General features: G+C 67.3%; 56 protein-coding genes and 1 tRNA gene (1 of these 57 cut by a window edge). 24 read left to right on the top strand and 33 right to left on the bottom strand.

Translation table 11 applies throughout. The features are described 5' to 3' along the window. Positions 1–133 precede the first annotated feature (133 nt). The 4 genes from KOF26_RS02495 to KOF26_RS02510 all read left to right on the top strand — a co-directional run bounded on the left by KOF26_RS02495 (position 134) and on the right by KOF26_RS02510 (position 4399). On the top strand, positions 134–1318 hold the full coding sequence (locus KOF26_RS02495) for a type III PLP-dependent enzyme (RefSeq protein WP_216319382.1): 1185 nt from the start codon (positions 134–136) through the stop codon (positions 1316–1318). A 96-nt stretch (positions 1319–1414) separates the two neighbouring features. Next, positions 1415–2467, top strand: a complete 1053-nt coding sequence (locus tag KOF26_RS02500; RefSeq protein WP_216319385.1) for a 1,9-bis(guanidino)-5-aza-nonane synthase — start codon at positions 1415–1417, stop codon at positions 2465–2467. Between the two features lie 125 nt (positions 2468–2592). Further along, positions 2593–3378: a TraB/GumN family protein gene (locus KOF26_RS02505; RefSeq protein WP_363181639.1), complete on the top strand. Its 786-nt coding sequence runs from the start codon at positions 2593–2595 to the stop codon at positions 3376–3378. 52 nt (positions 3379–3430) lie between these two features. Next, complete coding sequence (locus KOF26_RS02510; protein ID WP_216319391.1) at positions 3431–4399, top strand: class I SAM-dependent methyltransferase; 969 nt, start codon at positions 3431–3433, stop codon at positions 4397–4399. Between the two features lie 4 nt (positions 4400–4403). On the opposite strand, the gene KOF26_RS02515 is transcribed toward KOF26_RS02510, so the two are convergent. Together KOF26_RS02515 and ychF are read right to left on the bottom strand one after the other, a co-directional pair. After that, positions 4404–4847 carry a MaoC family dehydratase gene (locus KOF26_RS02515; protein ID WP_216319394.1) on the bottom strand — a complete coding sequence of 148 codons (444 nt, stop codon included), beginning with the start codon at positions 4845–4847 and terminating at the stop codon, positions 4404–4406. Beyond that, positions 4847–5947: a redox-regulated ATPase YchF gene (gene ychF, locus KOF26_RS02520; RefSeq protein ID WP_216319397.1), complete on the bottom strand. Its 1101-nt coding sequence runs from the start codon at positions 5945–5947 to the stop codon at positions 4847–4849. Before ychF ends, KOF26_RS02515 begins: the two co-directional genes overlap by 1 nt. Before the next feature lie 132 nt (positions 5948–6079). On the opposite strand from ychF, the gene KOF26_RS02525 reads away from it, so the two are divergent. Both KOF26_RS02525 and KOF26_RS02530 read left to right on the top strand, forming a co-directional pair. Then, complete coding sequence (locus KOF26_RS02525; RefSeq protein WP_216319401.1) at positions 6080–6385, top strand: hypothetical protein; 306 nt, start codon at positions 6080–6082, stop codon at positions 6383–6385. 144 nt (positions 6386–6529) lie between these two features. Beyond that, positions 6530–7282, top strand: coding sequence for a hypothetical protein (locus KOF26_RS02530; RefSeq protein WP_216319404.1), 753 nt, complete (start codon positions 6530–6532; stop codon positions 7280–7282). A gap of 26 nt (positions 7283–7308) precedes the next feature. On the opposite strand, the gene pth is transcribed toward KOF26_RS02530, so the two are convergent. The 5 genes from pth to petA form a co-directional block, all read right to left on the bottom strand. Further along, entirely contained in the window at positions 7309–7878 is a 570-nt protein-coding gene (pth, locus tag KOF26_RS02535) for an aminoacyl-tRNA hydrolase (RefSeq protein WP_216319407.1), read from the bottom strand. 84 nt (positions 7879–7962) lie between these two features. Further along, positions 7963–8577: a 50S ribosomal protein L25/general stress protein Ctc gene (locus tag KOF26_RS02540; protein ID WP_216319409.1), complete on the bottom strand. Its 615-nt coding sequence runs from the start codon at positions 8575–8577 to the stop codon at positions 7963–7965. Positions 8578–8744: 167 nt separating this feature from the next. Continuing rightward, a complete protein-coding gene (locus KOF26_RS02545; RefSeq protein ID WP_216319412.1) occupies positions 8745–9584 on the bottom strand; it encodes a cytochrome c1 in 840 nt (279 codons plus the stop codon). A gap of 23 nt (positions 9585–9607) precedes the next feature. Further along, positions 9608–10894 carry a cytochrome b gene (locus KOF26_RS02550; RefSeq protein ID WP_216319415.1) on the bottom strand — a complete coding sequence of 429 codons (1287 nt, stop codon included), beginning with the start codon at positions 10892–10894 and terminating at the stop codon, positions 9608–9610. Positions 10895–10905: 11 nt separating this feature from the next. Next, positions 10906–11478 (bottom strand): ubiquinol-cytochrome c reductase iron-sulfur subunit, encoded by a 573-nt coding sequence (gene petA / locus KOF26_RS02555; protein ID WP_216319418.1) that lies wholly within the window; start codon positions 11476–11478, stop codon positions 10906–10908. Positions 11479–11708: 230 nt separating this feature from the next. On the opposite strand from petA, the gene KOF26_RS02560 reads away from it, so the two are divergent. Both KOF26_RS02560 and hemF read left to right on the top strand, forming a co-directional pair. Further along, on the top strand, positions 11709–12158 hold the full coding sequence (locus tag KOF26_RS02560; RefSeq protein WP_216319434.1) for a tRNA (cytidine(34)-2'-O)-methyltransferase: 450 nt from the start codon (positions 11709–11711) through the stop codon (positions 12156–12158). Further along, entirely contained in the window at positions 12155–13003 is an 849-nt protein-coding gene (gene hemF, locus KOF26_RS02565) for an oxygen-dependent coproporphyrinogen oxidase (RefSeq protein WP_216319437.1), read from the top strand. The genes KOF26_RS02560 and hemF overlap by 4 nt, the downstream gene beginning before the upstream one ends. Positions 13004–13006: 3 nt before the next feature. On the opposite strand, the gene KOF26_RS02570 is transcribed toward hemF, so the two are convergent. Further along, a complete protein-coding gene (locus tag KOF26_RS02570; RefSeq protein ID WP_216319440.1) occupies positions 13007–13783 on the bottom strand; it encodes a hypothetical protein in 777 nt (258 codons plus the stop codon). 98 nt (positions 13784–13881) lie between these two features. On the opposite strand from KOF26_RS02570, the gene lipB reads away from it, so the two are divergent. The 3 genes from lipB (at position 13882) to KOF26_RS02585 (ending at position 15894) form a co-directional block, all read left to right on the top strand. Next, the gene (lipB, locus tag KOF26_RS02575; protein ID WP_216319443.1) at positions 13882–14538 is read left to right on the top strand and encodes a lipoyl(octanoyl) transferase LipB; all 657 of its coding nucleotides are present in this window, start codon (positions 13882–13884) and stop codon (positions 14536–14538) included. A gap of 89 nt (positions 14539–14627) precedes the next feature. Continuing rightward, entirely contained in the window at positions 14628–14888 is a 261-nt protein-coding gene (locus KOF26_RS02580; RefSeq protein ID WP_216319446.1) for a hypothetical protein, read from the top strand. Between the two features lie 235 nt (positions 14889–15123). Beyond that, positions 15124–15894 (top strand): hypothetical protein, encoded by a 771-nt coding sequence (locus KOF26_RS02585; RefSeq protein ID WP_216319448.1) that lies wholly within the window; start codon positions 15124–15126, stop codon positions 15892–15894. A 17-nt stretch (positions 15895–15911) separates the two neighbouring features. On the opposite strand, the gene queE is transcribed toward KOF26_RS02585, so the two are convergent. The 4 genes from queE to hslO form a co-directional block, all read right to left on the bottom strand. Then, positions 15912–16559, bottom strand: coding sequence for a 7-carboxy-7-deazaguanine synthase (gene queE, locus KOF26_RS02590; RefSeq protein WP_216319451.1), 648 nt, complete (start codon positions 16557–16559; stop codon positions 15912–15914). Beyond that, positions 16559–17263 (bottom strand): 7-cyano-7-deazaguanine synthase QueC, encoded by a 705-nt coding sequence (gene queC, locus KOF26_RS02595; RefSeq protein WP_216319455.1) that lies wholly within the window; start codon positions 17261–17263, stop codon positions 16559–16561. Before queC ends, queE begins: the two co-directional genes overlap by 1 nt. 158 nt (positions 17264–17421) lie before the next feature. Then, positions 17422–17904, bottom strand: coding sequence for a hypothetical protein (locus KOF26_RS02600; protein ID WP_216319458.1), 483 nt, complete (start codon positions 17902–17904; stop codon positions 17422–17424). A 182-nt stretch (positions 17905–18086) separates the two neighbouring features. Further along, the gene (hslO, locus tag KOF26_RS02605; RefSeq protein ID WP_253200965.1) at positions 18087–19010 is read right to left on the bottom strand and encodes an Hsp33 family molecular chaperone HslO; all 924 of its coding nucleotides are present in this window, start codon (positions 19008–19010) and stop codon (positions 18087–18089) included. 132 nt (positions 19011–19142) lie between these two features. Between hslO and KOF26_RS02610 the strand changes: the two genes are divergently transcribed. Continuing rightward, positions 19143–20282, top strand: coding sequence for a BaiN/RdsA family NAD(P)/FAD-dependent oxidoreductase (locus tag KOF26_RS02610; RefSeq protein WP_435876832.1), 1140 nt, complete (start codon positions 19143–19145; stop codon positions 20280–20282). Between the two features lie 6 nt (positions 20283–20288). Here KOF26_RS02610 and KOF26_RS02615 read toward each other — a convergent pair whose 3' ends face one another. The 4 genes from KOF26_RS02615 to KOF26_RS02630 form a co-directional block, all read right to left on the bottom strand. Further along, positions 20289–21809 (bottom strand): glycosyltransferase family 39 protein, encoded by a 1521-nt coding sequence (locus tag KOF26_RS02615; protein WP_216319466.1) that lies wholly within the window; start codon positions 21807–21809, stop codon positions 20289–20291. Between the two features lie 89 nt (positions 21810–21898). Beyond that, positions 21899–23785, bottom strand: a complete 1887-nt coding sequence (locus tag KOF26_RS02620) for a CocE/NonD family hydrolase (RefSeq protein WP_216319468.1) — start codon at positions 23783–23785, stop codon at positions 21899–21901. Positions 23786–23910: 125 nt separating this feature from the next. Then, a complete protein-coding gene (locus KOF26_RS02625; protein ID WP_216319471.1) occupies positions 23911–24612 on the bottom strand; it encodes an NAD-dependent deacylase in 702 nt (233 codons plus the stop codon). Positions 24613–24665: 53 nt separating this feature from the next. Then, a complete protein-coding gene (locus KOF26_RS02630; protein WP_216319475.1) occupies positions 24666–25709 on the bottom strand; it encodes an aldo/keto reductase in 1044 nt (347 codons plus the stop codon). Between the two features lie 134 nt (positions 25710–25843). On the opposite strand from KOF26_RS02630, the gene dapB reads away from it, so the two are divergent. From dapB to KOF26_RS02650, 4 genes are all read left to right on the top strand, one after another. Continuing rightward, positions 25844–26599 (top strand): 4-hydroxy-tetrahydrodipicolinate reductase, encoded by a 756-nt coding sequence (gene dapB / locus KOF26_RS02635; protein ID WP_216319478.1) that lies wholly within the window; start codon positions 25844–25846, stop codon positions 26597–26599. Continuing rightward, on the top strand, positions 26596–27270 hold the full coding sequence (nth, locus tag KOF26_RS02640; protein WP_216319481.1) for an endonuclease III: 675 nt from the start codon (positions 26596–26598) through the stop codon (positions 27268–27270). The genes dapB and nth overlap by 4 nt, the downstream gene beginning before the upstream one ends. A gap of 53 nt (positions 27271–27323) precedes the next feature. Continuing rightward, positions 27324–27400, top strand: a tRNA-Arg gene (locus tag KOF26_RS02645). 404 nt (positions 27401–27804) lie between these two features. Next, positions 27805–29121: a chloride channel protein gene (locus KOF26_RS02650; RefSeq protein ID WP_216319484.1), complete on the top strand. Its 1317-nt coding sequence runs from the start codon at positions 27805–27807 to the stop codon at positions 29119–29121. A gap of 151 nt (positions 29122–29272) precedes the next feature. Here the strand turns inward: KOF26_RS02650 and KOF26_RS02655 are convergent, their stop codons facing one another. The 3 genes from KOF26_RS02655 to KOF26_RS02665 all read right to left on the bottom strand — a co-directional run bounded on the left by KOF26_RS02655 (position 29273) and on the right by KOF26_RS02665 (position 32030). Next, positions 29273–29920, bottom strand: coding sequence for a DUF2490 domain-containing protein (locus KOF26_RS02655; RefSeq protein WP_216319486.1), 648 nt, complete (start codon positions 29918–29920; stop codon positions 29273–29275). Positions 29921–30096: 176 nt separating this feature from the next. Beyond that, entirely contained in the window at positions 30097–30978 is an 882-nt protein-coding gene (locus tag KOF26_RS02660) for a YihY/virulence factor BrkB family protein (protein WP_253200966.1), read from the bottom strand. A 473-nt stretch (positions 30979–31451) separates the two neighbouring features. Further along, complete coding sequence (locus KOF26_RS02665; protein WP_216319498.1) at positions 31452–32030, bottom strand: FxDxF family PEP-CTERM protein; 579 nt, start codon at positions 32028–32030, stop codon at positions 31452–31454. Between the two features lie 360 nt (positions 32031–32390). On the opposite strand from KOF26_RS02665, the gene xth reads away from it, so the two are divergent. Beyond that, complete coding sequence (gene xth / locus KOF26_RS02670; RefSeq protein ID WP_216319502.1) at positions 32391–33221, top strand: exodeoxyribonuclease III; 831 nt, start codon at positions 32391–32393, stop codon at positions 33219–33221. Here the strand turns inward: xth and KOF26_RS02675 are convergent. From KOF26_RS02675 to katG, 4 genes are all read right to left on the bottom strand, one after another. Beyond that, positions 33184–33540, bottom strand: a complete 357-nt coding sequence (locus KOF26_RS02675; protein WP_216319506.1) for a hypothetical protein — start codon at positions 33538–33540, stop codon at positions 33184–33186. The two genes, xth and KOF26_RS02675, sit on opposite strands and share 38 nt — an antisense overlap. Before the next feature lie 47 nt (positions 33541–33587). Beyond that, entirely contained in the window at positions 33588–34631 is a 1044-nt protein-coding gene (locus KOF26_RS02680) for a rod shape-determining protein (protein WP_216319510.1), read from the bottom strand. A gap of 220 nt (positions 34632–34851) precedes the next feature. Then, entirely contained in the window at positions 34852–35139 is a 288-nt protein-coding gene (locus KOF26_RS02685) for a hypothetical protein (protein WP_216319513.1), read from the bottom strand. A gap of 60 nt (positions 35140–35199) precedes the next feature. Continuing rightward, complete coding sequence (katG, locus tag KOF26_RS02690) at positions 35200–37440, bottom strand: catalase/peroxidase HPI (RefSeq protein ID WP_216319516.1); 2241 nt, start codon at positions 37438–37440, stop codon at positions 35200–35202. Positions 37441–37589: 149 nt separating this feature from the next. On the opposite strand from katG, the gene KOF26_RS02695 reads away from it, so the two are divergent. Next, entirely contained in the window at positions 37590–38015 is a 426-nt protein-coding gene (locus KOF26_RS02695; protein ID WP_216319518.1) for a VOC family protein, read from the top strand. Between the two features lie 121 nt (positions 38016–38136). On the opposite strand, the gene KOF26_RS02700 is transcribed toward KOF26_RS02695, so the two are convergent. After that, complete coding sequence (locus KOF26_RS02700; RefSeq protein WP_216319521.1) at positions 38137–39756, bottom strand: FAD-dependent oxidoreductase; 1620 nt, start codon at positions 39754–39756, stop codon at positions 38137–38139. A gap of 163 nt (positions 39757–39919) precedes the next feature. Here KOF26_RS02700 and KOF26_RS02705 point away from each other — a divergent pair, with 163 nt between their 5' ends. Further along, the gene (locus KOF26_RS02705; RefSeq protein ID WP_216319969.1) at positions 39920–40735 is read left to right on the top strand and encodes an exonuclease domain-containing protein; all 816 of its coding nucleotides are present in this window, start codon (positions 39920–39922) and stop codon (positions 40733–40735) included. 75 nt (positions 40736–40810) lie between these two features. Beyond that, the gene (locus KOF26_RS02710; RefSeq protein WP_216319524.1) at positions 40811–42853 is read left to right on the top strand and encodes a TonB-dependent receptor; all 2043 of its coding nucleotides are present in this window, start codon (positions 40811–40813) and stop codon (positions 42851–42853) included. On the opposite strand, the gene KOF26_RS02715 is transcribed toward KOF26_RS02710, so the two are convergent. Beyond that, on the bottom strand, positions 42850–44622 hold the full coding sequence (locus tag KOF26_RS02715; protein WP_216319527.1) for an SLC13 family permease: 1773 nt from the start codon (positions 44620–44622) through the stop codon (positions 42850–42852). The genes KOF26_RS02710 and KOF26_RS02715 overlap by 4 nt on opposite strands. A 62-nt stretch (positions 44623–44684) precedes the next feature. On the opposite strand from KOF26_RS02715, the gene KOF26_RS02720 reads away from it, so the two are divergent. Continuing rightward, positions 44685–45125, top strand: a complete 441-nt coding sequence (locus tag KOF26_RS02720; RefSeq protein WP_216319530.1) for a YidH family protein — start codon at positions 44685–44687, stop codon at positions 45123–45125. Between the two features lie 18 nt (positions 45126–45143). Here KOF26_RS02720 and KOF26_RS02725 read toward each other — a convergent pair whose 3' ends face one another. From KOF26_RS02725 to msrB, 5 genes are read right to left on the bottom strand one after another with little or no spacing between them, the layout of a single operon-like run. Next, positions 45144–46247, bottom strand: a complete 1104-nt coding sequence (locus tag KOF26_RS02725) for an NADH:flavin oxidoreductase/NADH oxidase (RefSeq protein ID WP_216319533.1) — start codon at positions 46245–46247, stop codon at positions 45144–45146. A 16-nt stretch (positions 46248–46263) separates the two neighbouring features. Further along, positions 46264–46560, bottom strand: a complete 297-nt coding sequence (locus tag KOF26_RS02730; protein ID WP_216319537.1) for a putative quinol monooxygenase — start codon at positions 46558–46560, stop codon at positions 46264–46266. Continuing rightward, a complete protein-coding gene (locus KOF26_RS02735) occupies positions 46557–47042 on the bottom strand; it encodes a YaiI/YqxD family protein (RefSeq protein ID WP_216319540.1) in 486 nt (161 codons plus the stop codon). The genes KOF26_RS02730 and KOF26_RS02735 overlap by 4 nt, the downstream gene beginning before the upstream one ends. Beyond that, positions 47039–47542 carry a peptide-methionine (S)-S-oxide reductase MsrA gene (gene msrA / locus KOF26_RS02740; protein ID WP_216319543.1) on the bottom strand — a complete coding sequence of 168 codons (504 nt, stop codon included), beginning with the start codon at positions 47540–47542 and terminating at the stop codon, positions 47039–47041. Before msrA ends, KOF26_RS02735 begins: the two co-directional genes overlap by 4 nt. Further along, complete coding sequence (msrB, locus tag KOF26_RS02745) at positions 47539–47988, bottom strand: peptide-methionine (R)-S-oxide reductase MsrB (protein ID WP_216319545.1); 450 nt, start codon at positions 47986–47988, stop codon at positions 47539–47541. The genes msrA and msrB overlap by 4 nt, the downstream gene beginning before the upstream one ends. A gap of 138 nt (positions 47989–48126) precedes the next feature. Here msrB and KOF26_RS02750 point away from each other — a divergent pair, with 138 nt between their 5' ends. After that, on the top strand, positions 48127–48336 hold the full coding sequence (locus KOF26_RS02750) for a hypothetical protein (RefSeq protein ID WP_216319548.1): 210 nt from the start codon (positions 48127–48129) through the stop codon (positions 48334–48336). A 189-nt stretch (positions 48337–48525) separates the two neighbouring features. Further along, positions 48526–50553 (top strand): alpha/beta hydrolase family protein, encoded by a 2028-nt coding sequence (locus tag KOF26_RS02755; protein ID WP_253200967.1) that lies wholly within the window; start codon positions 48526–48528, stop codon positions 50551–50553. Positions 50554–50620: 67 nt separating this feature from the next. Here KOF26_RS02755 and KOF26_RS02760 read toward each other — a convergent pair whose 3' ends face one another. The 3 genes from KOF26_RS02760 to KOF26_RS02770 all read right to left on the bottom strand — a co-directional run bounded on the left by KOF26_RS02760 (position 50621) and on the right by KOF26_RS02770 (position 54753). Continuing rightward, the gene (locus KOF26_RS02760; protein ID WP_216319551.1) at positions 50621–52027 is read right to left on the bottom strand and encodes a M20/M25/M40 family metallo-hydrolase; all 1407 of its coding nucleotides are present in this window, start codon (positions 52025–52027) and stop codon (positions 50621–50623) included. A gap of 129 nt (positions 52028–52156) precedes the next feature. After that, the gene (locus KOF26_RS02765; protein WP_216319554.1) at positions 52157–53482 is read right to left on the bottom strand and encodes a HupE/UreJ family protein; all 1326 of its coding nucleotides are present in this window, start codon (positions 53480–53482) and stop codon (positions 52157–52159) included. A 29-nt stretch (positions 53483–53511) separates the two neighbouring features. Continuing rightward, positions 53512–54753, bottom strand: coding sequence for an NHL repeat-containing protein (locus KOF26_RS02770; protein ID WP_216319556.1), 1242 nt, complete (start codon positions 54751–54753; stop codon positions 53512–53514). A gap of 171 nt (positions 54754–54924) precedes the next feature. Here KOF26_RS02770 and KOF26_RS02775 point away from each other — a divergent pair, with 171 nt between their 5' ends. Beyond that, positions 54925–55214, top strand: the beginning of a protein-coding gene (locus KOF26_RS02775; protein WP_216319558.1) for an O-linked N-acetylglucosamine transferase, SPINDLY family protein. 2044 nt of this gene lie beyond the right edge of the window; only the first 290 of its 2334 coding nucleotides appear in the window; the start codon lies at positions 54925–54927; its stop codon lies off the right edge, out of view.

Below are 55214 nucleotides of genomic sequence, written 5' to 3' on the forward strand. Positions count from 1 at the left end.
CGCACAAAAAAATGCCACAACGAATCTCTTTACAGCGGGGGTTCGCATTTCTATATCGCGCCCTCCGCTGCCCCATGGGACTTCCAACCGCAAGGCAGCTTTTGATGAAACTGTTCGTTGGAGGTCCCTTGAGTTGCACAAGCATCATAGCGCGCTGGGGCTAGCTGCCGCCCTCCGACCGGATGCTCCGGTCACGCTTGTTCGCCCGCATGCCGCCGAGCGTGCCGCCCGCTTCTTCACGCAGAAGTTTCCGGGCCGCGTGCTCTATGCGGTGAAGGCCAACCCCTCGCCTGACCTGCTCCGCGTCCTGTGGGACGGCGGCGTGACGCATTATGACGTCGCCTCGATCGTCGAGGTGCGCCTGGTGCGTGCCACGCTGCCGGAAGCGACGCTGTGCTTCATGCATCCGGTCAAGTCCGAGGAGGCGATCGCCGAGGCCTATATGGTCCACGGCGTGCGTACCTTCAGCCTCGACACGCGGGAGGAGCTGGACAAGATCGTTCGCGCCACCGAGGGCGCCGAGGATCTGACCTTGTGCGTGCGGCTGCGCGTCTCGTCCGATCATTCGAAGCTGAGCCTCGCCGCCAAATTCGGCGCGGACCCGCGCGAGGCGGCTCCGCTGCTCGTCGCGGCGCGGCAGGTGGCCGATGCGCTCGGCATCTGCTTCCATGTCGGCAGCCAGGCGATGAGCCCGCAGGCCTATTCCAACGCGATGGAGCGGGTGCGCACGGCGATCGTCGAGGCGGGCGTGACGGTGGACGTGGTGGATGTCGGCGGGGGCTTCCCGTCGACCTATCCGGGCATGGAGCCGCCGCCGCTGGAGGCCTATTTCCGCACCATCCACGAGGCGTTCGAGAGCCTGCCGGTCAGCTATTCGGCCGAACTGTGGTGCGAGCCGGGCCGTGCGCTGAGCGCGGAATATGCCAGCCTGCTGGTGCGCGTCGAGCGCCGCCGGGGCGATGAGCTGTACATCAATGACGGCGCCTATGGCGCGCTGTTCGATGCGGCGCATATCGGCTGGCGCTTCCCGGTGTCGCTGGTGCGTGAAGGTGGTTCGGAGGCGAAGCCGATCGACTTCTCCTTCTACGGCCCGACCTGCGACGACATGGACCATATGGCGGGGCCCTTCCCGCTGCCGGCCGATATCGCCGCTGGCGACTATATCGAGATCGGCATGCTCGGTGCCTATGGCTGCGCGATGCGGACGAAGTTCAACGGCTTCGGCTCGGAAGAGACGGTCGAGATGAACGACGAGCCGATGGCCTCGCTCTATGCGCCGATGCCGGCCAAGGTTCCGGCGCGCGTCGTCAAACTGTAAAGACTATCGAAGAATCGAGGGGTCGCCGTCCGGCATCGCCCGGATGGCGGCCCGCTTTGTTTCATGCACTCGCGACCGGACACAGGAGGCCGCCCGATGACCGATACCCCCATCAACGACACCCGCAAGGCGGAGCTGCTCTCGACTGTCGTCGAGCATGTCGACATCACGAGCTTCGACGCGCGCCCGATCGTCGATGCGATGCGCAAGATGAGCTTCACCAGCCGCGACGTCGGCCGCGCCACTGAAATCTACAACATGATGCTCGCCGACAAGGATTGCTCGGTGGTGCTGGTGATCGCCGGCTCGACGTCGGCCGGCGGCTGCATGGACCTCTATGCGGAGCTGGTGCGCAACAACATGGTCGACGCCATCGTCGCCACCGGCGCCTCGATCGTCGACATGGATTTCTTCGAAGGGCTTGGCCACAAGCATTTCCAGGCCAAGGAAATTCCCGACGACGACACGCTGCGCTCGCTCTACATCGACCGCATCTACGACACCTATATCGACGAGGTGGCGCTGCAGAATGTCGATCACACGGTGTTCGAGATCGCCGAGAGCCTGCCGCCCAGGGCCTATAGCTCGCGCGCGTTCATCCGCGAGATGGGCAAGTACCTCGTCGCCAACGGAAAGAAGGAGAACAGCCTCGTCAAGCTCGCCTATGAGCATGACGTGCCGATCTTCTGCCCGGCCTTCACGGACAGCTCGGCCGGCTTCGGCCTGGTCAAGCATCAGGTGGATTCGATGAAGGCGGGCAAGCCCTACCTCACCATCGACTCCATCGCCGACTTCCGCGAGCTGACCGACATCAAGATCAAGGCGGGCACCACCGGCCTGCTGATGATCGGCGGCGGCGTGCCGAAGAACTTCGTGCAGGACACCGTCGTCTGCGCCGAGATCCTCGGCCATGACGATGTCGAGGTGCATAAGTATGCCGTGCAGATCACCGTCGCCGACGTCCGCGACGGCGCGTGTTCCTCCTCCACCCTCCAGGAGGCGGCGAGCTGGGGCAAGGTGTCAACGGCGATGGAGCAGATGGTCTATGCCGAGGCGACCTCGGTGATGCCGCTGCTGGCCTCCGACGCCTATCATCGCGGCCACTGGCGCAACCGCGAGAAGCGCGCCTTCGCGAAGATGTTCGACTGAGCATGATGACCCGGAAAGCCCTTTCCCCTCTCCTTCGACGGGGGAGAGGGCTTTTCGCGGTTCTCGCTGCGCTCGCGCTTAGCGGCCCATCCCCGCCCCCCGCCGCCAGGCCGGCGCTGTGGCGCGTGGCAGACGCAGACACCACCATCTACCTGTTCGGCACCTTCCACGCGCTCCCGCCCGGCTACGCCTGGGAGGACGCGACGCTGAAACAGGCCTTCACCCGGGCCGACCGTCTGATCATCGAGACGATCGTCGGCGACCCGCAGGCGATGGGGGCGCTGCTCTTCCGCCTCGGAACCCCGGCCACGCCGCTGCCGCCACTGCTCGATCGCGTGCCGGCGGGCAAACGCGCCGAGTTCGCCGAGATCGTCAAGCGCTCGGGCCTGCCGGTGGCAATGCTGGACAGGCTGGAGACCTGGGCGGCGGCGTTCCTGCTCGTCCAGCCGATGATGGCCGATCTTGGCATCACCGGCAGCGAGGGCGTCGAGGAGAAGCTCAAGGCCGCGTTCGAGGCCAACAGCCGCCCGATCGGCGAACTGGAGACGGTCGAGGAGCAGCTCGGCTACATTGACGGGCTGGCCGAGGCCGACCAGCGCGCCTTCCTCGAAAGCTTCATCGAGCAGGCTTCCGACATGCGCGCCGAGTTCGCCGCGATGCTCGCCGCCTGGGCCCGCGGCGACGAGCGCGCCATCGCCGACACGTTCGACAAGGAGCTGAAGGAATCGCCCGGTCTGCATCAGGCGCTGCTGGTACGGCGCAACGCCCATTGGGCCAATGAGATCAAGGCGCGACTGGACGACACCCCCGGCACGATCCTCGTCGCGGTCGGTGCCGGCCACCTCGCCGGCCCGGATTCGGTGCAGGAGATGCTGGAACAGCGCGGGCTGGTTGTAACGCGCGTGCAATGATGCTCTTGTCGCCGTCGCGACATTTGGCCGGGCCAAGGGGAATCCCACCCGCATGGCCGCACCCACGAAGAAGCTGTCCCTGCCGACGCGCATCCTGATCGCGGCGCTGGACAGGATGATGCCGCTGATCCGGCATCGCATCCAGCGTGACAATCAGTGCGACAATGCGCAATTTCCCTACTGGCTGCAAACCACCTACGCCATCTCGCCCGATGTGCTGCGGCTCGACCCGGATACGCCGTTCATGACCAGCTCGGCGGCGATGGCGCGCGATTTCTACCACCCGGAATTCCGCCGGCTCTGCGACCTGATCGGCTCTGACGTGCATCTCCACCGCAAGCTGTGGGAATTCGTGTTCATCATCCATCATGCGCTGCAAAGCAGCGTGGTGCGGCCCGGCGCGCGCGGGCTGGCGTTCGGCGTCGGGCGCGAAAGCCTGCCGGCCTTGTCCGCGGAAATGAACATGCGGATCACCGCCACGGACGCGCCGCATACGCTGGAGGCGGCCGCCGCCTGGAGCCTTGGCGAGCAGCATTCCGCCGGTCTGGACGCGCTGCCCTGCGGCCGGCTGGACCGCGCCACCTTAGCGGAGCGCCTGGAATGGCGGCCATGCGACATGAACGCCATAGCCCCCGATCTGCGCGGCTATGATCTCTGCTGGTCGTCCTGCGCGCTCGAGCATCTCGGCAGCATCGCGCTCGGGCTGGAGTTCATCGTCAACAGCGTGGAATGCCTGGCGCCCGGCGGCGTCGCCATCCACACCACGGAACTAAACCTCTCGTCCAACCGCGAAACGGTGGAGTCCGGCGAGACGGTGTTGTTCCGCCGCCGCGATCTGGAGGCGGTGTCGGAGCGGCTGCGGGCGGCAGGGCACAGCGTCATGCCCTTCCGGGTGGAGCCGGACAGTTTCGTGATGGACAGTTTCGTCGATACCCCGCCCTATCCGCGGCCGCATTTGCGCGTGGCGCTGCTCGGCCATGTCTCGACCTCGGCCGGGCTCGTCATCCGCAAGGCCGGATAGGCGATCAGCCGTCGCGTCGGCGCAGCAGGGCGATGGGGATGAACGTCATCACCAGTTCGTCATGCTGGTTGAACATGCTCAGCCGATAGCGGACCACCCCCATCGGCCTGGAGCGCGACGGGCGCAGCTCCAGTATCTCCGTCTCGCAGCGGAGCACGTCGCCGGGGTGGACCGGCTTCAGCCAGCGCAGTTCGTCGACGCCTGCCGCGCCGAGGCTGCCGGCCATGTCCCCGCCCATCGCCTCGACGATCATCGCCATCGCCATCGAACAGCTATGCCAGCCGCTCGCCGCCAGCCGGCCGAAATGGGTGGCGGCGGCGCCCTCGTCGCTGGTGTGGAAGGGCTGGGGATCATATTTCGCGGCGAAGGCCAGCACCTCCTCGCGCGTCACCTCATAGCGGCCGAACGCCGCCTTCTGCCCGACCGAGAGATCGTCGAACCAGGGCATCAGACGTTGAAGCGGAACAGCAGCACGTCGCCATCATGGACGACATAGTCCTTGCCTTCCGACCGCAGCTTGCCGGCCTCACGCGCGCCGGCCTCGCCATTGTTCGCGATATAGTCGGCATAGGCGATGGTCTCGGCGCGGATGAAGCCGCGCTCGAAATCAGAATGGATGGCGCCGGCCGCCTGCGGGGCCCTGGAGCCCTGCGGGATCGTCCAGGCACGGGCCTCCTTGGGGCCGACCGTGAAGAAGGTGATAAGGTCGAGCAGGCGGTAACCGGCGCGGATGACACGGGCGAGGCCGGTCTCGGCAAGGCCGAGGTCGGACAGGAACTCGGCGCGGTCCTCGGGGCTCAGCGTGACGATCTCCGCCTCGATCGCCGCGGAGACGACCACCGCCTGCGCGCCCTCGGCGGCGGCCTTCTCGAACACGCGGGCGGAGTGGGCGTTGCCATTGGCGGCGGCGCCCTCGTCGACGTTACAGACATAGAGCACCGGCTTGGCCGTCAGCAGCTGCGCCTGGGCGAAGATCCGCGCCTCGTCGTCATCGCCCGGCACGGCGAGGCGGGCGGGCTTGCCATCCCGCAGCAGGTCGAGCGCGCGGCCGAGCACGGCGGCCGCCGCCCTGGCTTCCTTGTCGCCCTGTTGCGCCTTCTTGGCGAAGGCGGGCACCCGCCGCTCGAGCGAATCGAGATCGGAGAGCATCAGCTCCGTCTCCACCGTCTCGGCATCCGCGATCGGATCGACGCGGCCCTCGACATGGGTGACGTCGCCTTCCTCGAAGCAGCGCAGCACATGGACGATGGCGTCCACCTCGCGGATATTGGCGAGAAACTGGTTGCCCAGCCCCTCTCCCTTGCTGGCGCCACGCACCAGGCCGGCGATGTCGACGAAGCCGAGCTGCGTCTCGATGATCTTGGCCGAGCCGGCGATGGCGGCGAGCTTGTCCAGCCGCTCGTCAGGCACCGCCACCTGCCCGACATTGGGCTCGATCGTGCAGAACGGGTAATTGGCGGCCTGCGCCGCCGCGGTTTCGGTCAGCGCGTTGAAAAGGGTCGATTTGCCGACGTTCGGCAGGCCGACAATGCCACAGCGGAAGCCCATAGGTGTTCGCGATCCATTTCGGGAGAAGTCTTGGCCCCGGCGGATAAACGCTTAGGCGCGACAGCACCAGCCATCGTGGAACCTAGCGTGCCGCCAGATCATTCTCCGGGCGTATCATGATGGAGATGGATCATGGCTGACGACGTCAACAAGGTGCTCGACGAGGACGCCGAGGACGAGTTCGCGATCGCCGAATCGCTGGCGGTGCCCGGCAGCGGCAGCACGCAGGGCTCGGCCAACGCAATCCCGGACCGGGATGGCACATTGCTTCCCGCCGACGAGTTGGAGGAAGAGGCGGTGCGCCTGCGTCGCCGCGCCATCGGCAATGCCATCGACGACAATGCCGCATCCCATATGGGCGGCATGGGCGCGCAGGGCGGCCAGGCCGATTTCGGATCCGCCGGCAACCTCGCCGACTACGACACCTCCAAGATCTGAGCCGCGGTGCGGGCGGAGCGGCACGAGCCCTCCGCCCGCCGGGCTTACTTGTTCGGCGCAGGAACTGACGCGCTTGTCGCCTTCCCCGTGCGCCTGATCGCCTCCCCCCGCTAGACCGCTCGCAGGTTTCGAGGGTGGGGAAACATGGCGACACTCGCAGCGGCGCAGGCCAGGGGCCGCGCCTTCGAACACATATTCTTCAGCGGCGCCGCAGTGGCGATGATCATGCTCATCGTCGCGGGCTTCCTGCCGAGCTATTATCTGCGCGGCGTGATGCCGGCGGCGGTGCCGATGCTGCCGATGACGCCGCTCGTCCACCTGCACGGGCTGGTGTTCAGCCTGTGGCTGCTCCTTTACCTCGCGCAGACCCTGCTCGCCGGCAGTGGCCGCATCGACCTGCACCGCCGGCTGGGCCTCGCCGGACTGCCGCTGGTGGTGGCGATGGCGGCGATCGCGCTTACCACCGCCGTCAACGGCGTCGGTCGCCACTCGGCACCGCCGGGCATCCCGCCGCTGAACTGGCTGGTGGTGCCGCTGTTCGACGTACCGGTGTTCGCCGGGCTGATCGGCGCCGCGCTGTGGCAGCGCCGCCGGCCGATCGCCCACAAAAGGCTGATGTACGCCGCGATGACCGGCATGCTCGGGCCGGGCCTTGGCCGCCTGCCGGCCCAGTTCGGCATCGAGGCCGGCCCGGCCTTCTTCTTCGGTTTGCCCGACCTGTTCATGGTCGCCCTCATGCTGTGGGATCGTAAATCGAGCGGGCGCATCCAGCCCGTGACCCTTTGGGCGACCGGCCTGATCGTCGCCTCCCAGCTGATCCGCATGATGCTGATCGGGAGCGCCGAATGGTATTATTTTGCCGGTGCCGTGTTCCGCCTCGCCGGCTGGGCGATCTAGCCGCCCCTTCGGGGAGCCGAGTATGATCAGTCGGCGAGCCTCAGCGCGACCTCGTTCATGAAGCGCGCGTCGTCGCCGGCCGCGAGCAGCGGCGCCTCGGCGGCGATCGCGCCCAGCATGTCGGCAAGCGGATCCATCTCGGCCTTGGCGTAGTTGCCGAGGACGTGGCCGGTGACGCGGTCCTTGTGGCCCGGATGGCCGATGCCGATGCGCACCCGGCGAAACTCCGGCCCGAAATGGCGATCGGTGTCGCGCAGGCCGTTATGGCCGGCGGTGCCGCCGCCGGTCTTCACCTTGACGCGGAACGGGGCGAGGTCGAGCTCGTCGTGGAACAGCGTCAGCGCCGCGGCGTCGAGCTTGTAGAAACGTGCCGCCTCCGCGATCGACCGGCCGCTTTCGTTCATGAACGTCGCTGGCTTGAGCAGCAGCACGCGGGCATTGCCGATCCGCCCCAGCGCCGACCAGCCCTGGAACTGCTTGCGCCACGGATCGAAGCCATGGACCTCGGCAATGGCGTCCACCGCCATGAACCCGACATTGTGGCGATTGAGCGCATATTGCGCGCCCGGATTGCCGAGGCCGACCCAGAGCTGCATCCGCTTCACTTCCTCCAGACATGGAAAGGGCCGGCGCCGGTGAACCGGGCCGGCCCTGTCCCTATGCCCTGACGGGCGGAGGGATTACTCCCCCTCGACCTCGGTCTGCGCCTCGCCCTCGGAGGACTTGAGCGCCGACGGGGCGACGATCGTCGCGATGGTGAAATCGCGGTCGTCGATCGCCGGGGTGGCGCCGCGGGGCAGCGTCACGGCGGAGATGTGCACCGATTCGCCGACCTCGAGACCGGTCAGCTTCACGATGATCTCATCGGGAATCTCGGCCGCATCGACGATCAGCTCGATCTCGTGCTTGACGATGTTGAGCACGCCGCCGCGCTTGATGCCGGGCGAGCCTTCTTCATCATCGAAGCGCACCGGCACGTTGACGTGCACCTTGGTGTGCTCGCCGATGCGCAGGAAATCGGCGTGCAGCGGCCGGTCGGTGACCGGGTGGAACTGCACGTCCTTCGGCAGGGTGCGGATCTGCTGGCCGTCCAGCTCGATCATCACCACGGAATTCATGAAGTGGCCGGTGCCGAGCTGGCGCGCGAGGAGCCTTTCCTCGACATGGATGCCCTGCGGCTCCTGGCCGGCGCCGTAGATCACGGCGGGGATGCGACCTTCACGGCGCAGATGACGGGAGGCTCCCTTGCCAGCCCGATCGCGCGCTTCGGCCGACAGCGTGAGCTGATCGCTCATATCGTGTCTCCAAATGTTGCGTTTGCATTCACGCCCGAGCCTCCAGGGATGACCCCGGACGTGAAGGGCGGGCCTCTAGCGGAGATGGCCGCAAAGGGCAAAGGAAAAGGGCGCGGCACCCGTTGGCGCCACGCCCTTTCCTGTGTGCGAGCCCGGAGGCCGGGCGATCAATGCTTCTTGTCGGCCCAGATGTTCCGGTAGGCCAGATAGGCCAGGATGGTGGTGACGAGCAGGAAGAGCACCACCGCGATACCGGCGCGATGACGATTCTCCAGCTTCGGCTCGGCCGTCCAGGTAAGGAAGGCCGCGACGTCCTGCGCCATCTGGTCGCGGGTGGCGTTGGTGCCGTCCGCATAGGTGACCTGCCCGTCGGCCGCGAGCGGCGGCGGCATCGCGATGTTGAGGTTCGCGAAATACGGGTTGTAGTGCAGGCTCGGCGGCGTCTTGGCGTCGGGGAACTTCTTGAGAAGCTCCGCCGGCTGGTCCTGATAGCCGATCAGCAGCGAGTGGACATAGGCGGCATGGCCCTCACGCGACTTGGTGATCAGCGAGAGATCCGGCGGCAGCGCATTGTTGTTGGCGGCACGCGCCGCAGTCTCGTTCGCATAGGGCGACGGGAACTTGTCCGACGCCAGATTCTTGCGGGTGGCGGGCTCGCCGGTGTCGGGGTTGATCGACGGCTGCTCGGTCGCCCACTGGTTGGCGATCGCCTTCACCTCGGCCTTGGTAAAGCCGATCTGCTCCAGATCGTGGAAAGCGACGAGGCTCAGCGAGTGACAGGCCGAGCAGACTTCCTTGTAGACCTGGAAGCCGCGCTGCAGCTGCTGGCGATCGAAACGGCCGAAGGGGCCGTCCGACGCCAGGTGCAGTTCCATCGGCTCGCGATGGAATTCGTGCTGGGCGGTGACCTGCGCCGCCTCGCGGGGCATGAAGAAGGCCACGGTCAGCGCGAGCACGAAGCCCAGGCCGACGATCGGGGCGATGAAGGGACCGAAGAAGCGGAGCATGATCTGTCTCTTTCCCCCGAAGCTCAGGCCTGCTGGCCCAGCGGTGCTGCTTCCTCAGCCTCACCGTGAAGCACCGATTCCGTGATCGAGTTAGGCAGCGCGAGCGGCCTCTCGATGCGCGAGATGATCGGCAGGATGATCAGGAAGTGCGCGAAATAATAGGCGGCGGCAAACTGGCCGATGCGGACATAGGGCTCTTCGGCCGGGCTCTTGCCGATGAAGCCGAGCAGGATCACGTCGGCAACCAGCACCCAGAAGAACCACTTGTACATCGGACGATAGTTGGCGGAGCGCACCGGCGAACGATCGATCCACGGCAGGAAGAACAGCAGCGCGATCGCCGCGAACATCGCCACCACGCCCCACAGCTTCGCCGGCACCCACAGGAAGTTCACGGTGAAGGCGCGCAGGATCGCGTAGAAGGGCCAGAAATACCATTCCGGCACGATGTGCGCGGGCGTCGAGAGCGGGTTGGCCGGAATATAGTTATCCGGGTGGCCAAGCGCGTTCGGCGCGAAGAACAGCAGCAGCGAGAAGCAGAGCAGGAACACGCCCAGGCCGAACCCGTCCTTCGCCGTGTAATAGGGGTGGAACGGCACGGTGTCCTGCGGGCCCTTCACCTCGACGCCGGTCGGGTTGTTCGACCCCGGGATGTGCAGCGCCCAGATGTGCAGCACGATCACCGCCGCGATCACGAAGGGCAGCAGATAGTGCAGCGAGAAGAAGCGGTTGAGCGCGGCGTTGTCCGGCGCGAAGCCGCCGAGCAGCCACACGCGGATCGGCTCGCCCACCACCGGAATGGCGGAGAAGAAGCCGGTGATCACCTGCGCGCCCCAGAAGCTCATCTGGCCCCAGGGAAGGACATAGCCCATGAAGGCGGTGGCCATCATCAGCAGGAAGATCACCACGCCGAGCAGCCACACCATCTCGCGCGGCGCCTTGTAGGAGCCGTAGAACAGGCCGCGGAAGATGTGCAGGTAGACGACGATGAAGAAGAAGCTCGCCCCGTTGGCGTGCGCGTAGCGCAGCAGCCAGCCGGAGTTCACGTCGCGCATGATATGCTCGACGCTGTCGAAGGCGACGCCGGCATTGGCGGCATAGTGCATCGCCAGGATGATGCCGGTGAGGATCTGGATGCCGAGCGCGGCACCGGCGAGAACGCCGAAGTTCCAGAAATAGTTGAGATTGCGCGGCACCGGATAGCCGGCGCCCACCGCGTTGTAGACGAGGCGCGGCAGCGGCAGCTTCTCGTCCATCCAGCGCATGAAGGGGTGCTTGGGTGCGTAATGCTCAGCCCAGGGAAAGCTCATCTTCTTCTACCTCAGCCGATCTGGACGACGGTGTCGGACGCGAACTTATAGTCCGGTACGTGGAGGTTGAGCGGCGCCGGGCCCTTACGGATGCGGGCCGCCGTATCATAATGCGAACCGTGGCACGGGCAGAAATAGCCGCCGAAATCGCCGCGCGGCTCGCCCTCGCCCGCGCCCAGCGGCACGCAGCCGAGATGGGTGCAGACGCCGAGCGTGATCAGCCAGTTCTGCTTGCCCTCCTTGGTGCGCTCGGCGAGCGTCGCCGGATCGCGCAGCGAGGCGGGATCGACGGCGTTGGCCTCCGCGATCTCCTTGGCGGTCAGGTTGCGGATGAACACCGGCTGCTTGCGCCACGAGGTCTTGATCGCCTGGCCCTCGGCGATCTTCGACACGTCGACCTCGATCGAGGCGAGCGCCAGCACGTCGGCGGACGGGTTCATCTGGTTGACCAGCGGAAACACCACTGCGACCGCGCCGGCACCGGCGAAGCTTACCGCGGCAATGTTGATGAAGTCGCGCCGGCGCACGCCGGATTCGCCGACCTCGGCCGGATTGGGTTCGTCGGTATGTTCCAAGGTCGCCATCTATAAGCCCTTGCGCAGTCCCCGGTTACGCCAAAGGCAGGGGTCGCGTGCCTTTTGCCAGACAGCCCCTGCTTGAACGCCCCGCCCGGGCTCGGACCCGGCGGTTGCGCGCTGATAGCCTCGCATTTTCGGTTTTGCCAACTGCTTTCGTTACAGGAACATAATGTTGCGAGACGTTCGCAATAAGCCGGGCTGGCGTGCAAGGGCCTGCTCCGCTTAAGGACAGGGTCATGCGGCTCGCCCTTTATCAGCCGGAAATTGCCGGCAATGTCGGCGCGATCCTCAGGCTCGGCGCCTGCCTGGCGGTGCCGGTGGACATCGTCGAGCCGTGCGGGTTCGCCTTTTCCGAGCGCGCGCTCAGGCGCGCCGGCATGGATTATGCTGCCGCAGCGGAGATGGTCCGCCACGTCGACTTCGAGGCGTTCCATGCCGCGCTGCCCGGCCGTCTGGTGCTGCTGACGACGGCCGGCGGCACGCGGCTGCCGGATTTCCGGTTCGAATCCGGCGATACCTTGTTGATGGGTTCGGAGAGCGCCGGCGTGCCACAGGCGGTGCATGACGCCGCCGATGCGCGGGTGGTGATTCCGATGGCGGCGGGCTTCCGGTCCTTGAATGTCGCCGTCGCCTCCGGCATCGCGCTTGCCGAGTCCCTGCGCCAAACCGGAGGTTTTCCAACGTGATCGAGCTCGATGCCGAACAGACCCGCGCCCGCGCCTGGTTCGAGAGCCTGCGCGACCGGATCTGCGCGGCCTTCGAGGCCATCGAGCGCGAGGCCGGCAGCGACGCCGCATTCGCCTATACGCCATGGGATCGCGAGGGCGACCCCGATGGCGGCGGCGGCGTGCGCGGGGTGATGAAGGGCGAGGTGTTCGAGAAGGTCGGCGTCAATGTTTCGACGGTCGGCGGCAGCTTCAACCCCGAATTCGCGCGCACCATCCATGGCGCGGACGAGGATCCGCGATTCTTCGCCACCGGCATCAGCCTCGTCGCCCACATGGCCAATCCGCATGTGCCGGCGGTGCACATGAACACCCGCTTCCTGGTCACCACCAAGCGCTGGTTCGGCGGCGGCGCCGATCTCAATCCGCCGATTCCCTATGACCAGGACACCGCCGATTTCCACGCCGCGCTGAAGGACGCCGTCGACCGTACCGCGCCCGGCGAGCACGACCGCTTCAGGCAATGGGCGGACGATTATTTCTACATCCCTCACCGCAAGGTGCATCGCGGCGTCGGCGGCATCTTCTACGATCATCTCGAAACCCCCGACGCCGATGCCTTCGAGGCGCGCTTCGCGCTGACGCGGGCGGTCGGCGAGGCATTTCTCGACATCTTCCCGACGATCGTCCGCCGACGCATGCGCCTGCCGTTCACCGCGGCGGATACCGCGCAGCAGCTGGTCTGGCGGGGCCGCTATGCCGAGTTCAACCTCGTCTACGATCGCGGCACCCTGTTCGGCCTCAGGACCGGCGGCAATATCGACGCGATCCTGATGAGCCTGCCGCCCCGGGCGATCTGGGAATAGGGCTCAGCGGCCGGCCAGCTGGCGATAGATGCCGGCAATGAAAATATAGCAGCATGTGCTCACCGCCGCGCTGATCAGCAGCAGCAGCAGCGTCGCCACCGCATTCACCACCGCCGCGCTCCCCGCCGAGGCCATGCCGATGACCAGCGCCAGCGCGCCGATCGTCTGGCGGGCGACGGTGAGGATCAGCAGGCCGAGGGCGAACATCAGCAGGCTGGTGGCGAGCAGCCGCCAGAAATGCCCGGCAGTGAGCGCCCAGCTGTAGCGCAGCGTCGCGATCGGACCCGCCTGCCCGACCATCGCCGCCGGCACCAGCGGCATCAGCCGCGCCGCCGCCGCCGCACCCGCGACCAGCATCGCCGTCACCCCGAACGCCAGCAGCCGGGCGATGGGCACGCCCATCAGCGTGCCGACGAAGGACAGCACGGTCAGCCCGAGCAGCATCGCCGCCGACACGATCAGCAGCGCGGCCAGCACCACCCAGAAGCGCCGCGCCGCCAGCCGCAGCGCGTCGGCCACGCTCATCCCCGGCAGCAGCGCCATCGCAGTCAGCGTCGCCCCGCCGAACAGGGCGATCATCCCCAACGGCATCATCCAGCGCATCGCCAGTGCCAGCTTCGCCCCGTCCGTCCCGACATTGCCGACCGCCGGCACCAGCAGCTGGATGGCAAAGCCCGGCAGCATCAGGAAAGCAAGCGCGACCGATCCCGCCAGCGGCCATTCCCGCTGCAGGAAGCGCCCTGCCCATGTCGCTGCATCACTGATCGACAGCCTGGTCACCAAAATCCTCCCGTTGCCGTCCCCTATCGCGCGGCGCGCGCGGCGTGGCAATCGCGGCGCTTGCATGGCGACGCGCCCATCCGCACATGGGCGATGCCATGGACGAAACTATTGAATGGCGGGTTTCCGACGCCCTCCTCCCCTATCCCGAAACGCTGGCGGCGATGGAGGCACGCGCCGCCGCGATCCGCGACGACGGCACGGCCGAGCTGATCTGGCTGGTCGAACATCCGCCGCTCTACACCGCCGGCACCTCGGCCGTGCCGCAGGAGCTGATGCCGGACGCGCGCTTCCCGGTCTATGCGGCGGGACGCGGCGGGCGATACACTTATCACGGGCCCGGCCAGCGCGTCGGCTATCTGATGCTCGACCTGCACAAGCGCGGGCGCGACGTGCGCGCCTACGTCCATGCGCTGGAACGCTGGGTGATCAATGCGCTGGCCCGGCTCGGCGTGGCGGGCCGGGCCATCGACGGGCGCGTCGGCATCTGGGTCGATCTGCCCGACGGACGCGAGGCCAAGATCGGCGCGATCGGCGTGCGTGTGCGCCGCTGGGTGACGCTGCACGGCTTTTCCATCAACGTCGCGCCGGACCTTTCCCATTTCGGCGGCATCGTGCCGTGCGGCCTGCCCGATCCGGTGACGAGCCTCGCCGATCTTGGGCAGGAGGTGTCGATGGCCGCCATGGACCGCGCCCTGGCCGATGAATTTCCGGCATTTCTTTCACGCCTTGGGGCGGCGCAGCACGGCCCTTGAGAAGGCGTCCTTTTCTGCTAATGTCCACCGCGATTTGGGTATTAGGGGCAATAACCCCGTGCCAAATCCGCTCACCTAGGGAGTCAATGATGCGCAACCTTTTCACCAAGCTGATGGCTGGCACGTTCGTGGCCGGTGCGGCGCTCGCCCTGGCCGCTTGCGGCGGCAGCGAGACGGCCCCCACGGAGAACACCACCTCCACGACCGAGCTGAACGCTACGGACGCGATGGCCTCCACCAATGACATGACCGCCGTCGATGGCGCCATGGACAACTCCATGGGCATGGACAACGGCGCTGCCGGTGCCGAGAACGGCGCCGCCGCTGCCGAGGGCAACACTGCCCAGTAATCGGCGTTCGCGGCCCGGGCGCCTGCAGGCGTCCACCGCGACGACGATGAAAGGCCGTCCGGGCGACCGGGCGGCCTTTTTCGTGCGCGAGCGCCAATCTGAGTCCGCCACGCAACATATCCGCGAATATCGGCCTCCAAATGCATCCATCCGCTTGGCGATGCGCGCTTTTGCGGGGTAAGGAGGTGTTTGCGGACGGCCGGGTTTGGGGGCCGCCACGGGCATGGAGAGATCGATGGCGTCGTATCGGTCGCGCGCGCAGCGGGGCGCGCTGGCGGGACTTTTGGCAAGCTGGACGCTGGCGGCCGCCCCGGCCGAGGCGCAGCTGTTCTGGAACCCGCCCGACTTTCGGGGTGCGCCGGTGAACGGCGGCGAGGAAGGCATGGGCCAGCCCATGCCCGGGGCCACCCCGGCCGAACTCAGCGCCCATCTCCTGTGGAACCTGCGCGCCGGCCTGAACGTCGCGGCGCTGCAATGCCAGTTCTCGCCGACGCTGGGCACGGTACGCAATTATAACGATCTCATCGCCCATCACGCCAAGGAGCTTGCCGGCGCCTACGCCACGCTCGGCAAATATTTCCTGCGCACCAAGGGCAAGGGCAAGCCCGGCCAGCTCGCCCTCGATCAATATAACACCAAGACCTATAATGGCTTCTCGACGCTGCGCGCGCAGCTCGGCTTCTGCCAGACGGCGTCGCAGATCGGTCGCGAGGCGCTCACCCTGCCCAAGGGCCAGCTGCTCACCTACGCCAAGGCGCATATGCGCGAGTTCCGCAACAGCCTCGTGCCCGCCTATGAGCGGGTGTTCAACATGGCCGCCTGGCCGACCTACCCGACGCCACGGCTGGACGACGCCTGCTGGACCAAGGCCGACCTCCTCAAATATTCGTGCGGCAACTGGCGCGCCGTGTCGCTGGCCCAGCCGACCCCGGCGCCGGCCCCTGCCGCCAATCCCGTGTCGCTGGCCCAGCCGACGCCGGCAGCGGGTGCGCCCCGCGGCTCCTGAGGCATGGGGGAGAGGGGCTAGGGCAGCCCGATCAGCTTGTGCGTCTGCAGCGACAGGCGCCAGCGCGGATGCTGATAAACGAACTTCAGTGCCGCGTTGCGATTGTCGACCTGCCCCGGCCCGTCCATCGGCTGGACGAGGTGATGGCGGAACGCCCAGCTTTCCATCGCATCCGGGTCAACCCCCGGCTGCGGCCAGACCAGCTTGAGCTCGTCGCCCGAGCGCTGGACGATCTCCGTCCCCGCCTTCGGGCTGACGCATATCCAGTCGATCCCCGGCGGCGCGGCAATGGTGCCGTTGGTCTCGACCGCGATCTCGAAGTTGCGGGCGTGCAGCGCGTCGATCAGCGCGGCATCGACCTGGAGCAGCGGCTCGCCGCCGGTGAGCACCACGAAGGCGCAGGGCGCGCCCTCCTCCAGCCCTTCGCACCACAGCGCGGAGGCCTTGTCCGCCAGCTCATCGGCGCCGGCATAGCGGCCACCATGATCGCCGTTCATGCCGACGAAGTCCGTGTCGCAGAAAGTGCATTCGGCGCCCGCGCGATCCTCCTCCCGGCCGGACCAGAGGTTGCAGCCGGAAAAGCGCATGAACAGCGCGCGCCGGCCGGCGTTCAGCCCCTCGCCCTGCAAGGTGACGAACATCTCCTTGACCGCATAGCTCGCCATCAGGCCCTCGCCGCATAGTCGGTGGGATCGGGCAGGCCCGCTTCCTCAAAGCCCTTCTGCCGCAGCCGGCAGGCGTCGCACAGGCCGCAATGGCGATGATCGTGAGGATCGTAGCAGGACCAGCTCATCGCGGCGTCGAGGCCGAGGCGCGTCGCCTCGCGCGCGATATCCGCCTTGGTCATGTGCTGGAGCGGGGCATGGATGCGGAAGCGCTCCCCCTCGACGCCGGCGCGGGTGGCGAGATTGGCCATCGCCTCATAGGCGGAGATGAACTCCGGCCGGCAATCGGGATAGCCGGAATAATCGAGCGCGTTGACGCCGATGAACAGGTCCGACGCGCCCGCCGCCTCCGCCCAGGCCAGCGACAGCGACAGGAACACGGTGTTGCGCGCCGGCACATAGGTGACCGGGATGCCGCTCTCGGCGACGCCGGCCTTGGGCACGGCGATGTCGGTGGCGGTGAGCGCCGATCCGCCGAACTGGCTGAGATCGATCGGCAGCACGACATGCCGCTCGGCGCCGAGATGGGCGGCGATGCGGCGGGCCGCGTCGAGCTCGACCGCATGGCGCTGGTTGTAGTTGATGGTGAGGGCCAACAGGCGATAGCCGGCCTCGCGGGCGAGCGCGGCCACCGTCATCGAATCAAGCCCGCCCGAGAGGAGGACGACGGCGGCGCGGCCCGGCTGGGGTGTGAGCACAGTCATGGCGCGCGAGCTAATGACGCACCCGCGAACGCGCAAGGACGGGAAAAAAGATGGGCCGCTCTTTCGAGCGGCCCAGTGAGGGTCGACGACCCACCTTCAGGGGACAACGCGAAGCCGCGCTGAAGCCTTCCAATAGCATGAGGATATTATACGCGAGGTTAACGGAGTCCGGTCGAACAATCGCCCTCGCGCCGCGCCACCGCCTGATAGGCGAAGGGGGCATTGTCGGCGATGCCCTGCGTATCGATGCGCACGCTGGTCGGGCTGTCGATGCGCAACGAGGTGCGGCCCCAGCCATTGCCCGGGCAGCTATAGTGGATCGTCACCTCATGCGCCCCCGATGCGATCAGCATGCGGCTGCACGCGGCGTCGGAATGGCGCACCTGCACCAGCTTCGCCGCATCGTCGAGACACAGGCGGTGGATCGCCCCGCCCGGCCCATCATCCTGCACCGACCACATGCCCGGCCGAACCTCGTCAAGCACCGGCGCGCGCATCGCCGCCATCCGCACCGGGGCCGGCGCCACCGCGGCGCGCTCGGCCACCGATGCCGGCGCGCTGCTGCCCGCGCCGAGCGCCGTAAGCCCGATGAAGCCGGCCACCGAAAGGCCGATTGCCGTTCTGAACACCACGCCGCTCACGACTGCGATTCCCTCGTCAAAATTCCCGAGCCGGCTTTTACGCCCGGGCCATGACCTTCTCTATCCCACCTCTGTTGCTTCATTGTGCACAGCGACGGCCTGGTCGAATCTTCGTCGATAAATGCGTCTGTTTCGGCAACAGGTCGGCTTAACGCCGGCATCAACCATCATTTCAGTGCGAATCACGCGGCCAGCGGGATCGGGAAGACCCGCGCGCAGAAATGACAATCGACGCGGATCATGCCGTCCTCGTCGGCCATCTCGGCGCGCTCCTCGACCGGGAAGCGGCCGATCACGTCGCGGACATGTTCAGCGCTGCACCGGCAGCCACGGCGAAGGGCCGCGGGCGGCAGCACCCGCACTTCGGGCTCATCATGGAACAGGCGCCAGATGAGCGCCTCCGGGGCCAGCGCCTCGTCGGTCAGCTCGCTCGGGGTGACGGTGGCGCCCAGCGTCTCGACATGGGTCCACTCCTCATGCTGGCCGCGGACGTGCAGGCGCTCCCGCCCCTCCTCGCCTTCCGGCAGATACTGGAGGAGCAGGCCGCCCGCGACATGGCCCTCGGCGCCGCGATCCTCGACGGCGATGCGGACCAGGCTGGGCAACTGGTCGGACTGGTCGAAATAGCTTTCCGCCGCCTCGGCGAGCGAGGCGCCCTCCAGCGGCACGATGCCCTGATAGCGCTCGCCGGTCGCTGCCTGATCGAAGGTGATTGCAAGATAGCCATTGCCGAACAGTTCGCCGAGTGACGGGGCATCCGCCACCGTCGACAGGCGCTCTGCGTCATGGCGCAGATAGCCGCGCATCTCGCCGCCGCGATAATCGCAGACGAGCAGGTCGATCACGCCGCCCTCCGCCTGCGCCTGCACGGTGAGCTGGCCGCCCTCGTCCTTGAGGGTCGAGCCGAGCAGCGCCGTCAGCACCAGCGCCTCCCCGAGCACTTGCGCGATCACCGGCGGATAGGCGTGATTGGCGAGGATCACGTCGAGCGCTGCGCCGAGCCGCACGATGCGGCCGCGCGCATGCGCCGCCGGCAGGGTGAAGCCGAGCGCGATGTCGCTGTGGCGCGTGGGCTCCGCGCCGGCGGGAGGAAAGCTGGTTGCCAAGGGTCTACTCTCTCGAAGCTTTCCGATAGAGATAGGGCGGAATCGCGCTCCGTCACCCCCTCGGGCCGCCGTCCCTCCCCTAGCAACGGACTCACGATCATCACCGACGTCGCCGCCACCCATGACGCCATCGTGCTCGGCGCCGGCGCGGCCGGCATGCTCTGTGCGGCCACTGCCGGCCAGCGCGGCCGGCGCGTGCTCCTCGTCGATCACGCCGACGAGGCGGGGAAGAAGATCCTCATTTCCGGCGGCGGACGCTGCAACTTCACCAATATCGACACCGCGCCGGATCGCTATCTGTCGGCCAACCCGCATTTCGCGACCTCCCCGCTCAGCCGCTACACGCCCGCCGATTTCATCGCGCTGGTCGAGCGTCACGGCATCGCCTGGCACGAGAAGACGCTCGGCCAGCTGTTCTGCGATGGCTCGGCGCGGCAGATCGTGGCCATGCTGCGCGACGAATGCACGGCCGGCGGCGTCACCTTCGCGCTCGGCAGGCCGGTCGGCGAGGTCGGCCATGCCGACGGACTGTTCCGGGTCGGCGGCGCGACCGCGCCGGCACTCGTCATCGCCACCGGCGGCCCCTCTATCCCCAAGCTGGGGGCGACGGGCCTGGCCTATGATCTTGCCCGCCGCTTCGGCCTCAAGGTGGTGGAGCCGCGTCCGGCGCTGGTGCCGCTGACGCTCGCTGGCGACGAGGCGTTGTTCCGCGCGCTATCCGGCGTGGCGACGGAGGTGGAAGCACGCGCCGGCAAGGGCCGCTTCCGCGAGGCCGCCCTGTTCACCCATCGCGGCCTGTCCGGCCCGGCGATCCTGCAAATCTCTTCCTACTGGCGGCACGGCGAGGCCATCGCGATCAATTTCCTGCCGGACGAAGCGGCGGACTGGCTGGTCGCCGCCAAGCGCGCCCGGCCGCGCGCAACACTCCGCGCGGCGCTGGCGCAGCGCCTGCCGGATCGGCTGGCCGAGACGCTGGCGGAGCGGGTCGCGCTGGCCGGCGAGCTTGCCAATCTCCCCGATCGCGCGCTCGCCGAAGTGGGACGGCGGCTCGGCGGCTGGGAATTCCGCCCCAATGGCACCGAGGGCTTCGCCAAGGCCGAGGTGACGATCGGCGGCATCGATACCGCTGCCCTCTCCTCCCGCACGATGGAGGCGCGGCGCGTGCCCGGCCTTTATGCGATCGGCGAGGCGGTGGACGTCACCGGCTGGCTCGGCGGCTATAATTTCCAGTGGGCCTGGGCGAGCGGCGTGGCGGCGGGGCTGGCCCTGTAGGACAGGTCACGCCCCCGTCCGGTGGCACCGGATCAGCGCCTGGTGACGATCGCGCAGCACGACCGATGGCGTGAAACCCGGCAGCCCGCAGCCAGGATCGCTATCCGGCCCAAACAGCCAGTAGGTCGGCTGCGCCGCGGCAACCGCCTCGTCAAACCAGATATAGACATGGCGGCCACGGCTATGGGTGAGATGATCGGGCCGGCCGACCATGTTCAAGCGCCGCAGAAGCGGCTCGCCGAGGCGGCGCTTGATCCCCTCCCATTGCTTGCCGAGCGGCGGCTGGACATCCATCGCCCCCTGCGGAGGGGTATTCGGCAGGTAGCGCACGAAACCCATATAATCGCTGTTGAACCCGGTGATGAACAGGTTTTCGGACGGAGCCGCTTCCTTGTCCCAACGCTCCGCGAAAATCCGGTAATCCTGCAACTCGGGCACCAGGAAGGAATGAAGGCTGCAGATGGTCATCACGACAAGCGTCACCGCCATCAGCCAGCGATAGGCGACGGTCCGCGCGCCCGCTCCATCCGGCTTCGAGGAGATCGCGGTGCCGACAAACCCGAGCGGCAAGAACACGGCGAACAGAGCGGCGGTGCGGTAGGTGAAGACCGGTTTGAACAGCGTCACCGCGATCATCCCCGCCAGGGGCAGGATGAACAGGATGACCAATATCGTTCGGCCCTCCGGGTTGAGGATCGCAAACAGGATGATCAGCGACAGCCCGAGCAGGCCGAACAGCGCCGGATAGGGCATGTCGAACCCGAACACGGTGATGGCCAGGCCAATCCCGATCTGGTTGAGATCGAAAGTCTCCACGCCGATCGTCTGGCGCATAGAGCCGATGATCAATGCATAGGCCGCGCCGATCAGATAGCCGGCCACAGGCAGGATCAGCAGCAGGCGATAGCGGGAAACCAGGCCGGTCTGAATGAGCCGGACGAGCGCGTAAAGCAATAGGAACGCGCCCACGAAGAACCCGAAGCCGTGGACCAGGCCCAGCAGGACGAACAACAGGCTGACGATGATATAGTTACGGCCGGCCTGCTCGGTCGAGCGGCTGATCATTTCGATATAGTAGAAAATCCAAACGCCGATGAGTGCGGCCAGCGTGTACATTCTAAGGAATGTCGCGAAGGTGATATGGATCGGCAGCACCGCATAAAGGGCCGCGGCAAGCAGGGCTCGCCGTGAATTGGTCAGCCTTCGCACTATGACGAAAATGGAGATGTTGGTCAGCGCGCCCCAGAGGAACGAGTTGCCGACCAGCCATTCGTCCGATCGGCCGAGCAGCCCCCAGAAGTGCAGCTGAAGATAATAGAGAGGGGGATGGATATCGTAGCGAAGCCCGGCGAGGATGACGTCGATGACGCCACCGTTGGCGACCGCGGCGGAGTAGACCTCGTCCCCCCACAACAGCTGCGGTGTCAGGCTCAATATCCTGATCGCCCAGCCAACTACCAGAAGCAGGATAAGCAGGATACGGGCGGCGCTGCCGTCCTCAATCCGGTTCTGGCCGACGTTCACCATAGCTCGCTCCCCCCTCGGGACGGGACGGTGCGCCCCACCTCGGCGCTTAAAGCGCCTCGGCGGGGCTTACAAGTTTAGTCGGGAGCGCGCTATTTCACGACCGGCAGCTCGATATAAGAAGCGTTGCGCCCATCGTGGTGGATGGCGTTGTCCGCCACCACATAGTTCGTCTCGCTCTCGTTGGCACCGCCGGTGTTGAGATTGCGCACGAACTTCGGGAAATTCGAGGAGGTTACCTCGACACGGATGCGATGGCCCTTGTCGAAGCGCAGGCTGGTCGTCATCGGCGTCGGCTTGATGGTGTAGACGCCACCCGGCGCCATCATCACCTGCTTGTCATAGCCGTCGCGGTAGCGGGCGCGCTGGATGGTATCGCCGATGATCCACGCCGTGCCGTCCGGCGCGACATCGACCAGCTTTACCGCGAAATCCGTGTCCTTGGCGCTCGACGACACCTTCAGCACGGCATCGACATAGCCGCTCACCTCCATCGGCTCGGTCAGTGGCTCGCTGGTGTAGACGAGCACGTCGTCCCGTGCCTCGATCGGGCGCTGGTCATAGGCGCCGGGGATGACGAGGCCGCCATTGCAGCAATCGCCGCCGCCGATCGTCTGCACCGGGTTCATCGGATCATAGCGATAACGATCCGCCTTCTCGCCGCTCTTCGGCGCGGTCAGCGAGAGCGTGCCGTCGCCGTTGATGCCGTTGGCCTTGCCGCCGCTGCGCAGATACATGCGCACCGTCTGCACGCCCCTGGGCGGCCATTGCTCGTCCTTCTTCCACTTGTTCTCGCCCATCACATAATATTGGACGTGCGGGGTCGAGGCGGGGAAGGCGTTGGCGTCGCTCTTCAGCCATTTGTCGAACCATTTGAAGATCATGCCGTCGACATCGAAGCTGGTGTCGCCCATGTCGCGATTGCCGACCTTGGTGTTCGGCCCCATGCGGGCATATTGGCAATGCGGCATCGGCGCGATCACCGCGTACTGGTTGTCGCTCGCCTCCTTGTCCGAATTGACGGTGCGCGCGTGGTTGAACAGCTCCATGTTCGGCCCGATCGACACGTCATACCAGGTGTTGAACCACAAGGCCGGGACGCCCCAGCCCATCGTGTCCTGGTAGAGTCCGCCCTGGAACCAGGCCGGGTCGGCCGGGGTGCGATGGATGAACTTCTCGAACTGCGCCGGCGGCTCGCCGAGCGAGGTCAGCATCTGGTCGACCGGCAGATGCTGGATCTGCTTCACCCAGTCGACCTTCGGCTTGGCGGCGGCGAGATCGTTATACTGGGCGATACGGGCGCGGGTCGTGGTGTCGAGGCCCTTGGGCAGCTGGGCGCGCAGCGGGTTCTCATTGCCGTAGAGCCAGACGAAGAACAGGTTGCGCGGCACGCCGCCGGTGTACCAATTGCCCTGCTCCCAGAAACGGCCCACCTTCCCGATGCCCGCGCCTGCCGACATCGGCACCATCGCGGCATGGGCGGGATGGTTCATGCCGGCCAGCGCCAGCTGCCATTCCGCCGAGGAGGAGCAGCCGAGCGTGCCAACCTTGCCGTTCGACCAGGGCTGCTGCGCGATCCAGGTCAGCGCGTCATAGCCGTCCGTCTGCGGACGCCCGAGAATCTCCCAGTCGCCTTCGGAGAAGAAATGGCCGCGCTCGTTCTGAACGATGAAGGCATAGCCCCGCGACAGCGCCTGGGCGGCATAGCGCAGCGTCGAGCCGCGCAGCTTATGCTCGTTGTAAGGCGTCTTCCACAGGATCGTCGGCAGCTTCCCAGTGGCGTCCTTGGGCCGATAGACGTTGGTCGAAAGGCCGATGCCGTCGCGCATCTTGACCATCTCCGCCTCGGTGATCGTGGCGTGGTCGGCGACATATTTCTTCAGATTATCATCGCTATACTGCGAGAAGTCCTGCGCGGTGGCGGCAGTGGCATTGGCCAGAGCGCTGGCCATTGCCAGCAAGGTCACCAGTTTCTTCACGTTCCCGTTCTCCCCCTGCTCCCGGTATGCCCCGGGGCCGTCGTGGCCCGGATGTCCCGTGTGGCCGCGGCCACGTCAAGCTGTCCAATGGGTCAAAACTCACGATTTCCGGGTGGCCCGGCCGTTCACGGTGCCAGCATCTCCGCCACCCAGGCCGGCACCAGCACGCTTGCCGGACCGAGGCGGGTATCGTCGAACCAGGGGCTGCCGGCGCTGCGTTCGAGGTTCAGCTCAAGCGTCGCAGCGCCGCACTGGCTGGCGAGCTGCACGAAGCCCGCCGCCGGATAGACCGCGCCGGAGGTGCCGATCGACACGAACAGGTCCGCCTCGGCCACCGCCTGCTCGATCCGCTCCATCGCGTACGGCATTTCGCCGAAGAACACGATGTCAGGCCGGAGCGCCGCCGCCCCGCACGAAGCGCAGGCGAGGCCGGGGGGCATCGGCCCGTCCCAGCCGCGCTGCGCGCCGCAGGCGGCACACAGCGCCGAGCGCAGTGCGCCGTGCATGTGGATCAGGCGGCGCGCGCCGGCGCGCTCGTGCAGGTCATCGACATTCTGCGTGACGATGGCGAGCTCACCCGGCCATTCGCGGTCGAGCCGGGCCAGCGCCTCATGCGCGGCGTTGGGGCGCACGGTGGCCAGGGCGGCGCGGCGGGCGTCGTAGAAGCGATGCACCAGCGCCGCGTCGCGCGCCAGCGCCTCGGGCGTGCAGACATCCTCCACGCGGTGGGCCTCCCACAGGCCGCCCGGCCCGCGGAAGGTGGCCAGCCCGCTTTCCGCCGAGATGCCGGCGCCGGTGAGGATGACGATATTGCGAGGCCGCGCCATCGCATCTCCCTATCCGCATCGGCGCCGGCGCGCCACGCCGGCCAGCCCTTCCGTCAGCGCTTCGGCGTGAACGGTGCCGGGATGCGGCCGGCGGACTGCCGCTCGACCATCCAGCCCGGATATTCGGGCGGCAGCGCACTCACCGCGTCCAGCCGGGCGATATCCTCGGCGTCGAGGGTAAGCTCCACGGCGGCGAGGTTCTGATCGAGCTGGTCGAGCGTCTTGGCGCCGATGATGATGCTCATCACGAACGGCTTGGCGAGGATCCACGCCAGCGCCACCGACGCCACCGAGGCGTCATGCTTCGCCGCCACCTCACGCAGCGCTGCGACGCAATCCCAGGCGCGATCCTTGTTGACCGGCGGGAAATCGAAATTGGCGCGACGCCCCTCGCTCGCCGCACCCGGCCCATATTTGCCCGAGAGCAGCCCGCCGGCGAGCGGCGACCACACCATCAGGCCCAGCTTCTCACTCTCCAGGAACGGCACGATCTCGCGCTCCAGGTCACGGCCGGCCAGCGAATAATAGGCCTGCACCGTCTCGAAACGCGCCCAGCCCCGCGCCTCGGACAGGCCGAGCGCCTTGGCCATGCGCCATGCCGGCCAGTTCGACACGCCGACATAGCGCACCATGCCGCTCGCCACGATATCGTCCAGCGCGCGCAGCGTCTCCTCGATGGGGGTGACGATGTCGACGCCGTGGAGCTGATAGAGGTCGATATGATCGACGCCCATCCGTTCGAGGCTCTGCTCCACCTGCTCGAAGAGATGGGCACGCGACGAGCCGCGATCGTTCGGCCCCTCGCCCATGCTGCCAAAGGCCTTGGTGGCGATCACCACATCCTTGCGGGCGACGCCGAGATCGTTCAGCGCCTGACCCAGCATCCGCTCGGACTGGCCGAAGGAATAGACGTTGGCGGTGTCGATGAAATTGACCCCGGCCGCCATCGAGCGCTCGATGATGTCGTTCACCGTCTTCTGCTGGAGGCCGGCGATATTGTCCCAGATGCCGCCTGTGGAGCCTTCGCCGAAGGTCATCGCGCCGAGGCAGATCTCCGACACGAACAGGCCCGTATTGCCAAGCTGCTTGTAGCGCATGCGCCGTCTCCCTGAAATGCGGCGCGCAGATAGGAGCAGCCCCCCGCTTCCGCCAGCAGCGCCCGCAAATCTTTCTGCGTTGTCGCGACCGGCCGGTTTTGCCATGGCTCGGGGCGTTGTGGGAAAGGTGTAGCATGACGATCAGGATCGGGATCATCGGCGCCGGCGGGCGCATGGGGCGGGCGATCGCCAACGCCGCGGCGGAGGCCGGCGCGAGCATCGCCGGCGGCATCGACCGCGAAGGCGCCGTGCACGGCGATTACGCCAGCCCGGCCGCGCTCGCCGCGGCATCGGATGTGCTGATCGATTTCTCGACGCCGGACGCGCTTCCCGCCAGCCTTGACGCCGCGCGCGCGGCGGGCAAGCCGATCGTCATCGGCACCACCGGCCTCCAGCCCGGGCATCACGCGCTGATCGACGCTGCCGCCGCCGATATTCCGGTGCTGCAATCGGCGAACACCTCGCTCGGCGTGAACCTGCTCCGCGCGCTCGTGAAGGAGGCGGCGCGGCGGCTCGGGTCCGACTGGGACATCGAGGTCCTCGAAATGCACCATCGCAACAAGGTGGATGCCCCGTCCGGCACCGCGCTGATGCTCGCCGCCGCCGCCGCCGAGGGGCGCGGCGCGACGCTGCAGGAACTGAGCCGCTTTGACCGCATCAGCCTCCATCCCCATGCCCGCGAGCCGGGCACGATCGGCTATGCCAGCCTGCGCGGCGGATCGGTGGCGGGCGATCACAACATCATTTTCGCCGCCGAGGGCGAGCGGATCGAGCTTGGCCACCGCGCCGAGAATCGCGGCATCTTCGCGCGCGGCGCGGTGAAGGCGGCGCTGTGGCTCGCGGATCGACCCGCCGGCCGTTACCAGATGGTCGACGTTCTCGGCCTGTGAAGAAGGCCGACGTCATCGAATTCTTCCACCGTCTGGCCGAAGCGAACCCCGAGCCGAAGACGGAGCTGGAATCGGTCAACACCTACACCCTGCTCGTCGCGGTGGTGCTGTCCGCCCAGGCGACGGACGCCGGCGTCAACAAGGCGACGCGCGCCCTGTTCGCCGAAGTTGATACACCGCAGAAGATGGTCGCGCTCGGCGAAGACGGGCTCAAGGCGCACATCAAGACCATCGGCCTGTTCAACATGAAGGCGAAGAACGTCATTGCGCTGTCCGAGGCGCTGATCGCCGATCATGGCGGCGAGGTGCCGGCCGATCGCGCCGCGCTGGAACGGCTGCCGGGCGTCGGCCGCAAGACCGCGAACGTGGTGATGAACGTTGCCTTCGGGGAGGAGACGATCGCGGTGGACACCCACATCTTCCGCGTCTCCAACCGCACCGGCCTCGCCCCGGGCAAGGATGTCCGCGCCGTCGAGGACGGGCTCGAGAAGGTGGTGCCCAAGGCCTATCGGCTGCACGCTCACCACTGGCTGATCCTGCACGGCCGCTATGTGTGCAAGGCGCGGCGGCCGGAATGCTGGCGCTGCCCGGTGATCGACCTGTGCGCCTATCGGCCCAAGACGCCGCCGCCCGCCGAAAACCGGACAGCCGGCGGCGCGACGCGCGCCTAGCACGGGAAATCGCTCTGGCGATGCCCGCTCGCCTCTGCTAGGCGGACGCCCAGGCACCCGTAGCTCAGCTGGATAGAGCGCTGCCCTCCGAAGGCAGAGGCCACAGGTTCGAATCCTGTCGGGTGCGCCAGTATTTAGCGGCGACATCGCATTCCTATCCCGGTGTCATCCCCGTGTGGCGCGCCGAGAACTCTCCGCAGTGCCGCCACTCCTTGTGCGCCCTATCGCTACCAGGGCGGTGCCGCTGAATGGCGACGCCAAGCTGGCTTCGATGGTCGTAGAGCCGGTTGAGGCGCGGGTCAGCGTCGGTGCGTTCGTCATGCGGCGCCTTCGCTGGCGCTGTGGCGCTACCCGAGCGCGCGCGAACACTTTCCCTGTCGCCCCATCAGCGGATGCGGAAAAACCCGGCCGCTGTCGACGCGCGCAAGCGTGAGCGCGGGCCCGCGATCGTCGAGTGCGCGCGATCGCGGGGCATTGTGAGGCACGCCGCCAATCCGGGTGCATGGCCGGCATCCACAGCCTAAAGCGTTGGCCATGTCCGAATCTGCTTCGTCCGATCAGCGCCGGGTCGTGCGCGCCGCTGGCATCGTGCTTCGCCGCCATGGCCCGACCGCGCCAGTCTGGCGGCGGCGGAGCGCGATCATCGGCGGCGCGATCCTGACGGGCCTCGCCGCGATCGCCTTTGCGAAGCTTGCCGACCTCGCCAGCGTCCGGTTTCTGGCCCTGTCGACCCGCTTCTGGTGGCTGCCGCTGTTGCTGACGCCGGCCGCCTATGCCCTGATCCTGTGGCTGACCAACCGGCTGGCCCCTGCCGCGCGCGGCTCCGGCATTCCCCAGATCATCGCGGCGAAGCGTGATCCGGAACGCGCCCTGGCGGACCTCGCCGCACCCCGCACCGCCGCCCTGAAGGCCGTGCTGACGATCGGCGCGCTCGGCGTTGGCGGGTCGGTGGGGCGCGAGGGGCCGACGGTGCAGCTCGGCGCGACGATCATGGCCTATTCGCATCGATTGCTGCGCGTGCCGGTGAACGCCTCGGTGCTGATCGCGGGCGCGGCCGCGGGCGTCGCGGCCGCGTTCAACACGCCGCTGGCCGGCGTCGCCTTCGCCATCGAGGAACTGGCTGCCGCCTATGAGCAGCGCATGACCCTGCTGGTCATGGCCGCCGTGCTGGTCGCCGGTATGACGGCGCAGGGCATTGCCGGGGACTATGTCTATTTCGGGATCGTCGGTCAGACCCTGCCGCTGCTGGGCGTGCTGATCGTGGCGCCGGTCGCAGGCGTGGTCGGCGGTCTGGCGGGCGCCCTGTTCTCGCACCTGATGCTGTGGTTCGCCCGTGGCGGCGCGCGAAGGGTTTCGGGCGGCCATCCGCTGCTGTTCGCCGCCGCCTGTGGCCTGCTCGTCGCCGGGCTCGGCGTCGCGACCGGCATGACCTGGGGCACGGGCTATGAAGCGGCGCGCGCGATCATCGAGGGCGGGCACGCGCCGCTTTGGTTCGGCGCGGCCAAGTTCGTGAGCACGCTCGCCACCGCCGCGGCGGGGCTTCCCGGCGGCATCTTCTCGCCCAGCCTGGCGACCGGTGCCGGCGTCGGCAACCTGCTCCACGCGCTGTTCCCCGCCGAGCCGCTCGGCGCGGTCGTCCTCCTCGGGACGGTCGCCTATTTCACGGGCGTGGTGCGCGCGCCGCTGACGGCGGTGATCATCATGTCGGAGACGACCGGCAGCCGCGGACTGATGCTGCCCCTGCTGGCCTCCGCCCTGATCGCGGAGGGCGCCGCCGCCCTGGTCTGCCGCGAGCGGCTTTATCATGGGCTGGCGGCCGGCTTCGCGCAGCGCGAGCGCGAAGCGGCTTGACCTCGGGCCGGTCGTTATTGCGTTGGCACCGGGGCCACGATGTCATCACTCCACATAATCCTGACGCGGCCCGCGGCACTTCCCGCCCTTTAGCGCAAGCGGCTCGCCTGATAGCCGAGAATGCGGGCAACTGGAGTTGCTCGCGCCTTCGCTAGAAGACCGAACTCAAGGAAATGGACGCCGCGTGATCGTTGCTGTCGTCGGTGCCGGGCCGAAAGCCGTGCTGGTGAAGATAGCCGATCTCGAGGTTGACGTTCCTGGCCAGCGGCGCCGCGACGGCGATGAGGTTGCGCATCCGCTCTTCGCCCTCGACGCGCTGGAAGCTCGTCCTGTTGAGATCGATGAAGCTCTCGTGGGTCAGCACCAGTGCCGTCGCCCCGCCCGCACGGAACGGCAACGCATATCTTACAAAGGGTCGCACACGAAGAGCTGTGCCGCTCGCTCCCTCGCGCCAGCGTTCCTCCATGCGCAGCCTTGCGCTGAGCTGCCCGCGCCCGATCTTCACGACATTGTCGAATGTGACCTGCTGGCGCCCGCGGTGCTCCATCACCGAAAAATGGCCCGCATCGTAATTGGGGTCATGGGTATAGCCAGCCCACAGGGTAACCTTGCCGGAAACCCGGTAACCGAGCAGCGAGTTCATCTCGGCCTCGTAGAGGCCGTGGCGATTCTCGCTGAACCGGACGATCGCCTCATTCGAAAATCGCCATCTTCTACCCAGCGCCATGACGGCATTGCCGCCGATCCACAGCTGCCCGTCGTCCTCAGCTTGCGCGGGAACGGAGGGTGCCAGCGCCATAAGCAGGCACAGCCATTTGATGGTCGGGCGAATCGGTGGTCTCCGTACGAAGTCGCGCCGCCTAACGTTTATGTCAGTTTGACTGCAATATCTCTCGCCCAATAAGTGGCTTGCCGGGCTTGATCGCAACGTGCGCCTGATGCCGGTGTCCCGCCGCGACCGCACTGGCGGCGCCTCTACACCGCGCCTCGATTGGCGCGTTGGTCGAGCTCCGAATTGAGCTCCGCGCCGAACAGCAGCACATAGCCGGACAGGTACATCCAGCTCAGCAGACCGATCGCCGCCCCCAGCGAGCCATAGCTCGCGTCATAATGGGCGATGTGCGAGACATAGGTCCCGAAACCGAGGGTCAGCCCCAGCCACAACAGGCCGGCCAGGATGGATCCGGGGCTGATCCACACCCAGCGTGCGCGCGCGCGACATGGCGCGTAGCGATAGAGCGCGCCCGCCGCACCCGCCCCGACCAGGGTCAGCAGGGCATAGCTGATGATCGTGCCGAGGATGACGAAGGCGCGGCTGTCGGACGGGAAGAGCTGGCCGATCGCGGTCATCCCGGCAATGGACAGGGCGGCGAGGATCGCGCCGACGGCACCGGCGACGGTGATGGTCAGCGCGATGAGGTTGATGCGCAGGAAGCTGCGCGTCTCCTTCTCGTCATAGGCGATATTGAGGGCGGAGACGAGCGCGCCGGCGCCGTTGCGGGCGCCGAACAGCGCAACGGCGATGGCGACAATGAGGCCGGCGCCCTTGCGCCCGTCCGATCCCTTCACCACCGTCATCAGCTGCTCGCCAACGCTCCGCGCCGCTGCCGCCGGCATCACCTCGGTCAAGGCGCGCATGTGCCGGATCACCGTCGCCGGCTCGGCGAAGATGCCGTAAGTGAGCACGATCGCGGTGAGCAGCGGCACGATCGCCAGGAAGACGTAGAAAGCCACGCCCGCGGCGGCGAGGCCGATATTGTCCTCCATCGCCTCGTTCCAGGTGCTGACCACCACCTCGCGCCACGCCCGCAACGGCATGCGCCACGGACTGGTGGCCGGCCTCGTCAACACCATCATCGACCACGATCCTCGCGCCGTCTGGCTCGGCTAAGCGCTTGACGGGCGGCGACGTTCCGGTTTTGGCCATGGCTGCCCTAAAAGCCGTACCGGCGCGCGGCGGGGGCGCGATCGTGGCGCCGGGGCCGGCCGCCACGATGCTTTCGGCCCTGTCTCACTTTGGGATGGTTGGCATAAAGGCGCGATGACGGGCCTGCGCATTAGAAACCTGTCGCGGGCCCATGGATTTCTGCCCGATGATCTCGGGGAGGATTGAACCGTGTTGGTGGTGAGACGATTGGCGCCCCTGCTCGTCGGAGCGATGGCCTTCGCGGCCTGCATGGCGGTGGGGCTGCTGGCGATTTGACGCCCGGCGAACTTCACTCAACAGCAAACCGCGCCGGAAGATAACAGGCAGGGCCCGATATCTTCCGGCGCGGTCGCAGCTAGGCCGATCGATGGGGGTGACGATGTCACCCCCATCTTCGTTTGGTTCAGGCGAACTGAACGTTGGCGCGGCGGCGACGCATCGCGAAGCCAACCAGGCCGAAGCCGCTCAGCATCATCGCCCACACGGCCGGCTCCGGAACCGCCGACGCCTGGAAGGCGACGGTGCCCGAATAGGTGCCGCGGCCGCTGCCGATCACCTGGATGGTGTTCAGCTCCAGCGCCTCGATCGGGATGCCCGACACGGTCAGCTTGTCGCCGCCGAGCGCCGCCAGCTGGGCGGCATAGGACACGCCGTTGATGACGAGGTCCGTGAGGGTCATCGTCGCACCGCTCGGCACCGCCAGGGAGATCGAGCCGCCACCGACGCCGTCCTGCGGAAGGCGGAAGGTGAAGGTGTCGTTGAACGACGTCGCCGTCTCGTAGCCCTGGAAGAAAGTGGCCGTGATGAAGTCAGACGCCGGCGTGCCGGTGACGATGAAGAAGTTATCGCCCGGGCCGTCGTAAGACATGCCATCGCCGTTGGAGTCGATCGGGAAGGTGGTGGCCTGAGCCGCCGACGCGCCCGTCAGGGCGATGGCGACAACGGCGGCGCTCGCCGCGAATTTCTTGAGGTTCGTCATCATGTTACTTCTCCCTAGCTGACCGACTACGGATACTCGCAGCCTTAGTACAAGGTACCTTTACGCTCATCAGCTTCCGCATGGCCGGCGTTCCTCAGCCACATTCGTGATTAGCGCGGATTCTTCGGGAGGAGTCGTTTTCGACCCACCCCGCTTATCTAATAAGCAAGTCCCGTACCAAACCGGAAAACCATTGAATCGCAGAGGCATGCAATGCAGGCGTCGAGGCCGCTTGTAAGATATTCCGACACTTTCGCGGCATGCCCGGCGATCCTCCGTTCTCGAGCCTCTTTCACGCAGATTTCTGCGGCCCAAGCCGGGGCGCGTGCGGAACCTTGCGCGACCTCGCCGCGTCTCGGAGCGATGAAGGTCGCCACCTACAATGTGAACGGGGTCAACGGCCGGCTGCCGGTGCTGCTGCGCTGGCTGGAGGAGGAAGCGCCGGACATCGTCTGCCTGCAGGAGCTGAAGGCCCCGCAGGAACGCTTTCCGGAGCAGGCGATCCGTGATCTCGGCTATGACGCGATCTGGCACGGCCAGAAAAGCTGGAACGGGGTAGCGATCCTGAGCCGCGCCGGCCCGCTCCACGAAACCCGCCGCGGCCTGCCCGGCGACGCGCAGGACGACCATAGCCGCTATATCGAGGCGGCGGTGGCCGGCATCATCGTCGGCGGCCTCTATTTGCCGAATGGCAACCCGCGTCCCGGCCCGAAATTCGATTACAAGCTACGCTGGTTCGAGCGGCTGATCGCCCATGCCGGCGAGTTGCTGGGCTCCGGCCTGCCGGTGATGTTGGCCGGCGATTTCAATGTGATGCCGACCGATCTCGACGTCTACAAGCCCGAACGCTGGCTCGACGACGCGCTGTTCGCGCCCGAGGTCCGCGACGCCTATGCCCGGCTCCTCGAACAGGGCTGGACGGACGCGCTGCGCGCGCGCCACCCCGGCGAGACGATCTACACATTCTGGGATTATTTCCGGAACGCCTATGGTCGCAATGCGGGCCTGCGCATTGATCACCTCCTGCTCAGCCCCGCCCTGGCGGGGCGGCTGGTCGACGCGCAGGTCGACGCCCATGTCCGCGGCTGGGAGAAGACCAGCGATCACGCCCCGGTCTGGGTCGAGCTGGCCGACGAGCCGCGGCGGCGGCGCACGGTCAGGCCGAAGGGTCGGGACCCGTCAGAAACGGCATGATGTCGACGCCGTCGCCCGGAAAGGTGGCGAAGTGCGGATGCCCCTCGAAGATTCGTGCCGCAGCCTCGATCGTCTCCGCCTCGACGATGACATAGCCGCAGAAACTGTTGACCCCCGGCGCTGCGCCCTCCTGCGTCACCCGCAACGTCTTGCCGACCATGCCGCCCCGATCGGGCAGGGATGCGGCGTGCCTCGCCTCCCACTCGGCCCATTGCTTCAGCCCGGCTGCGTCGATCGCGTCCTGCTCTGCCCTGGGCAGCGCCCGGAAGCGGACGACCGCCTCCGGCTGAATGGTGTAGACGGCGAGGAATCGCGGCATGACGGACGCCATTATGCCTGCACGATGCGGCCATGCCCAGAGCGTGCCTAGACGGCGATCAGCACGCCGTCATAGCTCGCGTCCTCCAGCGCCCGCCCGGCGCCGATCGCGACACACATCAGCGCGTTGTCGGCGATCGTCACCGGCAGGCCGGTCGCCTGCGCGAGCACCTTGTCGATGCAGTCGAGCAGCGCGCCGCCGCCGGTCATGACGATGCCCTGGTCGACGATGTCGGCGGCCAGCTCCGGCGCAGTATGCTCGAGCGCGCTCAGCACGGTCTCGACGATCTGGTTGATCGGCTCGGTAATGGCCTCGGCGATCTCGGTCTGGCTGATCTCGATCTCCTTGGGCACGCCCTTGACGAGGTCGCGCCCCTTGGCGTGCATCACCTCGCCGCTGCCGCCTTCCGGCAGGCGGGCGATGCCGATGGTCAACTTGATGCGCTCGGCGGTCATCTCGCCGATCATCAGATTATGCTTGCGGCGGATATAGGAGGCGATCGCCTCGTCAAGCTTGTCGCCGCCGACGCGCACCGAGGTGCTGTAGGCCAGCCCGCGCAGCGACAGCACCGCCACTTCGGTGGTACCCCCGCCGATATCGACGACCATCGCCCCGATCGGCTCGGTTACCCTGATCCCCGCCCCGATCGCGGCCGCCATCGGCTCCTCGAGCAGCCAGACCTTGGCGGCGCCCGCGTTGCTCGCGGCGCGGCGGATGGCGCGCCGCTCGACCGGGGTCGAGCCGGACGGCACGCAGATCGCGATGGCCGGCCGGCGCGGCATCCGGCCTGCCCCGCCATGCGCCTTGTCGATGAAATGCTTGATCATCTGCTCGGCAATATCGATGTCGGCGATCACGCCGCCGCGCAGCGGGCGGATGGTTTCAACATTGCCGGGCGTCTTGCCCATCATCAACTTGGCGTCGCTGCCGATGGCGCGAACGCGGGCGACCCCGTCGACCGTCTCCATCGCCACTACGGAGGGCTCGTTGAGCACTATGCCCTTATCCCGGACATAGACGACGGTGTTTACCGTGCCGAGATCGATTGCCATGTCATGTGAGGCAAAACCGAAAAAGCGGGAAAAACGCATGCCGGATTTGGCCTCACGCAAATTAAACAACCATGCGCACGACGAGACGCGCCGCCCTAGACTGCCCGTTTCGGGAGCCTGGACGGTGTCGGCAAACCGCAGGAACGTCAAGCAACCGCCGTCCGGACTATCGGATCTATCCTGCGGCCGGTCGCAATTCAGCCTGATCCACCCCGGCCCTGGCGCTCTTACCCCAAGGACCGCGCAGGCCCCGGGACGATCAGGCGAGCCCGAGCAGCCAGCTCGCCAGCGACACCGGATGGATGGTGGCGCCCGGCATATGCTCGCTCAGCTCGCGCCGGTTGGCCATGATCCAGGCGAGGCATTGGGCCCGGCTCTCGAACAGCGCGAAGCTCTCGCGTGAAGGCGCCTTGGTCTCGCCATCGACGAGGAAGCGGGCATGGGACCGGCAACCGGGCGCGGCCACCCAGTCCCGGTCCGGCGCCTCCACCGCCACCGCCCAATGGGCCTTGCAGGGGTCGAGCGCTTCCACGTCGCGGCGATGCATCGGAGCCTCCGACAAGCGGGACGGCGGCCGGAGGAAGCCGGCCGCCGCCCGCCCTTCCGTTTATCGGGCCCCCGCCGGCTCGGCGATGCCGATCGGTTCCACGCTGTCCGGCTTCTGCGGCAGATCGAAGCGGTCGGCGTTCATCACCTTGGTCCAGGCGCTCACGAAGTCGCGGACGAACTTCTCCTCATTGCCCTTCTCGGCATAGACCTCGGCGACGGCGCGCAGCTGGCTGTTGGCGCCGAAAATCAGGTCGGTGCGTGTCGCCCGCCACTTCTCCTGCCGGCCGCCGCGATCATAGCCGATAAACTCCTCGTCGGCGCTCTCGTCGATCACCTTCCAGAACGTGTCGTTGTCGAGCAGATTGACGAAGAAGTCGTTGGTCAGCTGCCCCTTGCGGGTGGTGAACACGCCCTCCGGTGCATCCTTGTGATTGGCGCCGAGCACCCGCAGGCCGCCGACCAGCACCGTCATTTCCGGAACCGACAGGCCGAGCAGCGAGGCGCGATCGAGCAACAGCGCCTCCGTCTTCACCGAATGCCGCGTTTTCAGATAGTTGCGGAAGCCGTCGGCGACGGGCTCCATCACCGAGAAGCTCTCGGCGTCGGTCCAGTCCTGCGTGGCATCGCCGCGGCCGCCGGTGAACGGCACCGCGATGTCGAAGCCGGCGTCCCGCGCCGCTTTCTCCACCGCCGCCGTGCCGGCCAGCACGATCGCGTCGGCCATCGACAGGTTGCCGCGCAGTTCCTCGATCCTGGCGAGGATCGTCGCCAGCTCGGCCGGTTCGTTGACGGCCCAGTCCTTCTGCGGGGCGAGCCGGAGGCGCGCGCCGTTGGCGCCGCCCCGATGATCGGTGCGGCGATAGGTCGATGCCGAGGCCCATGCCGTCTTGACGAGCTGGCCGACCGTGAAGCCCGCGCCCAGGATCGCCTGACGGAACGCGGCGACATCGCCGTCCGCGGCAGCCCTGCCCGCGGGCACCGGATCCTGCCAGATCAGGTCTTCCGCCGGCACTTCCGGCCCCAGATAGCGGACCTTCGGCCCCATGTCGCGGTGTGTGAGCTTGAACCAGGCGCGCGCGAACGCGTCCTTGAAAGCCTCGTGATCCCGGCGAAACCGTTCGGAGATAGCGCGGAACTCGGGATCGACCTTCAGCGCCATGTCCGCCGTGGTCATCATCGTCGGCACGCGCCTCGACGGATCATGGGCGGCAGGCGCCATGTCCTCCGGCTTCTGGTCGATCGGCTGCCATTGCTTGGCGCCGGCGGGGCTGCGCACCAGCTCATATTCATAGTCGAGCAGCAGCCGGAAATAATTTTCGGACCATTCGGTCGGCGTGTTGACCCACGCCCCCTCGATGCCGCTGGTGATGGTATGCTCGCCGAAGCCGCTCTCATGCGCGCTCGCCCAGCCGAGGCCCTGCAACGCGATGTCGGCCGCCTCGGGCGCGGCATCGACGAGGCTCGGGTCGCCGGCGCCGTGCGCCTTGCCGAAAGTGTGGCCGCCCGCGGTCAGCGCCACCGTCTCCTCATGGTTCATCGCCATGCGCTCGAAGGTGACCTTGATGTCGCGCGCCGACTGCAACGGATCGGGCACGCCGCCCGGCCCCTCGGGGTTGACGTAGATCAGGCCCATCTGGATTGCCGCCAGCGGGTTCTCCAGCTCCAGCTCCTCCTCCGGCAGGATGCGGGTCTTGTTGTCGGGGTGGCCGACGAACTGCTCCTCCGAGCCCCAATAGATGTCGCGCTCCGGCTCGAACACGTCGCGGCGGCCGCCGCCAAAGCCGAACACCGGGCCGCCCATCGACTCGATGGCGACGTTGCCGGTGAGGATGAAGAGGTCCGCCCAGCTGATATTCTTGCCGTATTTCCGCTTGATCGGCCACAAGAGGCGCCGCGCCTTGTCGAGATTGCCATTGTCCGGCCAGCTGTTGAGCGGCGCGAAGCGCTGCTGCCCGCTATTGGCGCCGCCGCGCCCGTCGGCGGTGCGATAGGTGCCGGCGGCATGCCACGCCATGCGGATGAACAGGCCGCCATAATTGCCGTAATCCGCCGGCCACCAGGGCTGGCTGTCGGTCATCAGCGCCTTGATGTCGGCCTTGAGCGCCTGGTAGTCGAGCGCCTGGAACGCGGCGGCATAGTCGAAATCATCGCCCATCGGGTCGGCGGAGAGGCCGCCCTGATTGAGAATATCCAGCGGCAGCGCCTCCGGCCACCAGTCGCGATTGGTGCGGCCGAGCAGGGAGCGCACCGTCGTCGGCTTGCCCGCGGGGCAACCCATTTCGCCTGTCTTTGCGTCCATCGCCCATCTCTCCCATGTCGTTGACCCGGGGGAGGCTAGGCCGGACGCGGCGCGTGCGAAAATGACTAAAGCTCGTCAGTGGCGATCAGGAAATCGATCAGCACCATCGGCATCTGGCCCCGCCCGCCGGCTGATGCCAGAATGGCGGCATGATCCTGCGCATCGGCCACATCAACATTCGCACCCCGATCCTCGAGGAGACGCTCGCTTTCTACGAATCGGTGCTGGCGATGCGACGCGGGCCCGCGCGGACCATGGCGGACCAGTCCCGTAACGCCTGGCTCTACGATGATGCGGGGCGCGCGCTGATCCACGTCAACATGCCCGCCGCGGACGAGGCCGTGCCGGATGTCGGCGCGCGCGGACGAATCGATCACGTCGCCTTCGACGGCCGCGATCCCGACGAGATGGAGGCGCGCTTGCAGCGGCTCGGCATCGCCTATCGCCGCAGCGAGACACTGGTCAGCGGGCTCACGCAGATCGTCCTGCGCGATCCGAACGGCATCATGCTCGAACTGGCGTTCGGCACCGACCTCGCACTCGATTCGCAGCGTTCCGGCGGGAACGGTGTCTGAACAACTGGTCAGCAATTCGCTGTTCAGACCCCGCCCACCACTGGGAACGCCAATGAGCTTCTGTATCATAACGGCACGGTTGGACAGGGCAAGCGACGTTCGTGGTTAACGCCCGTGGATTTCACACTGCCCGGACATGATCCCACACCCGGGAGATCACCACCGACCCCTCACCGACCGAGGACGCCACCCGCTTGACCGAGCCGGAGCGCACATCGCCGACCGCGAAGATGCCGGGATGCGACGTGGCATAGGGCGAGTTCGCCCCAACCGCCTCGCCGGTGAGCACGAAGCCCTTCGAATCGAGCGCCACCATCCCCGACAGCCAGTCGGTGTTGGGCGCCGCGCCGACCATCACGAACACCGCGCACGCCGGCACCACCCGCTCGGCGCCATCGGCGACGGTGCGCACCGTCACTTCATGGAGCTTTTCGTCGCCGTGCAGCGCTGCGACCTCGCTGCCATATTCGATGCTGATCCGCGGTTCGGCCTCCAGCCGGCTCGACAGATAGTTGGACATGGACGAGGCCAGCGTCCTGCCGCGTACCATCAGGCGGACATGGCTGGACGATCGGGACAGGAACATCGCCGCCTGCCCCGCCGAATTGCCGCCGCCGATGACGATCGTGTCGGCGTTGTTGCAATAGCGCGCCTCGTTCTCCGTCGCCGCATAGTAGACGCCGGCCCCCTCGAACTCGCTCAGCCGATCGATCGGGAGGCGGCGGTACTGGACGCCCGTCGCCACCACCACCGCGCCGGCGCGGACGCGCTGGCCATTGTCGAAGGTCGCGCAGAACTGCCGGTCCTCCAGCTCCTCAAGCTTGATCACCCGCCGAGGCATGACGAAGCGCGTCCCGAACTTCATCGCCTGCACCTCCCCCCGCCACACCAGGTCCGCGCCGGAGATGCCCGTCGGAAAGCCCATGTAATTCTCGATCCGGCTGGACGTGCCCGCTTGCCCGCCGAGCGCTGTGTCCTCGACGACGAGCGCGCTCAGCCCTTCGGCGCCGGCATAGACCCCGGCCGCGACCCCGGCCGGGCCGCCGCCGACGATCAGCACGTCGAACGGCTCATCCTCGTCGAGGTCGCGCGCGATGCCGAGCAGGCGGGCCACCTTCTCCGGTGTCGGATCGTCGACGACGGTGTCGCGCCCGAAAATCACCGCCGGCCGATCCGCCGCAATGGCGCAGCTCGTCGCCACCCGCTCCGCCTCGACGCTGCCCATCGCGTAGGAGCTGTAGGGCAGGCGATTGCGACCGGCGAACTCGGCGATGCCGCGCACGGCACGATCCGCCTCCTCCCCGATCAGCACCAGCACGCTGTCGCGCGTGTCGAGCTGGCGCCGTCGCCGCGCCGCCAGCACGGTGATGATGATGTCCGACATTTCCGGGATTTCGGACATCAGCCGCAGCATCGCCGGGCGCGGCACCTCGATGACGCGCGTATCCCGGGCGGCGCGCATCGGCATCGTCCAGCTACCGCCGTAGAGGAACGAGATTTCGCCCATGAACTGCGTCGGCCCCAGCGACCAGGGCAGATGGCGCTCGCCGGTGAAGGGATTCATCACCTCGATCTCGCCATCCTCGACATAGACGAAGCGATCGACGAGCTGGCCGGGGTGAACGATGACGGTGCCGGCCGGATAATCGACGATCGTGCCCTCCGCCCTCAGCGCCGCGACATGGGCCGGCGCCAGCGGCACACGCTGCATCTCGCTCAGATCGCGCCCGATCGTCTCCATCGCTCTCTCCCCGGCTTCCGGCGTCGCATGGCCGGACCTCTTATTGGCGTGCGGCGCCCCCCGTCGGCAAGATGCCGCCTGGCATTGCCGGGCTGGCCTCCGCGCGCGGACATGATATGTTCCGCCGGTGAGCCTGGCCGCCGTCCCGATTCCCGATTCCGTCATGCCCGATTTCGTGGTGATCGACGTGGAAACCGCGTGCGCGCGGATCAGCAGCATCTGCCAGATCGGCATTGTCGGCTTCCGCGACGGCGTGGTGGCCTTCGAATATGAGACGCTGGTCGACCCGTGCGACGAGTTCTCCGCGTTCAACATGCGCATCCACGGCATCAGCTGCGACCATGTCCTCGGCAAGCCGACCTTTGCCGACATCCACGCGGCGGTGGACGGGCATCTGGCGGGGCGGATCACCGTCGCCCATTCCTTCTTCGACAAGGGCGCGCTCGCCGCAGCCTGTCGGGTCCATGACCGGGCCGCTATCGACACCACCTGGCTGGACAGCGTGCGCGTCGCCAGACGCGCCTGGCCCGATCTTCCCAGCCACCGGCTCAACGCCCTGAGCCGTTTCCTAGGCGTGCGCCACAAGCATCACGACGCGCTGAGCGATGCGCGCGCCGCCGGCATGGTCGTCGTGCGCGCCATTGATCACACCGGCATCGACCTCAAGGGCTGGCTGGCGCCGCCGCCATCGCGCTCCGGCGCCTCGCCCAGGCCGGCGGCGGCAGGGCCGCTCAAGGGGCAGCGCATCGCCATTCTCGGCGCGCCGCGCCATGGCGAGCTGGCCCGGTTCCTCGCCGACGCCGGCGGGCGGGTGGTGGCCTCGGTCGGCACCACCACGACGATGCTCGTGATCAGCAACGACCAGCCCTTCGGCCGCTTCGTCCATGCCAGCCCCGCCTATCGCCGCGCCGAGGCGCTGCGCCGCGAGGGAATGGCGATCGAGATTATCGCCGAGGACGATCTGCGCGCCCGCGCCTAGATTGCCGGCGACAGATGCCGTTATGAAGCCTCCCGAGAAAGAACTCGTAACGAGTCGATCTGGGGGAATGCATAGATGGAAGCGCACATCGCGCGACGGCTTTTCGTCGCGGCGGGGCTGTTCGCCGCAGCCGGCACGGCATGGGCTGCGGACGAGGCGGAAACCGCCGATATCCTCGTCTATGGGCGGGCGCTGGCGCAGATCGGGTCGGCCGTCTCGGGCTCGCAAGGGACGGTCGGCTATCGCGATTTCGAGGACAAGCCGCTCGGCCGCGTCGGCGAGCTTGTCGAGAATGTGCCGGGGATGATCGCCACCCAGCATTCCGGCACCGGCAAGGCCAATCAATATTTCCTGCGCGGCTTCAACCTCGATCATGGCACCGACTTTGCCGGCTTCGTCGACGGGGTGCCGATCAACATGCGTACCCACGGCCACGGCCAGGGCTATCTCGACCTCAATTTCCTCATCCCGGAGCTGGTCGAGCGGATCGACTATCGCAAGGGCCCCTATTTCGCGGACACCGGCGATTTTTCCGCCGCCGGCACGGTCGGCTTCCGCACCGCTGACCGGCTCGTCCGCCCGATCGTCCAGGCGACCGCCGGCAGCTTCGGCTATTATCGCGCGCTCGCGGCCGGCAGCGGCCGGGTCGGCTCCGGCGACCTCCTGCTCGCGCTCGACGGCACGCTGTCGAACGGCCCCTGGGTGCTGGACGAGGATCTCCGGAAGGTGAACGGCCTCGTCAAGCTCAGCCAGGGCACCGCCGACCATGGCTGGAGCCTCGGCCTCACCGGCTATCATGCCAGCTGGAACGCAACCGATCAGGTGCCAGAGCGCGCCATCGACAGCGGTCTGATCAGCCGCTTCGGCAACATCGACCCCGATCTCGGCGGGCGCACGACACGGCTGGGGCTGGTCGGCAACGCCACCCTCGGTGCCACCACCCTCCACCTCTATGCCACCTACTATCGCTTCCTGCTAACCTCGGATTTCACCTATTTCCTCGACGATCCGGTCAATGGCGACGAGTTCCAGCAGCGCGACCGGCGCGGCGTGTTCGGCGGATCGGCCCGCCACGACGTCGCGATGACGCTTGCCGGACTGCCGGTGACGATCACGCTCGGCAGCGACGCGCGCTGGGATCATATCGGGAAGATCGGCCTCTATCGCTCCATCGCCGGGCGGATGAGCGACACCGTCCGCGAGGATAAGGTCGACGAGTATAGCGGTGCCCTTTACGCCGAGGCCACCGCCTCGATCACCGACACCCTCCGGCTGACGCTCGGCCTGCGCGGCGATGTCTACGGCTATGACGTCGACGCGCGCACGCTTCCGGCCAATTCCGGCAAGGGCACGGACGCGATGCTCAGCCCGAAGGCTGCCATCGCCTGGCGCGCGGGGCGCCATTTCGAACTTTACGCCAATTATGGCGAGAGCTTCCATTCGAACGACGTGCGCGGCGCCAGCATCCGTATCGATCCGGCCAGCGGCGAACCCGCCGAGCGGGTCGACGTGCTGGTCAAGGCGCGCGGCGCGGAACTCGGCGCGCGGCTCGAATTTCCACGGCTCACCGCCTCGCTGGTCGGCTATCACCTCACCCTCGGCTCCGAGCTGGTCTTTGTCGGCGATGGCGGCACCACCGAGCCCAACGACGCCACCAGCCGCTATGGCGCCGAGGCGACCCTGTTCTGGCGCCCGCGAGACTGGTTGACCCTCGACGCCTCGGCCGCGCTCACCCATGCCCGGTTCCGCGGTGTCGCCCCGGGTGAGGACCGCATCCCCAATTCGGTGTCGAACGTCGTCGCCGGCGGCGCGACCGCGGAACTCGGCCACGGCCTCAGCGCTTCGCTGCGCCTTCGCCATTTCGGCGCGGCGCCGCTGATCGAGGACGACAGCGCCCGCTCCCGCCCGACCGCGCTCGTCAATCTCGGCGCCTATTACAGGCGCGGACGCCTGAAGATCGGCGCGGACCTGCTCAACCTGTTCGACGCGCGCGATGCGGACATCAGCTATCTCTACGCCTCCCGCCTGCGCGGCGAGCCTGACGAGGGCGTTGCTGATCGCCATATCCATCCCGTCGAGCCGCGCCAGCTGCGCGTGTCGCTCCGCTACGCGCTCTAGATCGGCCACACCCACAGGATCAGCGGCGTGCCGAGGAGCAGCACCAGCAGCGACAGCGGCGCCCCCAGCCGGGCGTAATCGCCGAAGCGATAGCCGCCCGGCCCGAACACCAGCGTGTTGCACTGGTGGCCGATCGGGGTCAGGAAATCGCACCCGGCGCCGATCGCCGTCGCGATCAGGAAAGCGTCGGGGCGATAGCCGAGGTCCTTGGCGAACACCGCGGCGATCGGCGCCATCACCAGCACCGTCGCGGCATTGTTGAGGAACGGCGTCACCGCCATCGCCACGACGAGGATCAGCGCCACCGCGCCCCACGGCGGCAGCGTCGCGGCGACATGGGCAAGGCCCGTCGCCAGCACATCGGACGCGCCGGTGGTACGCAGCGAATCGCTCACCGGGATCAGCGCGCCGAGCATGATCAGGATCGGCCATTCCACCGCCTCATAGGCGTCGCGCAGCGGCAGCGCGCCGCTCGCCATGACGATGCCCGCCGCAGCGAAGAAGGCCACCGCCACCGGCACCATCCCGGTCGCCGTCGCCGTCATCGCCAGCGTCAGTACGACCAGTGGCAGCCAGCTCCGACCCGCGCCGCCCAGTCGCAGCGATCGTTCGGCGAGCGGCAGCACGCCAAGATCGCGCAGCCGATCCGGCAGCAGCCCCAGCGGCCCCTGAAACACGATGACATCGCCGGATTCGAGCTTGATCTGGCCGAGCTGGCTGGTCAGCCGCTCGCCCGCGCGGGCCACCGCGATCAGGTTGACGCCATAGCGTTCCTGCAACCGCATCCGCCCCGCCGTCTGGCCGACCAGCACCGAGCCGGCCCCGATCACCGCTTCAAGCACGCCGGTCTCGTCGCCCTCGCGCCCCTTGGGCGGCTCGCGCTGCTCGCCTTCCAGCATCAGCCCGTCGCCGGCGATGACCCGCTCCAAGGCGTCGGGCTCGCCGACCAGGATCAGCGTGTCGCCCCCGTGGAGGAGCAGGTTGGCGGACGGCACGGTGCGCATCTCGGCGCGGATCAGCCCGGTCAGGCCGACGACCCGCTCGTGGCGATCGAGGAAATCGCGCACCCGCTCGCCGATCGCCGGCGAGCTGTCGGGGATCGTCGCCTCGGTGACATAATCGGAGATGTCGAGGGCATCGCCGAGCGTCGCCGTGGCCCGCCGCTCGCGCGGGAGCAGGCGATAGCCGAAGCGCAGGAATATCAGCCCCGCCACCAGCAGGCCGAGCCCCGTCGGCAGATAATCGAACATGCCGAACGGCTTGCCGGTCATCTCCTCGCGCACGCGGCTGACGATGATGTTGGGGGAGGTGCCGACCAGCGTCATCAGCCCGCCGAGCAGCGACGCGAACGACATCGGCATCAGGAACACGGACGGGCTGGCGTTGTTCTTCTTCGCCATCTGGAACGCCGCCGGCATCAGCATCGCCAGCGCGCCGACATTCTTGACGAACGCGGAGGACACGCCGACCGCCGCCGTCAGCACCAGCAGTTGCGACCGCACCCGCCGCACCCGCCGTCCGATCAGCCCCAGCGCCTGCTCGATCAGCCCCGACCGCTGCATCGCCGCCGACATCACCAGCGCCGAGGCGACGATGATCACGATGTCGTCCGAGAAACCCGAAAACGCATCCTTCGGCTTGACGATGCCGAGCGCCAGCGCCGCCAGCAGGGCGATGATCGCGGTGACGTCATAGCGGAACCGCCCCCAGATGAAGAGCGCCATCATCCCGAACAGCGTGACGATGGAGAGCCATTGCGGGGTGGTCATGCCGATGCCAACGCCCGAACGCGATTTTGGTCACATTCTGCGCGTTCGCGCGTTCGGGGGGCATGTCGACGGAGCCCGCAGCAAAGGCCGCCCATGCCCAGGCGGAGTTGGCGCATAGCGCCGACCGCCTCGAACATAGCGCCGAACAGCAGACCGACAGCGCCGACCGCCGCACCGAACTCGCCGCGGATCGCACCGTGCTGGCCGGCGAGCGGACCTATGCGGCGTGGGTGCGGACGGGGTTGGCCGCGCTGGCCTCGGGGATCGGGGCGCGGGCGCTGCTCGACAAGCTGGTGTCCGATTGGCTGATCGGCGCCACCGGCAGCGTGCTGATCCTGTTCAGCGGCTTCTGCTTCGTGGCGGCGGTGTGGCGGCAGATGACGGCGGTTGCCCCGCCCCGACCGGACACCCGCCGCCTGCCCTCCGCGCTGCTGATCGTCGTCAACGGCTTCCTCGTGCTCGTCGCCATCGCCGCCTTGGTCGGCATCTGGCTGCCGCGCTAGGGCCTGAACCCCGAGGGTTTAGCGGCCGAACAGATTGCGGAACTGGGCCGGCTGGGAACGCAGATATTGCGGCGGCGCTACCACGCTCGCGCCGAGATGGGCGGCGGCATGCCACGGCCAGCGCGGGTCGTAGAGAATGCCGCGGGCCAGCGCGACGAGATCGGCATCGCCATCGGCGACGATCGCCTCGGCCTGATCATAGTCCGTGATCAGCCCGACCGCGACCACCGGGATGCCGATCGCCTGCTTGATCGCCCGTGCCAGCGGAACCTGATAACCGGGCCCGACCGGAATATCCTGGCGCGGATCGAGCCCGCCGCTCGACACATGGACAGCCGCGCAGCCGCGCGCCTCCAGCGCCTTGGCGAAGGCGATCGTCTCGTCGATCGTCCAGCCGCCTTCCACCCAGTCGGTCGCCGAGACGCGCACCGTCACCGGCCGCTCCGCCGGAAAGGCTGAGCGAACAGCGTCGAACAGCTCGAGCGGATAGCGCATCCGCTTCTCCAGGCTGCCGCCATAATCGTCCTCGCGCCGGTTGGACAGCGGCGACAGGAACTGATGGAGCAGATAGCCATGGGCGGCGTGGATCTGCACCCCGTCCAGCCCGATCCGGGCGGCGCGCCTCGTCGCGTCAACAAAGGCATCTCGGATGCGGGTCATGCCCTCCCGATCCAGGGCGAGCGGCGCATTCTGCCCGTCCGCGAAGGCGAGAGAAGACGGCGCCACCGTCTGCCAGCCATTGGCGTCGTCCGGCGGCAGCTGCGCCCCGCCCTTCCACGGCACCTCGGTCGACGCCTTGCGGCCGGCATGGGAGAGCTGGATCGCCACCGGCATGTCCGACCAGCGGCGCACGCTGTCCAGCGTGCGGGCGATCGCCGCCTCGGTGGCATCGTCCCACAGGCCGACATCGGCATGGCTGATCCGGCCCTCGGGCAGCACCGCCGTCGCCTCGATCGTCAACAACCCCGCCCCGGACAGGGCGAGCTGGCCGAGATGGATCAGGTGCCAGTCGGTCATCGCCCCGTCGACCGCCGAATATTGGCACATCGGCGCGATGACGATGCGATTGCGGAGTGACAGCGTGTCGATGATGAGCGGCTCGAACAGGGCCGGCTGGGACATGATCGGATCCTTGGCGTCAGGCGATCGCAGCGGCATCGAGCACGAGGGCGGTGCGTTCGGCGAGGTCGTTGATATGGGCGAGGTAATTCGCGAAATGCGGCGTGGAGCGATGGGCGGCGATCGCGTCATTGTCGACGTAAAGCTCGTCGAGCACGAGGCGCGACGGGTCCGCCTGATCCCGCCACAGGTCATAGCGCAGATTGCCCGGCTCGGCGCGCGACGGGCCGAGCATCCCGGCGAGCAGCGCCTCCAGCGCCTCCGCCTTGCCGGGGCGGGCGGTGAGCACCGCCACGATCTTCACGGGGCTTGTCATGCTCTCATTCCTTCGCCTGTCTGCCGTCCGATCCGCACCAGTGCCGCGTCGAGCGCGGACAGGAAGCGGGACCGGTCTTCCTTGCCGAATGGCGGCGGGCCGCCGATGCGGTCACCGCCGGCGCGCAGGTCGCTCATGATCGCGCGCACCGCCACGGCATTGCCGATCGAGCTGCCGGTGAAGGGCTTGCCGTTCGGCGCCACCACCGCCCCCGCCCCCGCCTTCAGGCAACGGTCGGCGAGCAGAATGTCGGCGGTGACGACCACCGCCGCCGGATCGACATGCTCGGCGATCCAGTCGTCGGCGGCATCGAAGCCGTCGCTGACCACCACGCGCTCGATCAGCGCATGCTGCGGCACGCGCAGATGCGCGTTGCTGACCACCACGACCGGCACCTCGAGCCGATAGGCGACGCGGTAAATCTCCTCCTTCACCGGGCAAGCATCGGCGTCGACGAGGATGCGCCGTCCCCGTCCCGTCACGCGGCGCGTTTCGGCAGTCGCCAGCCCGGGCGGGCGAAGTGACAGGTGTAGCCGCCGGGATGCTTCTCCAGATAATCCTGGTGCTCGACCTCGGCCCCCCAGAAGTCGCCGACCGGCTCCACGCTGGTGACGACCTTGCCCGGCCACAGCCCGGACGCCTCGACATCGGCGATGGTGTCCTCGGCGACGGCGCGCTGGGCGTCGTTCTCGTAATAGATCGCCGAGCGGTAGCTGGCGCCGATATCGCCGCCCTGCCGGTTCAGCGTCGTCGGATCGTGGATCTGGAAGAAGAATTCGAGCAGCTCGCGATAGCTCACCACCGCCGGATCGAACACGATCTCGATCGCCTCGGCGTGGCTGCCGTGATTGCGATAGGTGGCGTTGGGCACGTCGCCGCCGCTATAGCCGACCCGCGTCGAAACCACGCCGGGCCGCTTGCGGATCAGATCCTGCATCCCCCAGAAACAGCCACCCGCCAGCACTGCGCGTTCGGTCGTCATGCCACATTCTCCACCTGGTCCAGATAGGCGCCATAGCCCTGCGCCTCCATCTCCTCGCGCGGCACGAAGCGGAGCGAGGCAGAATTGATGCAATAGCGCAGGCCACCGCGGTCGCGCGGCCCATCCGGAAAGACATGGCCGAGATGGCTGTCGCCATATTTCGAGCGCACCTCGGTACGGACCATGCCATGCGAATTGTCGCTGAGCTCGGCGACATTGGCAGGCTCGATCGGCTTGGTGAAGCTCGGCCAGCCGCAGCCGGACTCATATTTGTCCGACGACGCGAACAGCGGCTCGCCCGAGACGATGTCGACGTAGATGCCCGGGGCCTTGTTGTTCAGAAGCGCGCCCGTGCCCGGATATTCGGTGGCGTTCTGCTGGGTGACGCGAAACTGCTCCGGCGTCAGCCGCGCGATCGCGTCCTCGTCCTTGTGATAGGTCGGCATGTGCCATCCTCCTGTCGGTGTCGGTGACAGATATAGTGCGGCTGCGCCCGGCTGGAATGGGTCGGCGGCATCCTAAGCGGCGGCCGCGCGTTGTCGGATGGCGTTTGCTCCATTCATCCCAACCGGAGGCACATAGTCATGGCCGACACCACCGAGCCGAAGGTCCAGATCCCGACCTCGAACGACAAGACCGGGCTTACCGACGCCTTCCGCACCCATTTCTCCGGCGACGCGCCGCTCACCGAAAAGGCCAAGAGCTTCGCCAAGGCCCGCCCGTGGACCAGCGCCGCCTTCCTCGGGGTCGCGGCGGTGGCGGTGCTCAACACGCTGCGCGGCGCGAAACGCTAGGCAGGCGCCGCGCGGCCCAGCGCCGCTTAAGACCGACGTTACAGTATCTGGCACAAACAACCCATTACGGGTCAAAATCAGATTGCACATACCCTGTCGTTTATAGTTTCCCGCGGATAATGCGCCCGATCATCTGACGATGGTCGGGTGCTAAATTCGCAAGGGGGTGCGGCGGGGGCCGCATGGGGCATGATGATTTCGATCCGGGCTATCGCGCTGGCCTCTGCCGGCCTGTCGGCGGCTGTCGTGCTGAGCGGCGCCGCCGCCGCGCAGACGCCGGCTCCCGCCCATCTCGGCGTGCATGAGGCGGCGCTGCGTTTCGGCGCACGCGAAAGCGTGCTTCAGGCCAGCCTGTCTCCCGACGGGAAGAAGCTGGCGATGCTGGAGCCCGTCGGCCCGCGGGGCGCGATGGTCCGTATCCTCGATCTCACCGATGCCAGTTCGAAGCCTTCGCCCATCCTCCAGACCACCGGCGATCCGGATCGCATCCAGTGGTGCCGATGGGCCGGGACGACCCGGCTGATGTGTCAGGCCTTTGCCAGTATGCGGCTGGAAACGGGCGACATCACCTATATCAGCCGCCTGCTCGCCATCGACGCCAACGGCAAGAACATGCAGATGCTCAACGTGCCGCGGCGGACGGGGGAGCTGCTCGGTTATTCCACGTTCGGCGGATCGGTGCTGGACTGGAACACCGGGAAGGACGGCCACGTCCTGATGGTCCGCGAATATATCCCGGAATCCACCACCGGCGCGCGCACCGCACAGACCGAAGACGGCCTCGCCGTCGACGATGTCGATTCGGCCAACCTCCACTCGGCGAGCGTCGAGCGTGCCCGCAGGACGGCGCTCGAATATGTGTCGGACGGCGTCGGTCATGTGAGGATCCTCGGCACCGACCCGGAGATGAGAAACGGGGCCGTGCTCTCCGGCAAGGTCGCCTATCGCTATCGCCTCAAGGATTCCGACGAGTGGCGCCCGCTCGCCGCCTACGACCAGCGGACCAACGAGGGCTTCAACCCCTATTTCGTCGACCCCGTTCTCGACGTCGTCTACGGCCTGAAGAAACAGGGCGGCCGCCTCGCCGCGCTCAGCGTCGCGCTGGACGGTTCGGCCAGGGAGACGACGCTGCTCTCTCACCCCACCGTCGATGTCGACGGCTTCGCCACCATCGGCCGCAATCGCCGCGTCGTCGGCGTTACCTATTCGACAGACCGCCGCCAGGTCGACTATTTCGACCCCGATCTGAAGCGCCTCGCCGCCGGCCTCGGGCGTGGCCTGCACGATCTGCCGCTCATCCGCTTCGTGGATTCCAGCCAGGATGAGAAGAAGCTGCTCATCTGGGCCGGCGCCGATACCGATCCGGGCCATTATTATCTGCTGGACCGCGACACCCGCGCGCTCACCGAGCTGACGCTGAGCCGCGCCGAGCTGCAGGGGGTGAAGCTCGCCCCGGTCCGCGCCATCCAGGTGCCGACCGCGGACGGCAAGATGATGCCCGCTTATCTCACCTTGCCGGCGGGAGCGGAGGCCAGGAACCTGCCGGCGATCGTCATGCCGCATGGCGGGCCGGGCGCACGAGACGAGTGGGGCTTCGATTGGCTCGCCCAGTTCTTCGCGCAGATCGGCTATGCCGTGATCCAGCCCAATTTCCGCGGCTCTGCCGGCTACGGCGACGCGTGGTTCATGGACAATGGCTTCAAGAGCTGGCGCACCGCGATCAGCGATGTCGCCACCAGCGGGCGCTGGCTGGTCGCGCAGGGCATCGCCGATCCCGCCCGGCTGGGCATCTTCGGCTGGTCCTATGGCGGCTACGCGGCGCTACAGAGCGCGGCGGTCGATCCCGACCTGTTTCGCGCGGTGATCGCCGTGGCGCCGGTCACCGATCTCGCCCGGCTGAAGGATGAGTGGGCCCATTTCACCATCTCGCGCCTTCAGGAAAATGTCATCGGCAGCGGGCCGCACATCGTCGAAGGCTCGCCGGCGCGGCAGGCGGCGAAGATCAAGGCGCCGGTGTTGTTGTTCCACGGCACGCTCGACCGCAATGTCGGCTATGGCCAGTCGCGGCTGATGGCCGATCAGCTCCACGAAGCGGGTAAGGACGCCCGTCTCGTCACCTACGACAAGCTCGACCATTATCTCGAGGACAGCAGCGTCCGGCAGGACATGCTCGAGCAGTCCGCCAAGTTCCTCGAAGCCGCATTTGCCCGCAAATGAGCGGGACGCCGGAGCGCTGACTGCTCCGGCGTCCCGCCGGGAGGCCGGCCGGGGCCTGTACCCGTCCCTAGCGGCGCGAGAACACGTCCGGCGCGTCCGCCGGCGCGGCCGCGGCGAGCTTGCGGAAGTCGATGTCGCTATAGGCGACCGTGTGCAGGAAGGCCGCCCACACCGCGACATTCTGGCTGAGGTTCTTGGGATCGACCTTGTCGAGCGTGTCGTCGGCGGAGTGATGCAGATCCATGTAGCGCAGCACGCTGTTGCGGAATTCCACCACCGGCGCCCCGGCGCGGACCATCGCCGAGACATCGGATCCGCCATTGGTCGCCGGCGTCAGATCGTTGACGATGCCGAGCGGGGCGAGTGCCAGCCGGAACGCCTTCATCGCCGGGTGCGCGTCGGCGCCCTTGGGCAGCGCTGCGTTGTACACCGCCTCCGGGCCGTCGTCGCTCTCGCCGACCACGACGATCTTCGACAGCTCGTCCTTGTGCGCGGCGGCATAGGCGGCGCTTGACCCTCCCTGCTCCTCCGAGCCCCACATCACGACGCGGATGGTGCGGCGCGGCCGCCCGCCGCCGGCGGTCGCCAGCTTCGCGGCAGCGGTGGTGATGGCGATGCCGGCGCCGTCGTCGATCGCGCCGGTTCCCGGGTCCCAGCTGTCGAGATGGCCGCCGAGCACGATCACCTCGTCGGTGGTGCCGGGAATCTCACCCGAGATATTGTAGGCGGTTGACGCCTGGTTGGTCGTCGATTGCGCGTTGATGCGCACCGTCACCGGCTTGCCGCGCGCCACCATCCGCTCCAGCAGATCGGCGTCCGGCTTGGACAGCGCGACCGAGGGGATGCCGCCGTCCGCGCCGCCGCCGGTGTGCGGCAGACGGGTGTCGTCGGTGGACAGCGAGCGCATCATATAGCCGATGGCACCGCGCCTCGCGGCCTCCGCCGCGCCGCGCGAGCGCTGGGCGTTGATGTTCGCATAGCCGGAAATGTCCTGCGTCTTCGCCATCACCTGGGTGACGACGGCGATCTTGCCCCGCAGCGAGCTCTCCGGCTGGTTGAGGAATTGCTGGTAGCTCCTGAACAGCGCGATTTCGCCGGTCAGGCCGCCCGGTGGCGTCGAGGCGGAGCGGCCCAGCGCCAGGATGTGCAGCGGCTGGGGATAGGGGCTGATCACCTCGGCGGTGTCGATGCCCTGCCGCGTCCAGGTCGGCGTGGTGAAGCGTTCCACCTTCACATTCTGGAAGCCCAGTTCCTTCAGCTTGGCGACACCCCAGTCGCGCGCGCGATCCATCGCCGGCGTGCCCACCGGCCGCGGACCGACCTCGGTGGTCAGCGACTCCAGCACGGTCCACGCCGTCTGGTCGCCCAGCGCGCGGTCGCGGGCGGCGGCGGCGCCGGCAGCCAGATCCTGCGCCTGCGCGGCACCGGCGAGGGCGAGCACCGCCGTGGCAGCCAGCAAAGCTTTGGTCTTCATGCGCATCCCCTTCTCAAATCCATCCCCGTCGCCGGCAGATCAAGGCGCGACCGGAGAAGCTGCAATGCGCCTGGTCGTTACGATGTCAACGCCGGATGCGGGGAAGGAGCGGCCGGCCGGCCGGACCGGTCACTGGCCGGAAAGGCCGCGTGCCTGTTCCCGGCGCCGCATCAGCAACGACACCAGCCACACCAACGCCGCCAGCACCACCAGCGCCGTCACCCAGCGCAGCGCATCCAGCACGCCGCTTGCGGTAATCGCCGGCCACGGGAATTGCGACAGCGCGTCGAAGCGATCCTCCATCCAATGCCATGCCTGATGAGCGACCAGCGCGGACAGGATGATCGTACCCAGCCGCCGCGCCACCACGCGACTGAACAACAGGTTCAACAGCGGCACGAACAGCAGCAGCATGACGAGCTGGCCGATCTCCACCCCGACATTGAAGGCGAGCAGCGACGACAGGATGTGATCGCCGGCGAATTGCAACGTCTCGCGCAGCACGAATGAGAAGCCGAAGCCGTGCACCAGCCCGAAGAAGAAGGTGATGATCCAGCGTCGGGCGGGCTGTTCGACGATGATGTTTTCCAGCGCCATGTAGACGATGGACAGCGCGATCAGCGTCTCGATCAGCGGCGGGAACCACAGCGCGTCCGGCGCCAGGCCATAGGCCGAGGCGATGAGCGTGATCGAATGGGCGACGGTGAAGGCGGTCACGATCGGGATCAGCGGCCGCACCCGGCGGAACGGGATGACCAGGCAGAACAGGAACAGCAGATGGTCGGTGCCTTCCAAAATATGATGGAAGCCCATCTTCACGAACAGCCACGCCGCATGCGTCCAGCTCGGGTTGAGTTTGACGAGGCCGGCATCGCCATGCAGGTCATAGATGCGGGTGATGCCCCCCGGCGCGATGAACTGAACGGCGGTCGCAAGATTTTCCGCCAGCCGGTCAAAAGCGGCATGCATCGCGAAGGAGGAGCGATCCGACCGGATCGGATATTCGAGCAGCATGTCGAGCTTCGCCTGCTCCCAGAAGATATTGGTCTCCTGCGGCAGCGGCGGCCCGGTGACATGGGCGAGCGCGGACTTGTAGTCGGCGAAAGAACGATCCGAATCCAGCGACAGCCGGGTCGAGACGATGCGCGGCTCGGGAAGGGCGCGCTCGCCCTCATACATTTTCAGCGGCTGCACGACGGTGATGGTGGCGGCCGCGCGCAGCGACGGATCGACCTTGGCGAGATCGACATAATCGCCCGGCCGGCGCGGATATTCGCCGTCGACATAGGTGGTGAGCGGCACGCGCACCAGCACCTTGAGCGTCTGGCCCTCGGGCTTGACGAACATCTGCAATGTCGCCGAGACCGGTATCTCATGCGCTGCCGCCGGCCGACACAGAAAAATCAGCGCCGCCAGCAACAAAAGTAGCTGGCGGCGCACGGAGTTACTCGACATCAAATATATATCCGGTCAGCCCTGACGGATCACTTGCTGTCCGGCCGCGGCACGCCCTGGTCGAACTTGGTGACGGGACCCATGCCCTTGAAGACGAACTTCTGCACCCGACGGCCCTCATAGGTCTCCGTGGTGAAGATGTTGCCCTTGGAATCCGTGGCGATGGAGTGGACGCCGTGGAACTCGCCGGGATGATTGCCGCCGTCGCCGAAGGTGGTCAGCGGCTTCAGGTCCTGGCGGGCGATGACGACGACATTCTCGTTCACGCCGTCGGCCATGAAGATGTACTTCTGCTCCGGATCCTTTGAGAAAGCGATGTCCCACACCGATCCGTCGGAACGGGTATCGGTCTTGTAATACATCTCCTTCACGAACTTGCCCTCGGTCGTGAACACCTGCAGCCGGTCGTTGACGCGGTCGCAGACATAGACGAGCCGATCCACCGACACGTCCGCGCAATGCACCGGGGTACGGAATTGCTGTGCCTTCGGCGCCTTGGGATCATAGGCGCCGAGCGGCGCATCGTCGGGCTTGTTGCCATAAGCGCCCCAGTAGCGCTTCATCTTGCCGGTATCGCCGTCGATCACGGCGACGCGCTTGTTCAGATAACCGTCGGCGACATAGGCTTCGTTGGTCTTCGCATCGACGAAGATCTTGGCGACACGGCCGAAATTGTCCGGATCGTTGGAATTGCCGACGAAGCCGGCCTGCGATGCCTCGACCGTGGCGTCGGCGGCGGCCCCGGCCTTCCGGCGCGCGCCGGCCTTGCCGTATTGGGCGAGGAACTTGCCATCCTGGGTGAACTTCAGGATGTGCGAATCCGGGCCGCCATTGCCGCCGATCCACACATTGCCCTTGTGATCGACGAAGATGCCGTGATTGGATTCGGGCCACTCATAGCCCTGTCCGGGTCCGCCCCAGGCGTGGATCAGGTTGCCGGCCTTGTCGAACGCCAGCACCGGCGGCGCCGCCTTGCAGCATTCGCCGAGGCCGCGATCGGCCTGATTGAGCGTGCGATCGACGGTGTTGGCGCGATGCACGATCCAGACATTGTCGTTACTGTCGACCCACAGGCCGATCGTCATGCCCATCACCCAGTGATTGGGCAGCGGCTTCGGCCAGAACGGATCGACTTCGAATTTCGGCGCCGACACGTCCCGCTGCGCCTCGGCCTTGCCCTGCAACGCCAGCTGCGACACGCCGAGCGTGGCCAGCAGCGCAGCGAAACCGGCGCCGATCATCAGATTGCGGGAGCAAGAAAATTTGCTCATTGGTCCCCCTCCAGCTGTACGAGGAGCATGGTTTTTTTTGCGCTCCTCGCGCTTATGGCTCGCACGATGCGCGCCGGATCGCAAGTCCTCACGCGCGATTGCCTGCAAGATTCAAGTAGATCGCGGCCGTGCCACATTGACAGCGCCTGACCCTTGCGATTGGACGCGCTGATGAGCAGCGGCCTCGAAACGCAATTGCTGAAGGCACGCGCGGCAGGGAAGCGCGGCGACACTGCCGGGGCCGCGCAGCTCTATCGGGCGATCCTGCGCCAATTCCCGGGCAATGCCCGCGCACGCGCTGCCCTGGCGTCGCTGCATGGCGCGGCGGAGGTGGCCGCCGCCGAGCTTGCGGAGCGCTACCGGCAGGGCGCGCTCGCCGAAGTGGTCGAGCGCGGCGAGGCGCTGCTCGCCGATCATCCCGATGCGCTGGCCCTGCTCGAACTCGTCGGCGCCGCGCATGC

This window comes from Sphingomonas quercus (genome assembly GCF_018863195.1).
Lineage (GTDB): Bacteria > Pseudomonadota > Alphaproteobacteria > Sphingomonadales > Sphingomonadaceae > Solisphingomonas > Solisphingomonas quercus.

What these genes read in the sequence shown, in the direction of transcription:
- KOF26_RS02695 (WP_216319518.1), top strand. Translation starts at nt 37,590, where the DNA reads ATGATCCTGCGCATCGGCCACATCAACATTCGCACCCCGATCCTCGAG.
- KOF26_RS02515 (WP_216319394.1), bottom strand. Translation starts at nt 4,847, where the DNA reads ATGCCCTGGTTCGACGATCTCTCGGTCGGGCAGAAGGCGGCGTTCGGC.
- KOF26_RS02545 (WP_216319412.1), bottom strand. Translation starts at nt 9,584, where the DNA reads ATGCTCCGCTTCTTCGGTCCCTTCATCGCCCCGATCGTCGGCCTGGGC.
- KOF26_RS02760 (WP_216319551.1), bottom strand. Translation starts at nt 52,027, where the DNA reads ATGAAGACCAAAGCTTTGCTGGCTGCCACGGCGGTGCTCGCCCTCGCC.
- queE (WP_216319451.1), bottom strand. Translation starts at nt 16,559, where the DNA reads ATGGCGAGCTATGCGGTCAAGGAGATGTTCGTCACCTTGCAGGGCGAG.
- KOF26_RS02615 (WP_216319466.1), bottom strand. Translation starts at nt 21,809, where the DNA reads ATGGTGAACGTCGGCCAGAACCGGATTGAGGACGGCAGCGCCGCCCGT.
- KOF26_RS02675 (WP_216319506.1), bottom strand. Translation starts at nt 33,540, where the DNA reads ATGCCGCGATTCCTCGCCGTCTACACCATTCAGCCGGAGGCGGTCGTC.
- KOF26_RS02550 (WP_216319415.1), bottom strand. Translation starts at nt 10,894, where the DNA reads ATGAGCTTTCCCTGGGCTGAGCATTACGCACCCAAGCACCCCTTCATG.
- xth (WP_216319502.1), top strand. Translation starts at nt 32,391, where the DNA reads ATGAAGGTCGCCACCTACAATGTGAACGGGGTCAACGGCCGGCTGCCG.
- queC (WP_216319455.1), bottom strand. Translation starts at nt 17,263, where the DNA reads ATGACTGTGCTCACACCCCAGCCGGGCCGCGCCGCCGTCGTCCTCCTC.
- KOF26_RS02665 (WP_216319498.1), bottom strand. Translation starts at nt 32,030, where the DNA reads ATGATGACGAACCTCAAGAAATTCGCGGCGAGCGCCGCCGTTGTCGCC.
- KOF26_RS02525 (WP_216319401.1), top strand. Translation starts at nt 6,080, where the DNA reads ATGGCTGACGACGTCAACAAGGTGCTCGACGAGGACGCCGAGGACGAG.
- petA (WP_216319418.1), bottom strand. Translation starts at nt 11,478, where the DNA reads ATGGCGACCTTGGAACATACCGACGAACCCAATCCGGCCGAGGTCGGC.
- KOF26_RS02765 (WP_216319554.1), bottom strand. Translation starts at nt 53,482, where the DNA reads ATGTCGAGTAACTCCGTGCGCCGCCAGCTACTTTTGTTGCTGGCGGCG.
- ychF (WP_216319397.1), bottom strand. Translation starts at nt 5,947, where the DNA reads ATGGGCTTCCGCTGTGGCATTGTCGGCCTGCCGAACGTCGGCAAATCG.
- KOF26_RS02685 (WP_216319513.1), bottom strand. Translation starts at nt 35,139, where the DNA reads ATGCATCGCCGCGACGTGGAAGCGCTCGACCCCTGCAAGGCCCATTGG.
- KOF26_RS02680 (WP_216319510.1), bottom strand. Translation starts at nt 34,631, where the DNA reads ATGCGTTTTTCCCGCTTTTTCGGTTTTGCCTCACATGACATGGCAATC.
- KOF26_RS02755 (WP_253200967.1), top strand. Translation starts at nt 48,526, where the DNA reads ATGATGATTTCGATCCGGGCTATCGCGCTGGCCTCTGCCGGCCTGTCG.
- KOF26_RS02630 (WP_216319475.1), bottom strand. Translation starts at nt 25,709, where the DNA reads ATGCGCTACAAGCAGCTTGGCAATACGGGCCTGTTCGTGTCGGAGATC.
- KOF26_RS02660 (WP_253200966.1), bottom strand. Translation starts at nt 30,978, where the DNA reads ATGATGGTGTTGACGAGGCCGGCCACCAGTCCGTGGCGCATGCCGTTG.
- KOF26_RS02560 (WP_216319434.1), top strand. Translation starts at nt 11,709, where the DNA reads ATGCGGCTCGCCCTTTATCAGCCGGAAATTGCCGGCAATGTCGGCGCG.
- pth (WP_216319407.1), bottom strand. Translation starts at nt 7,878, where the DNA reads ATGCAGCTCTGGGTCGGCCTCGGCAATCCGGGCGCGCAATATGCGCTC.
- KOF26_RS02715 (WP_216319527.1), bottom strand. Translation starts at nt 44,622, where the DNA reads ATGACCACCCCGCAATGGCTCTCCATCGTCACGCTGTTCGGGATGATG.
- lipB (WP_216319443.1), top strand. Translation starts at nt 13,882, where the DNA reads ATGGACGAAACTATTGAATGGCGGGTTTCCGACGCCCTCCTCCCCTAT.
- KOF26_RS02540 (WP_216319409.1), bottom strand. Translation starts at nt 8,577, where the DNA reads ATGAGCGATCAGCTCACGCTGTCGGCCGAAGCGCGCGATCGGGCTGGC.
- KOF26_RS02730 (WP_216319537.1), bottom strand. Translation starts at nt 46,560, where the DNA reads ATGACAAGCCCCGTGAAGATCGTGGCGGTGCTCACCGCCCGCCCCGGC.
- KOF26_RS02580 (WP_216319446.1), top strand. Translation starts at nt 14,628, where the DNA reads ATGCGCAACCTTTTCACCAAGCTGATGGCTGGCACGTTCGTGGCCGGT.
- dapB (WP_216319478.1), top strand. Translation starts at nt 25,844, where the DNA reads ATGACGATCAGGATCGGGATCATCGGCGCCGGCGGGCGCATGGGGCGG.
- KOF26_RS02700 (WP_216319521.1), bottom strand. Translation starts at nt 39,756, where the DNA reads ATGGAGACGATCGGGCGCGATCTGAGCGAGATGCAGCGTGTGCCGCTG.
- KOF26_RS02770 (WP_216319556.1), bottom strand. Translation starts at nt 54,753, where the DNA reads ATGAGCAAATTTTCTTGCTCCCGCAATCTGATGATCGGCGCCGGTTTC.
- katG (WP_216319516.1), bottom strand. Translation starts at nt 37,440, where the DNA reads ATGGACGCAAAGACAGGCGAAATGGGTTGCCCCGCGGGCAAGCCGACG.
- msrA (WP_216319543.1), bottom strand. Translation starts at nt 47,542, where the DNA reads ATGACGACCGAACGCGCAGTGCTGGCGGGTGGCTGTTTCTGGGGGATG.
- KOF26_RS02720 (WP_216319530.1), top strand. Translation starts at nt 44,685, where the DNA reads ATGTCGACGGAGCCCGCAGCAAAGGCCGCCCATGCCCAGGCGGAGTTG.
- KOF26_RS02530 (WP_216319404.1), top strand. Translation starts at nt 6,530, where the DNA reads ATGGCGACACTCGCAGCGGCGCAGGCCAGGGGCCGCGCCTTCGAACAC.
- KOF26_RS02705 (WP_216319969.1), top strand. Translation starts at nt 39,920, where the DNA reads ATGCCCGATTTCGTGGTGATCGACGTGGAAACCGCGTGCGCGCGGATC.
- KOF26_RS02500 (WP_216319385.1), top strand. Translation starts at nt 1,415, where the DNA reads ATGACCGATACCCCCATCAACGACACCCGCAAGGCGGAGCTGCTCTCG.
- KOF26_RS02585 (WP_216319448.1), top strand. Translation starts at nt 15,124, where the DNA reads ATGGCGTCGTATCGGTCGCGCGCGCAGCGGGGCGCGCTGGCGGGACTT.
- KOF26_RS02510 (WP_216319391.1), top strand. Translation starts at nt 3,431, where the DNA reads ATGGCCGCACCCACGAAGAAGCTGTCCCTGCCGACGCGCATCCTGATC.
- msrB (WP_216319545.1), bottom strand. Translation starts at nt 47,988, where the DNA reads ATGCCGACCTATCACAAGGACGAGGACGCGATCGCGCGGCTGACGCCG.
- KOF26_RS02725 (WP_216319533.1), bottom strand. Translation starts at nt 46,247, where the DNA reads ATGTCCCAGCCGGCCCTGTTCGAGCCGCTCATCATCGACACGCTGTCA.
- KOF26_RS02655 (WP_216319486.1), bottom strand. Translation starts at nt 29,920, where the DNA reads ATGGCGCTGGCACCCTCCGTTCCCGCGCAAGCTGAGGACGACGGGCAG.
- KOF26_RS02710 (WP_216319524.1), top strand. Translation starts at nt 40,811, where the DNA reads ATGGAAGCGCACATCGCGCGACGGCTTTTCGTCGCGGCGGGGCTGTTC.
- KOF26_RS02650 (WP_216319484.1), top strand. Translation starts at nt 27,805, where the DNA reads ATGTCCGAATCTGCTTCGTCCGATCAGCGCCGGGTCGTGCGCGCCGCT.
- KOF26_RS02750 (WP_216319548.1), top strand. Translation starts at nt 48,127, where the DNA reads ATGGCCGACACCACCGAGCCGAAGGTCCAGATCCCGACCTCGAACGAC.
- KOF26_RS02625 (WP_216319471.1), bottom strand. Translation starts at nt 24,612, where the DNA reads ATGGCGCGGCCTCGCAATATCGTCATCCTCACCGGCGCCGGCATCTCG.